The 56,848-nt window shown below is 61.8% G+C and carries 53 protein-coding genes (1 of these 53 running past the window's edge); 15 read left to right on the forward strand and 38 right to left on the reverse strand.

All coding sequences use genetic code 11. The annotated features are described in order from the left end of the window. Window positions 1-2: 2 nt before the first annotated feature. The 3 genes from DT070_RS17885 to DT070_RS17895 all read right to left on the reverse strand — a co-directional run bounded on the left by DT070_RS17885 (window position 3) and on the right by DT070_RS17895 (window position 3,162). Window positions 3-1,496: a tripartite tricarboxylate transporter permease gene (locus DT070_RS17885; protein ID WP_122956615.1), complete on the reverse strand. Its 1,494-nt coding sequence runs from the start codon at window positions 1,494-1,496 to the stop codon at window positions 3-5. Between the two features lie 82 nt (window positions 1,497-1,578). Further along, window positions 1,579-2,052, reverse strand: coding sequence for a tripartite tricarboxylate transporter TctB family protein (locus tag DT070_RS17890; RefSeq protein ID WP_122956616.1), 474 nt, complete (start codon window positions 2,050-2,052; stop codon window positions 1,579-1,581). Between the two features lie 117 nt (window positions 2,053-2,169). After that, entirely contained in the window at window positions 2,170-3,162 is a 993-nt protein-coding gene (locus DT070_RS17895) for a tripartite tricarboxylate transporter substrate binding protein (protein WP_122956617.1), read from the reverse strand. 285 nt (window positions 3,163-3,447) lie between these two features. Here DT070_RS17895 and DT070_RS21420 point away from each other — a divergent pair, with 285 nt between their 5' ends. Together DT070_RS21420 and DT070_RS17900 are read left to right on the forward strand one after the other, a co-directional pair. Beyond that, complete coding sequence (locus DT070_RS21420; RefSeq protein ID WP_164483778.1) at window positions 3,448-3,618, forward strand: hypothetical protein; 171 nt, start codon at window positions 3,448-3,450, stop codon at window positions 3,616-3,618. Window positions 3,619-3,898: 280 nt separating this feature from the next. Continuing rightward, window positions 3,899-4,939, forward strand: a complete 1,041-nt coding sequence (locus DT070_RS17900; protein WP_228778452.1) for an OmpA family protein — start codon at window positions 3,899-3,901, stop codon at window positions 4,937-4,939. A gap of 61 nt (window positions 4,940-5,000) precedes the next feature. Here the strand turns inward: DT070_RS17900 and DT070_RS17905 are convergent, their stop codons facing one another. Continuing rightward, on the reverse strand, window positions 5,001-6,164 hold the full coding sequence (locus DT070_RS17905) for an acyl-CoA dehydrogenase family protein (RefSeq protein ID WP_122956618.1): 1,164 nt from the start codon (window positions 6,162-6,164) through the stop codon (window positions 5,001-5,003). A gap of 139 nt (window positions 6,165-6,303) precedes the next feature. Between DT070_RS17905 and DT070_RS17910 the strand changes: the two genes are divergently transcribed. From DT070_RS17910 to fabG, 3 genes are read left to right on the forward strand one after another with little or no spacing between them, the layout of a single operon-like run. Beyond that, entirely contained in the window at window positions 6,304-7,509 is a 1,206-nt protein-coding gene (locus tag DT070_RS17910; protein WP_122956619.1) for an acetyl-CoA C-acetyltransferase, read from the forward strand. Between the two features lie 5 nt (window positions 7,510-7,514). After that, window positions 7,515-9,662 carry a 3-hydroxyacyl-CoA dehydrogenase NAD-binding domain-containing protein gene (locus tag DT070_RS17915; RefSeq protein ID WP_122956620.1) on the forward strand — a complete coding sequence of 716 codons (2,148 nt, stop codon included), beginning with the start codon at window positions 7,515-7,517 and terminating at the stop codon, window positions 9,660-9,662. 55 nt (window positions 9,663-9,717) lie between these two features. Continuing rightward, window positions 9,718-10,461 carry a 3-oxoacyl-ACP reductase FabG gene (gene fabG, locus DT070_RS17920; RefSeq protein ID WP_122956621.1) on the forward strand — a complete coding sequence of 248 codons (744 nt, stop codon included), beginning with the start codon at window positions 9,718-9,720 and terminating at the stop codon, window positions 10,459-10,461. A gap of 19 nt (window positions 10,462-10,480) precedes the next feature. Here fabG and DT070_RS17925 read toward each other — a convergent pair whose 3' ends face one another. Continuing rightward, complete coding sequence (locus tag DT070_RS17925) at window positions 10,481-10,888, reverse strand: GNAT family N-acetyltransferase (RefSeq protein ID WP_122956622.1); 408 nt, start codon at window positions 10,886-10,888, stop codon at window positions 10,481-10,483. A gap of 224 nt (window positions 10,889-11,112) precedes the next feature. Here DT070_RS17925 and DT070_RS17930 point away from each other — a divergent pair, with 224 nt between their 5' ends. Beyond that, window positions 11,113-11,451 carry a hypothetical protein gene (locus tag DT070_RS17930; protein ID WP_122956623.1) on the forward strand — a complete coding sequence of 113 codons (339 nt, stop codon included), beginning with the start codon at window positions 11,113-11,115 and terminating at the stop codon, window positions 11,449-11,451. 11 nt (window positions 11,452-11,462) lie between these two features. On the opposite strand, the gene DT070_RS17935 is transcribed toward DT070_RS17930, so the two are convergent. Then, window positions 11,463-11,936 (reverse strand): hypothetical protein, encoded by a 474-nt coding sequence (locus tag DT070_RS17935; RefSeq protein WP_153976341.1) that lies wholly within the window; start codon window positions 11,934-11,936, stop codon window positions 11,463-11,465. A gap of 155 nt (window positions 11,937-12,091) precedes the next feature. On the opposite strand from DT070_RS17935, the gene DT070_RS17940 reads away from it, so the two are divergent. The 3 genes from DT070_RS17940 (at window position 12,092) to DT070_RS17950 (ending at window position 14,417) form a co-directional block, all read left to right on the forward strand. After that, window positions 12,092-13,054 (forward strand): MarR family winged helix-turn-helix transcriptional regulator, encoded by a 963-nt coding sequence (locus DT070_RS17940; RefSeq protein ID WP_122956625.1) that lies wholly within the window; start codon window positions 12,092-12,094, stop codon window positions 13,052-13,054. 197 nt (window positions 13,055-13,251) lie between these two features. Further along, window positions 13,252-13,827, forward strand: a complete 576-nt coding sequence (locus DT070_RS17945; protein WP_122956626.1) for a chromate transporter — start codon at window positions 13,252-13,254, stop codon at window positions 13,825-13,827. Continuing rightward, entirely contained in the window at window positions 13,824-14,417 is a 594-nt protein-coding gene (locus DT070_RS17950; protein ID WP_122956627.1) for a chromate transporter, read from the forward strand. Before DT070_RS17945 ends, DT070_RS17950 begins: the two co-directional genes overlap by 4 nt. A 2-nt stretch (window positions 14,418-14,419) precedes the next feature. Here DT070_RS17950 and rlmB read toward each other — a convergent pair whose 3' ends face one another. Continuing rightward, the gene (rlmB, locus tag DT070_RS17955) at window positions 14,420-15,175 is read right to left on the reverse strand and encodes a 23S rRNA (guanosine(2251)-2'-O)-methyltransferase RlmB (RefSeq protein WP_122956628.1); all 756 of its coding nucleotides are present in this window, start codon (window positions 15,173-15,175) and stop codon (window positions 14,420-14,422) included. Window positions 15,176-15,418: 243 nt separating this feature from the next. On the opposite strand from rlmB, the gene DT070_RS17960 reads away from it, so the two are divergent. Together DT070_RS17960 and DT070_RS17965 are read left to right on the forward strand one after the other, a co-directional pair. Continuing rightward, the gene (locus DT070_RS17960) at window positions 15,419-16,297 is read left to right on the forward strand and encodes a DUF3365 domain-containing protein (RefSeq protein WP_122956629.1); all 879 of its coding nucleotides are present in this window, start codon (window positions 15,419-15,421) and stop codon (window positions 16,295-16,297) included. Between the two features lie 53 nt (window positions 16,298-16,350). After that, the gene (locus DT070_RS17965) at window positions 16,351-18,702 is read left to right on the forward strand and encodes a protein kinase (protein ID WP_122956630.1); all 2,352 of its coding nucleotides are present in this window, start codon (window positions 16,351-16,353) and stop codon (window positions 18,700-18,702) included. 112 nt (window positions 18,703-18,814) lie between these two features. Here DT070_RS17965 and DT070_RS17970 read toward each other — a convergent pair whose 3' ends face one another. Beyond that, window positions 18,815-19,561, reverse strand: coding sequence for an ABC transporter ATP-binding protein (locus tag DT070_RS17970; RefSeq protein ID WP_228778451.1), 747 nt, complete (start codon window positions 19,559-19,561; stop codon window positions 18,815-18,817). A gap of 112 nt (window positions 19,562-19,673) precedes the next feature. Here DT070_RS17970 and DT070_RS17975 point away from each other — a divergent pair, with 112 nt between their 5' ends. Together DT070_RS17975 and mnmH are read left to right on the forward strand one after the other, a co-directional pair. Continuing rightward, window positions 19,674-20,291 carry an arylesterase gene (locus DT070_RS17975; protein ID WP_369973957.1) on the forward strand — a complete coding sequence of 206 codons (618 nt, stop codon included), beginning with the start codon at window positions 19,674-19,676 and terminating at the stop codon, window positions 20,289-20,291. Continuing rightward, on the forward strand, window positions 20,288-21,355 hold the full coding sequence (gene mnmH, locus DT070_RS17980; RefSeq protein WP_122956631.1) for a tRNA 2-selenouridine(34) synthase MnmH: 1,068 nt from the start codon (window positions 20,288-20,290) through the stop codon (window positions 21,353-21,355). The genes DT070_RS17975 and mnmH overlap by 4 nt, the downstream gene beginning before the upstream one ends. Window positions 21,356-21,523: 168 nt before the next feature. On the opposite strand, the gene DT070_RS17985 is transcribed toward mnmH, so the two are convergent. The 22 genes from DT070_RS17985 to DT070_RS18095 form a co-directional block, all read right to left on the reverse strand. Continuing rightward, complete coding sequence (locus DT070_RS17985; RefSeq protein ID WP_122956632.1) at window positions 21,524-21,709, reverse strand: hypothetical protein; 186 nt, start codon at window positions 21,707-21,709, stop codon at window positions 21,524-21,526. 55 nt (window positions 21,710-21,764) lie between these two features. After that, complete coding sequence (locus tag DT070_RS17990; protein ID WP_122956633.1) at window positions 21,765-22,943, reverse strand: PLP-dependent transferase; 1,179 nt, start codon at window positions 22,941-22,943, stop codon at window positions 21,765-21,767. 238 nt (window positions 22,944-23,181) lie between these two features. Continuing rightward, on the reverse strand, window positions 23,182-23,706 hold the full coding sequence (locus DT070_RS18000; RefSeq protein WP_122956634.1) for a phosphoribosyltransferase: 525 nt from the start codon (window positions 23,704-23,706) through the stop codon (window positions 23,182-23,184). 85 nt (window positions 23,707-23,791) lie between these two features. Then, window positions 23,792-25,135, reverse strand: a complete 1,344-nt coding sequence (locus DT070_RS18005; protein WP_122956635.1) for an adenylosuccinate synthase — start codon at window positions 25,133-25,135, stop codon at window positions 23,792-23,794. Between the two features lie 52 nt (window positions 25,136-25,187). Next, a complete protein-coding gene (locus tag DT070_RS18010; protein WP_122956636.1) occupies window positions 25,188-26,378 on the reverse strand; it encodes an ATP phosphoribosyltransferase regulatory subunit in 1,191 nt (396 codons plus the stop codon). Window positions 26,379-26,520: 142 nt separating this feature from the next. After that, window positions 26,521-26,709 carry a DUF2065 domain-containing protein gene (locus DT070_RS18015; RefSeq protein ID WP_122956637.1) on the reverse strand — a complete coding sequence of 63 codons (189 nt, stop codon included), beginning with the start codon at window positions 26,707-26,709 and terminating at the stop codon, window positions 26,521-26,523. Between the two features lie 5 nt (window positions 26,710-26,714). Continuing rightward, window positions 26,715-27,620 (reverse strand): protease modulator HflC, encoded by a 906-nt coding sequence (hflC, locus tag DT070_RS18020; RefSeq protein ID WP_122956638.1) that lies wholly within the window; start codon window positions 27,618-27,620, stop codon window positions 26,715-26,717. A gap of 11 nt (window positions 27,621-27,631) precedes the next feature. Beyond that, window positions 27,632-29,050, reverse strand: coding sequence for an FtsH protease activity modulator HflK (gene hflK, locus DT070_RS18025; protein WP_122956639.1), 1,419 nt, complete (start codon window positions 29,048-29,050; stop codon window positions 27,632-27,634). 56 nt (window positions 29,051-29,106) lie between these two features. Then, window positions 29,107-30,270: a GTPase HflX gene (gene hflX, locus DT070_RS18030; protein ID WP_122956640.1), complete on the reverse strand. Its 1,164-nt coding sequence runs from the start codon at window positions 30,268-30,270 to the stop codon at window positions 29,107-29,109. Window positions 30,271-30,287: 17 nt separating this feature from the next. Then, window positions 30,288-30,557 carry an RNA chaperone Hfq gene (hfq, locus tag DT070_RS18035; protein WP_074574082.1) on the reverse strand — a complete coding sequence of 90 codons (270 nt, stop codon included), beginning with the start codon at window positions 30,555-30,557 and terminating at the stop codon, window positions 30,288-30,290. A 51-nt stretch (window positions 30,558-30,608) separates the two neighbouring features. Continuing rightward, window positions 30,609-31,952: a ribosome biogenesis GTPase Der gene (gene der, locus DT070_RS18040; protein ID WP_122956641.1), complete on the reverse strand. Its 1,344-nt coding sequence runs from the start codon at window positions 31,950-31,952 to the stop codon at window positions 30,609-30,611. A 29-nt stretch (window positions 31,953-31,981) separates the two neighbouring features. Further along, window positions 31,982-33,136 (reverse strand): outer membrane protein assembly factor BamB, encoded by a 1,155-nt coding sequence (bamB, locus tag DT070_RS18045; RefSeq protein ID WP_122956642.1) that lies wholly within the window; start codon window positions 33,134-33,136, stop codon window positions 31,982-31,984. Further along, the gene (locus tag DT070_RS18050; protein ID WP_122956643.1) at window positions 33,133-33,822 is read right to left on the reverse strand and encodes a tetratricopeptide repeat protein; all 690 of its coding nucleotides are present in this window, start codon (window positions 33,820-33,822) and stop codon (window positions 33,133-33,135) included. The genes bamB and DT070_RS18050 overlap by 4 nt, the downstream gene beginning before the upstream one ends. Before the next feature lie 95 nt (window positions 33,823-33,917). Then, entirely contained in the window at window positions 33,918-35,267 is a 1,350-nt protein-coding gene (hisS, locus tag DT070_RS18055) for a histidine--tRNA ligase (protein ID WP_122956644.1), read from the reverse strand. A gap of 5 nt (window positions 35,268-35,272) precedes the next feature. Further along, window positions 35,273-36,547, reverse strand: coding sequence for a flavodoxin-dependent (E)-4-hydroxy-3-methylbut-2-enyl-diphosphate synthase (ispG, locus tag DT070_RS18060; protein ID WP_122957481.1), 1,275 nt, complete (start codon window positions 36,545-36,547; stop codon window positions 35,273-35,275). Window positions 36,548-36,549: 2 nt separating this feature from the next. Beyond that, window positions 36,550-37,566 (reverse strand): helix-turn-helix domain-containing protein, encoded by a 1,017-nt coding sequence (locus DT070_RS18065; RefSeq protein ID WP_122956645.1) that lies wholly within the window; start codon window positions 37,564-37,566, stop codon window positions 36,550-36,552. Beyond that, a complete protein-coding gene (pilW, locus tag DT070_RS18070; RefSeq protein ID WP_122956646.1) occupies window positions 37,559-38,368 on the reverse strand; it encodes a type IV pilus biogenesis/stability protein PilW in 810 nt (269 codons plus the stop codon). Before pilW ends, DT070_RS18065 begins: the two co-directional genes overlap by 8 nt. Continuing rightward, the gene (gene rlmN / locus DT070_RS18075) at window positions 38,365-39,513 is read right to left on the reverse strand and encodes a 23S rRNA (adenine(2503)-C(2))-methyltransferase RlmN (protein ID WP_122956647.1); all 1,149 of its coding nucleotides are present in this window, start codon (window positions 39,511-39,513) and stop codon (window positions 38,365-38,367) included. The genes pilW and rlmN overlap by 4 nt, the downstream gene beginning before the upstream one ends. Before the next feature lie 80 nt (window positions 39,514-39,593). Continuing rightward, on the reverse strand, window positions 39,594-40,019 hold the full coding sequence (ndk, locus tag DT070_RS18080; RefSeq protein ID WP_122956648.1) for a nucleoside-diphosphate kinase: 426 nt from the start codon (window positions 40,017-40,019) through the stop codon (window positions 39,594-39,596). Between the two features lie 126 nt (window positions 40,020-40,145). Next, on the reverse strand, window positions 40,146-41,753 hold the full coding sequence (locus DT070_RS18085) for a pseudouridine synthase (RefSeq protein WP_122956649.1): 1,608 nt from the start codon (window positions 41,751-41,753) through the stop codon (window positions 40,146-40,148). 3 nt (window positions 41,754-41,756) lie between these two features. Beyond that, the gene (gene scpB, locus DT070_RS18090; protein WP_122956650.1) at window positions 41,757-42,545 is read right to left on the reverse strand and encodes an SMC-Scp complex subunit ScpB; all 789 of its coding nucleotides are present in this window, start codon (window positions 42,543-42,545) and stop codon (window positions 41,757-41,759) included. Window positions 42,546-42,670: 125 nt separating this feature from the next. Beyond that, on the reverse strand, window positions 42,671-43,705 hold the full coding sequence (locus DT070_RS18095; RefSeq protein ID WP_122957482.1) for an RluA family pseudouridine synthase: 1,035 nt from the start codon (window positions 43,703-43,705) through the stop codon (window positions 42,671-42,673). Window positions 43,706-43,722: 17 nt separating this feature from the next. On the opposite strand from DT070_RS18095, the gene DT070_RS18100 reads away from it, so the two are divergent. Beyond that, complete coding sequence (locus DT070_RS18100) at window positions 43,723-44,547, forward strand: outer membrane protein assembly factor BamD (protein ID WP_122956651.1); 825 nt, start codon at window positions 43,723-43,725, stop codon at window positions 44,545-44,547. Here DT070_RS18100 and DT070_RS18105 read toward each other — a convergent pair. Both DT070_RS18105 and DT070_RS18110 read right to left on the reverse strand, forming a co-directional pair. Continuing rightward, window positions 44,510-46,516, reverse strand: a complete 2,007-nt coding sequence (locus DT070_RS18105) for an ATP-dependent DNA helicase (protein ID WP_122956652.1) — start codon at window positions 46,514-46,516, stop codon at window positions 44,510-44,512. The two genes, DT070_RS18100 and DT070_RS18105, sit on opposite strands and share 38 nt — an antisense overlap. Beyond that, complete coding sequence (locus DT070_RS18110; protein WP_122956653.1) at window positions 46,516-46,719, reverse strand: DUF465 domain-containing protein; 204 nt, start codon at window positions 46,717-46,719, stop codon at window positions 46,516-46,518. The genes DT070_RS18105 and DT070_RS18110 overlap by 1 nt, the downstream gene beginning before the upstream one ends. A gap of 84 nt (window positions 46,720-46,803) precedes the next feature. Here DT070_RS18110 and DT070_RS18115 point away from each other — a divergent pair, with 84 nt between their 5' ends. Then, complete coding sequence (locus DT070_RS18115; RefSeq protein WP_122956654.1) at window positions 46,804-47,589, forward strand: PP2C family serine/threonine-protein phosphatase; 786 nt, start codon at window positions 46,804-46,806, stop codon at window positions 47,587-47,589. On the opposite strand, the gene DT070_RS18120 is transcribed toward DT070_RS18115, so the two are convergent. The 6 genes from DT070_RS18120 to soxB form a co-directional block, all read right to left on the reverse strand. Next, the gene (locus tag DT070_RS18120; RefSeq protein WP_122956655.1) at window positions 47,578-48,225 is read right to left on the reverse strand and encodes a hypothetical protein; all 648 of its coding nucleotides are present in this window, start codon (window positions 48,223-48,225) and stop codon (window positions 47,578-47,580) included. The genes DT070_RS18115 and DT070_RS18120 overlap by 12 nt on opposite strands. After that, window positions 48,222-49,325, reverse strand: coding sequence for a cell division protein ZapE (zapE, locus tag DT070_RS18125; RefSeq protein WP_122957483.1), 1,104 nt, complete (start codon window positions 49,323-49,325; stop codon window positions 48,222-48,224). The genes DT070_RS18120 and zapE overlap by 4 nt, the downstream gene beginning before the upstream one ends. A gap of 17 nt (window positions 49,326-49,342) precedes the next feature. Then, entirely contained in the window at window positions 49,343-50,770 is a 1,428-nt protein-coding gene (gene lpdA, locus DT070_RS18130) for a dihydrolipoyl dehydrogenase (RefSeq protein WP_122956656.1), read from the reverse strand. Window positions 50,771-50,936: 166 nt separating this feature from the next. After that, window positions 50,937-52,211, reverse strand: a complete 1,275-nt coding sequence (gene odhB, locus DT070_RS18135; protein ID WP_122956657.1) for a 2-oxoglutarate dehydrogenase complex dihydrolipoyllysine-residue succinyltransferase — start codon at window positions 52,209-52,211, stop codon at window positions 50,937-50,939. 51 nt (window positions 52,212-52,262) lie between these two features. Further along, entirely contained in the window at window positions 52,263-55,151 is a 2,889-nt protein-coding gene (locus DT070_RS18140; RefSeq protein ID WP_122956658.1) for a 2-oxoglutarate dehydrogenase E1 component, read from the reverse strand. 291 nt (window positions 55,152-55,442) lie between these two features. Continuing rightward, window positions 55,443-56,848 carry the 3' portion of a thiosulfohydrolase SoxB gene (gene soxB, locus DT070_RS18145; protein ID WP_122956659.1) on the reverse strand. 310 nt of this gene lie beyond the right edge of the window, so 1,406 of the gene's 1,716 nt are visible here — the last part of the coding sequence; its start codon lies beyond the right edge, outside the window — the gene reads right to left on this strand; its stop codon occupies window positions 55,443-55,445.

Below are 56,848 nucleotides of genomic sequence, written 5' to 3' on the forward strand. Positions count from 1 at the left end.
GTTCAAGCCAGTCGGCGGCGCTGCCGCAACTGGCGCATTATCAGCGGCGTCGTCCAGACCAGCACGGTGATCACCGCCAGCGTGGCCGCAATCGGCCGGCTGACAAACGCCATGACATTGCCGTCCGACTTGATCATGGAGGTGATGAAGTTTTCCTCCAGCATGCCGCCCAGCACGACGCCCAGGATGGCCGGAGAAATGGGAAACCCGTTTTCCTCGAGCAGGTAGGCAATCACGCCGGCGATCAGCATGATGGTGATGTCGAAGACCGAGTTGTTGATGGCGAACGTGCCCACGATGCAAAAGAGCAGGATGATGGGCATCAGGATGTTGCGCGGCACCTTGAGGATCTTTTTGGCCGCCTTGATGCACAAAATGCCCAGCGGAATCATGATGATGTTGGCCAGGATGAAAATCAGGAAGATGGCGTAGATGTTCTGCGGGTTGGTCGTGAAAAGCGTCGGCCCCGGGTTCATGTTCTTCATATAGAGCACGCCGATCACGATGGCCGTGATGGAGTCGCCCGGGATGCCGAACACCAGCGCCGGAATCCACGCGCCGGCCAGCGCACTGTTGTTGGCCGACCCCGACTCCACAATGCCTTCGACATGGCCGGTGCCGAACTTCTCGGGCTCTTTGGAAAACTTCTTGCTCATGGCGTAAGACATCCACGCCGCAATGTCCGCACCCGCACCGGGCAAAGCGCCCACCGCCGTGCCCAGCACGCTGCCGCGCAGGATTTGCACCGGGTATTTTTTGGCCAGCTTCCACTGCCCCTTCAGGACATTGCCCACCTGCTCCACCACCAACTCGCCCGGCGGGTTGGTGTCCACCACGTAGCGAATGATTTCCGAGATGGCGAACATGCCGATCATCATGGAGATCATGCCGATGCCGCCCATCATCTCGGCATTGCCGAAAGTAAAGCGCGGATAGCCGCCCGGGTTGTTCAGGCCCACACACGCCACCATCAAACCGAGAAGCAGCGCGATGATGCCCTTGAACGGTCGGTCGGACGTGATGAAAACCGCGCAGGTCAGGCCCAGCAAAACGAGCCAGAAGTATTCGAACGAACTGAAGTGGATGGCGAAGTCGGCCAGCGCCGGCGCAGCGAGGATCAGCACCGCGGTGCCGAACAGGCCCCCCACGGCGGAAAACACCAGGCCCGCACCCAGTGCGACTTCGGCCTGCCCCTTGCGCGTCAATGCGAACGCTTCATCCGTGTAGGCGGCAGACGCGGGCGTGCCGGGGATTCTCAGCAGGCAGCCCGGAATGTCCCCTGAAAAAATGGCCATGGCGGTGGCCGTGACGATCGCCGCCACGGCGGGCACAGGCGCCATGAAGAAAGTCACCGGCACCAACAGCGCGGTGGCCATGGTGGCCGTGAGGCCGGGGACGGCGCCAACAAAAAGGCCGTAAAAAGAGGCGATCACGATCACCATCAGGGTGTACGGCTCGAACACCATGGAAAAGGCCTGGGCTACTGCGGTCCACATGAATGGTCAACTCCTGCGCAATGGGCGTGTTGTTGGAAGTTTTATGGCGGCGACGTGCCGGCGCACGTACGCAGAACCGCGCTTACCAGCTGTAATTGACAAGAACGCCCCACGGAAGGGGCACCCGCAGCAGCTTGTAGAACATGAAATGGATGACGAGGCTGGCGATCACGGCGATCAAAAGCGACTTGCCCAGAGGCACCCGCAGCACGTAGAACATGGGGGTGAGGATGATGACGGCCGTCGGCAGAAAGCCCAGCTTTTGCGCCACGAAGATATAAAAAATCACCGACCCCAGCAGCAGTACCAGGCCGGCCGCATGACGGGGAGACCGCAATCCGTCGCCGGCCATTACCCAAGGCGCCGCCTTGCGCGCAAGCCAGCCGCGCACGATGAGGACGATGCCGCAAACCAGAATGCCGCTGGCAATCAGGCCGGGGAACAGCGCCGGGCCCACCTGTTGACCCGGAATTTTGGGAAAGGACTGGACCGTGAACAGGACCAACCCTCCGAGGATGGCCAGCACCAGCCCGAAAATGGCGTCATTGATTTTCATGCGAAGGCTTTCGAGTCAAGGCCGGTAGCGGGAAGCCGGTAGCGGGAAGCCGGAAGCAGGAAGGGCAAGCCTTCCGTCTCCCGCCGCGCTGGAAATGCAGCAGCCGCAAGGCAGCGGTTACTTGGCGATGCCCACGGCTTTCATCGTCGCGCCAAGTTCGGCGTCAGACTTGGCCATGAATTTGGCGAAATCATCAGGGCCTGCATAGATCACGCCGAAGCCGCGGCTGGCCATGAAGTCTGTGTATTCCTTGCTGGCAACAATCTTCTTGAGGGCTGCGCTGATCTTGTCGCGAGCCTCCGCGGGAATGCCCTTGGGCGCAACGATGCCGCGCCATGCGGCCATGGTCCAGTCGCTGCCGGTGGCGGACTTGAGCGTGGGCACGTTGGGGTACAGCGCCGAAGGCTTGTCGTTCATGATCGCCAGGCTTTTGACCTTGCCGGCGTCAATCAGCGCGCGCGCTTCAGGCAGCGACACAGGAGCGATCTCGACGCCGCCGGCGATCATGTCCTGCAGACCGGGCGCCGCGCCGTTGCTGGGCACCCAGGGCACTGCGGCCGGGTCGATCTTCTGGTCGCGCAGCATGCCGGCTATGGCCAGATGCCAGATCCCGCCCTGCCCCGTACCCGAAGCCTTGAACTTGCCGGGATTAGCCTTGACGGCCGCCAGCAGATCGTTGATGGTTTTATACGGTGCGTCGGCACGCACCTGCACGCCGGCGGGGTCGGCATTGACCAGGCCCAGCGGTGTGTAGGACGCACCGGAGAGTTCGGTCAGGCCTTGCCAATGCATCATGCTGATCTCGACCGTGGCCATGCCGATGGTGTAGCCGTCTGGCGGGGCCGCAGCGATGGCCGCATGCCCCACCACGCCGTTGCCGCCCGTGCGGTTGACCACGGTGACCGGCTGGCCGATTTCCTTTTCAAGCAGGCTTCCCACGATGCGGGCCGTGGCGTCGGTGCCGCCACCGGCGCCCCAGGGAACGATCAGCGTCACGGGTCGGCTTGGATAGCCCTGTGCGGCAGCTGGCAGAGCGGCGGCTGCCAAAGCCAGGCAGGCCGCAGCGCCGGCGGCGCGAGCAACAAAGGAACGGCGGGAAGGGGCAAGCATCGATGTCTCCTTGGATGGCACGGGGGACCCGTGTGTTGTATGAAGTCACTCACGCTGCAAGCAAAGGAGCCTTGCAAAGCCCGTTGACTCTAGAACAATTGCCACCCCGGGACACTAGGGTGAACCATAGTATCGTATGACGATTGACAAATATTCACACCTTGGGTTGCCGCGCTCGCCACACCGCACAGTAGGCCCGCGCTGACACGCATCAGCGCTTCTCCCCGATAGTCCCCCTTATCTTCCCAACCCACAGTAGATGCCATAACTAACTGGAGAAGAACCATGTCCTTCGCGCTTTACATGATCGGTTTCGTAATTTTTCTGGGCGGCGTCATCTGGGCCGCTGTGGTGGCCGGCGTTCCGCACCTCTACATCGGAATCGGCGCGCTGATCTTCCTGGGCATCGGCATCTTCAGCGCCGTGAGCCGCACCCGCAGCAAAGACCCGTCCTGAGCCTGGGGTTGCGCCCGCACACAGCTTTCGACCCTGCAATAAAGCCCTGTGGCCTGGCCACGGGGCTTTTTCACGTCTGCCGGCACGCATCGTTCGCAAGCCAGGTGACCCCTATGTGCGTCAGCGCACTAATCCATGCGACGTAGGCGCTTTCGCATGACAGGTAGTCGTCACGTCTCACATACAGGGCAATTGGCAAGCGTAGTGTTGCAACACGCCAGAGGAAACAACCAGGCGTACACAAACCAACTCTTAAACCGCTATTTCTTCCGGAGGACCCATGAAGTTCAACCATCTCGCGCCCCTTGCTGCGGCGACCCTGTTTGCCTGCCTTAGCCCCGGCGCCGTGATGGCGCAGACCACCACCTCGATGTACGACATCCCCAACCCGTCCTGGTACATCATGCCGCAGGTCACCGTGGTGGATCCGGACTCCCGTTTCAACGGCAACAAGAACCTGGGCGGTGTGGGACTGCGCTTTGGTAAGGCCGTGTCGCCTTCATGGGACATGCAGCTAGGCGGCAGCCTGGCCCGCGGCACCAACAACGGCCGGCGCTTTGAGCAAGCCACCCTCGGGGTGGACGGGCTCTACATGTTCAACCGCAACAGCAACTTCCGCCCCTTCCTGCTGGCCGGTATCGGCGCCGAGCGGGACAAACTGCCCAACGCCAGCAAAACATCGCCCTACCTGAACCTCGGCCTGGGCTTCCAGCTGGGCTTGTCCGACCAGTGGTTCATGCAGGCCGACTTGCGTCGCACCCGCACCTACCTGCGCGGCAATACTTTCGGCTTTGACCACGCCAACACCAACACGGTGAACGTCGGCCTGAGCTATTACTTCGACAAGCCGGTTCAGCCGGTGGTGGCCCAATACAGCCCGCCACCTGCACCACAGCCCATGGTCACCCCGCCGCCGCCACCTCCTGCCCCTCCTGCACGTTTCGAAAAAGTGACCTTGTCGGCCACCGAACTGTTCGCCTTTGACAGTGCCGAGCTGGCAGGCGCGCAGCCCAAGCTGGACCAGATTGCACAAAACCTGATGGGCGGCAACTTCAACGGCAACATCACCGTGACCGGCTATACCGACCGCCTTGGGTCCGATGCCTACAACCTCAAACTGTCGCAGCGCCGTGCGGACGCGGTGAAGAGCTACCTCGGCAGCAAGGGTGTCAATACCAGCCGCCTGACCGCCGTCGGCAAGGGCGAAAGCAACCCGGTCGTAACCTGCAATGACCGCAAGCGCGCCGACCTGATCGCCTGCCTGGCGCCTAACCGTCGTGTGGAAGTCGAGGAAATTGTTATTGAACGCCGCGTGAACTAAAGGCTCGCGCCCACCCCTCGCAAAAGCCGGCAGACGCCGGCTTTTGCTTTTTGTGCGAATGTTATTTCGCGCCCAGGCCCATCGCCCGTGAAATCACTTCCTTCATGATTTCATTCGTGCCGCCGTAAATACGCTGCACGCGGGCATCGGCGTAGGCGCGGGTAATGGGGTATTCCCACATGTAGCCGTAGCCGCCGAAGAGCTGCACACATTCGTCCATCACCTTGCATTGCAGGTCGCTGCACCAGTACTTGGCCATGCTGGCAGTGGCGGTGTCCAGCTTGTCCTGCGCCACCAGCTCCACGCATTTGTCGACAAACACACGCGCCACCTGCACCTCGGTCTGCAGCTCGGCCAGCGTGTAACGCGTGTTCTGGTAGCTGGCCACCGGCTGGCCGAACACCTTGCGATCTTTCACATAAGCGACCGTCCAGTCGATGGCCGCCTGGGCGGACGACACCGCCGTGATGGCGATCTGCAGGCGCTCCCAGGGCAGTTGCTCCATCAGGCAGATAAAACCGCGGTTCTCGTGTGCTTGCCCGCCCAGCAGGTTGTCGGCCGGCACTTTCACGTCGGTGAAGAACAGCTCCGACGTGTCTTGTGCCTTCATCCCCAGCTTCTTCAGGCGCTTGCCGGTTTCAAAACCGGGCATGCCGCGCTCCACCAGCATCAGGCTGGTGCCTTTGGCGCCGGCGGCCGGGTCGGTCTTGGCCACCACGATGACCAGGTCGGCATGCCAGCCGTTGGTGATGAAAGTCTTGCTGCCGTTGAGCAGGTAGCTGCCGTCGGCCTGCTTGATGGCGGTGGTCTTGACGCCTTGCAGGTCTGAGCCGGCAGCGGGCTCGCTCATAGCGATGGCGCCGACCATTTCGCCGCTGGCGAGCCTGGGCAGGTATTTCTGCTTTTGCGCTTCGGTGCCGTAGTGCAGGATGTACGGCGCCACGATCTCACTGTGCAGGCCGTAGCCGATGCCGGTGAAGCCGCCGCGCCCGAGCTCTTCCATCTGGATCACGGAGTAGAGCTTGTCTGCGCCCGAGCCGCCGTATTCCTCAGGCATGGTCATGCACAAAAAACCGTTTTCGCCCGCCTTGTTCCAGACTTTGCGGTCGACATAACCCTGCTCTTCCCACTGTTCGTGGAAGGGTGCGATTTCCTTTTCCATGAAGCGGCGAAAGGCATCGCGAAAGGCTTCGTGGTCGGGGCTGAAGAGGCTGCGTTCGATCATGGTGTCACCTGTAGGGCAGAAAACCCGTCAATCTATTTATGCAAAGCGGCTGCTTTGTGAAATGAATATACTTCAACAGCGCCACCCGGCCCGCCCCGGCGCGTCCTGACACCCTTCTCCGTCCTCCAGAGGAACCCCCATGACCGAAGCATTCATCTACGACGCCATCCGCACACCGCGCGGCAAAGGCAAAAAAGACGGCAGCCTGCATGAAGTCAAACCCGTCAACCTGCTGGCCGGTGTGCTGACCGATCTGCAGCAGCGCAACGGCTTTGACACCGCGGCGGTGGACGACGTGGTCATGGGTGTGGTCTCGCCCGTGGGCGAGCAAGGCTCGGTGATCGCCAAGGTCGCGGCCCTCAAGGCCGGCTGGGACTTCCGGGCCTCGGGCGTGCAGGTCAACCGCTTTTGCGCTTCGGGCCTGGAGGCCGTGAACATGGCCGCGCAAAAAGTGCGTTCAGGCTGGGAAGACCTGGTGGTGGCCGGCGGCGTGGAAAGCATGAGCCGCGTGCCGATAGGCGCCGACGGCGGCGCCTGGGCGCAAGACCCGGAAACCAACAGCGCCACGCTGTTTGTGCCCCAGGGCGTAGGCGCCGACCTGATCGCCACGATAGAAGGCTTCAACCGCACCGACGTGGACGCCTTTGCGCTGGAAAGCCAGCAACGCGCCGCCAGGGCGCGCGCCGCCGGCTACTTTGCCAACTCGGTAGTACCCGTCAAAGACTTCCTGGGCCAGACGATTCTGGGCGAAGACGAATTCATCAAACCCCAGACCACGCTGGACGGCCTGGCCTCGCTCAAACCTGCGTTCGAGCAACTGGGCGCAATGGGCTTTGATGCGGTGGCGCTGCAGCGCTACCCGCAGGTCGAGCGAATCCACCATGTGCACCACGCCGGCAACTCGTCGGGAATTGTGGACGGCGCTGCCGCCGTACTCGTGGGCTCCGAAGCCGCCGGCAAAACGCACGGCCTCAAGCCGCGCGCCCGCATTGTGGCTGCGGCACTGAGCGGCGCCGACCCGACCATCATGCTGACCGGGCCTATGCCGGCCACCCGCAAGGCACTGGCCAAGGCTGGCATGACGGTGGACCAGATTGATTTGTTCGAGGTGAACGAAGCGTTTGCCGCGGTGGTGATGCGCTTCATGAAAGAGATGAAGGTGCCGCACGAAAAAGTCAATGTGAACGGCGGCGCGATTGCCATGGGCCACCCCCTGGGCGCGACAGGGGCAATGATTTTGGGCACGCTGATTGACGAGCTGCACCGTCGCAAGTTGCGCTACGGCCTGGCCACGCTGTGTGTGGGCGGCGGCATGGGCATTGCCACCATTATTGAAAGAGTCTGAGTGCCATGAAGACCATCAAATACCAGATCGACAACGGCATCGCCACCATCACCTTCGACGAGCCGGACTCTCCCGTCAACACCATGTGCCTGCAATGGCAGGACGACCTGAGCGAAGTCACTGCTCAGGCCGTGAAAGACAAGGCTGCACTCAAGGGCGTCATCCTCGCGTCCGCCAAGAGCACTTTTTTTGCCGGCGCCGACCTCAAGGCCGTGATGCGCCTCACACCGGCCGATGCGCCCAAGGCGTATGCCGAAGTCGAGCGCGTCAAGAAAAACTTCCGTGCCCTGGAAACGCTGGGCATCCCAGTGGCCAGTTGCCTTAACGGCACGGCCCTGGGTGGCGGCTGGGAGGTCGCATTGGTTGGCCATTACCGCGTGGCGGTGGACGATGCCAAAACACAGTTCGGCCTGCCTGAAGTGACACTGGGCCTCTTGCCCGGCGCGAGCGGCGTGACCAAGATGACGCGCCACCTGGGCCTGATGGGCGCGCAGCCTTACCTCGTCGAAGGCAAGACATTCGGGCCGCGCCAGGCGCTGGAGCTAGGCCTGGTGCACGAACTGGTGGCCGATGCAGCTGCGCTGCGCGGCAAGGCGCTGGCCTGGATCGCCGCCAACCCAGCGGCACAACAGCCGTGGGACGCCAAAGACTACAAAATCCCCGGCGGCACACCGGCCAACCCCAAGATCGCGGCGGCGCTCAGCGTCGCGCCTGCCATGCTCAAGAAACAAACGCGCGGGCTCTACCCGGCCCCCGAGGCCATCATGGCCTGCATGGTCGAAGGCGCACTGGTCGACCTGGAAACCGCGTATCGCATCGAAAGCCGCTACCTCGCGAAACTCATGACCGGCACGAACGCCAAGGCCATGATCAACACCTTTTTCTTCAACATGAACGCCATCAAGAACGGGCAGTCGCGCCCGTCCAAGGTGCCGCGCTTCAGGCCCAACAAGGTCGGCCTGCTGGGCGCCGGCATGATGGGTGCGGGCATTGCTTACGCGCAGGCCGCCAAAGGCATTGCCACGGTGTTAAAGGACGTGAACCAGGAAAAGGCCGATGTCGGCAAGGCTTACAGCAGCAAGATCACCGCACCGCGTGTGGACAAAGGCCGCATGACGGCGGCCGAGCAAAGCGCCCTGCTCTCGCGCATCACTGCCACCGACCAGGTGAGCGAGCTGGCGGGTTGCGACCTGATCATTGAGGCGGTGTTCGAGCGGCGCGACCTCAAGGCCAAAGTCACGCAGGAGGCCGAGCCGCTGCTGGCGCCGGGCGGATTTTTTGCCTCGAACACCTCGACCTTGCCGATCTCCAGCCTGGCCACGGCCAGCGCCAAGCCCGAGAAATTCATCGGCATCCACTTCTTCAGCCCGGTCGACAAGATGAAGCTGGTCGAGATCATTCGCGGCCAACAGACCGACGATGAAACCGTGGCCCGCGCCTTTGACTATGTGCAGGCGCTGGGCAAGATCCCCATCGTGGTGAATGACTCGCGCGGCTTCTACACCAGCCGCACCTTCGGCACCTTTGTGATGGAAGGCGCCGCCATGCTGGGCGAAGGCATACCCGCCGCCGCGATTGAAAACGCCGGCTTGCAGGCCGGCATGCCGGTAGGCCCGCTGGCCGTGCTGGATGAAACCGCGCTGTCGCTGAGCGTGCATGTGCTGGACCAGACACGCACCGACTTCACCGCCGAAGGAAAAACCTACACCGCCACGCCCGGCGAGCTGCTGGTCGAGCGCATGGTGAAAGAGTTAAAACGCCCCGGGCGCGCTGCCGGCGGTGGCTTTTACGACTACCCCACAGAGCCGGGGGCGAAGAAGCACCTGTGGCCTGAACTCAAAGCCTTGTTTGAAAAACCCGGTGCGGCCTGGGACATCCACGAACTCAAGGACCGCCTGCTCTACCGCCAGGCGGTGGAAACCGCCCGCTGCCTGAGCGAAGGTGTGCTCACCACCGTGCACGACGCCAATATCGGCTCCATCTTCGGCATCGGCTTTCCGGCCTGGACGGGCGGCGCGATGCAGTTCATTTACGGCATGGGTGTTGACGCCTTTGTCACCCGCTGTGCGGGCTTGGCTGCCAAATTCGGCCCCGGCTTTGCGCTGACGGACGTCGTCAAAGACGCGATTCGCAAGCACCAGCCGGTCTATTGAGCTTCACTGTTCACCCTTTTCATTCATCTTCAGCTCCACCTACTCCATCCATTTCATGCCAAGACTCAAGAACAAGATCAGCATCATCACCGGCGGCGCCCAGGGCATAGGCCTGGCCACCGCCCTCAAATTTGCGGAGGAAGGCGCGACCGTGATCGTTTGCGACGTCAAGCAAGCCGGCGTGGACGAAGCCGTCAAACAATGCCAGGCCCTGGGCGCCCAGCCCGTGGGTTATGTGATGGACGTAACGCAACGCGCCATGGTCGATGCCGTGATCGGCAAAGTCAAAGACCAGTTCGGCCGCATCGACGTGCTCGTCAACAACGCCGGCATCACACAGGACGCACGCCTGCAGAAGATGACGCTGGAACAATTCGACAAAGTCATCGACGTCAACCTGCGCGGCGTCTTTCATTGCGCGCAAGCGGTGGCCGACACCATGGTGGCCCAGGGCAGCGGTGTGATCCTCAACGCCAGCTCGGTCGTCGGTATCTACGGGAACTTCGGCCAGACAAATTACGCGGCCAGCAAGTTCGGCGTGATCGGCTTTACGAAAACCTGGAGCCGCGAACTGGGCCCCAAGGGCGTGCGCGTCAATGCAGTGGCGCCGGGCTTTGTCGCGACGCCGATCCTGAACACGATCCCGGACAAGGTGCTCAAGGAGATGGAAGCGCATGTGCCGCTCAGGCGGCTGGGGCGGCCCGAGGAGATTGCAAGCGTCTACGCGTTTCTGGCGAGCGACGAGGCCAGCTACATCAATGGGGCCGTGATCGAGGTGTCGGGAGGAATGTCGGTTTAAAACGCCGCAAACGCCGACGCTATTTCTTGCGCCTGATGACAAAGGCATTCACGGCCTGCTCAAAGCCCACCGCCGGGTAGTAAGACATGGCGCCGGGTGCAGATAACAGGATGAGGGAAACCTCGTCTCCGATGATTCTTTGCGTCCGGCGAATCAGCTCGGTACCAATGCCTTTGCCTTGAAGCGCTTTGTCCACCGCCAGATCAGACAGGTAGCAGCAATAGCTGTAGTCGGTGAGCGATCGGCTGACACCGACCAGGCGACCGACCTGCCATGCAGAAATAACGAGGCTGGGAGCCGCAAACATGCGTGCAATCCGGGGCAGATCAGCGGTTGGCCGCGTGATGCCGGAGGCGTCGAAAACGCGTGCTACCTCTACAGGGTCCAGCGGGTAGTTGTGACGGTACTCAATCGTGCTTTCTGACATGGCGCCCTGGAAGATGTGGTGACGGTTCTGCCATTAATTCTAGGTGGGCAGGTTGCGCCCGTTCGCCGAGGCGCAGAAGGCAGGCCAGGCAAAAAAAAGCCCGGACAAACCGGGCCGTAATCTGGCATGGCCAGAGGGAGGGATGCGGCCCTGAGGCCGCAAGCTCAATTTAGCCGGTTACATCACGGGGGCTTGTAGGAGAATGTCCCAAAAAAGCCCTTTTCATGATCGTCAACCCCTCTGATGTCATCGACGACCTCATCCAGCGCATCACCTCCATCGTGCTGCGGACCTATGAGGTAGAGCAACTGCTGCCGCACGACAGCGCCGAGCGCCTCTCGCTGGCCAGCCACGAACTGATCAGCGCCGTCTCCACCGATACGGGGCATATCGAGTTCTCCTGTGAGCTGCTCCTCAAAGCCGAAGAGCGGCGCAGCTCCTTCCTGGTGAAAGTCCAGGGCCGCGCCGCCTATGAAACGCCGATGTGGCGCATCAACGAAATCGATGATGTTGTTGTCGACCCGCAAGACCGCGGAGACTCTGGATTTGCCGGCCTGAACTGAAAGCGGCGGACCTAGGCGCCGGCGGCGCGAAGATCGTTGGCGTCGTACAACCTGCTCACATTTCGGCAGCCTTCCCTGACAAAGAAAATCCACCGGCCTTCCTTCTGATGCCAGCAGAGGCCTCGCACCGTCGCTGTGCCGCGCGCCCTATCGTCCTGCGCCGCGATCACTTCAACGATTTGCCCCTTGGCAAACTCAGGGGGCGGCTTTCCCTGCGTGACCTCTTCTTCCGGCAAATTGAGCGCGATCGCATGAAACGCCGGCGTTGCACTCAACGCAGCTTGCAGCTCCGACCGGTTGACACCCAGGGAGAAACCCAGGCTCATGTACCAAACCACGGCCGCTTTGGTTTCGGTGTCAGCCAGCCCGGCGATCTCCAGCTTTCGTTTCAATTGACGGGTGAGCCATTCAAGGCGCGTACGGCCAGGTGCTATGGGCGGGTCGTTCGGGCCCACGGCCGAAGGGGCAAAGAGTTGAGGTTTCAAGAAAGCTCCAGATAGATGTTGGAGCTGATTGAAACGGGGCAACTGGGGCGACGGGGTTAAACGTCCTGAAATAAAACACAAAACGCGCAAGGGGAGTTGGCCCAGCGGATTCAATTTACTTGACTTTGTCAATCAATTGATTGACGATAGCCGCCATGACACCGTCAAACACCCTCGCCCCCTCTTCTTCTGCAACGGCCGACACGGCCCGCATCAAGGCGATCCGCCAATTCAACCGCTTCTACACGCAGCGCATCGGCGTACTTGACCCTTACCTGGGCAGCGAGTTTTCGCTGACGGAGGTGCGGGTGCTGTACGAACTGGCCCACCGCGACCAGCCCACCGCGACGGAGCTCGGGCGCGACCTGTCGCTGGACGCGGGCTACCTGAGCCGCATCCTGCGGCGCTTTGAAAGCAAGGGCTGGCTGGCGCGCGTGCCCTCGATGGCGGACGCGCGGCAAAGCCTTTTGAAGCTGACGGACGCCGGGCACGCCGTGTTTGCGCCGCTGCAGCAGCAATCGCGCGACGAGGCGGCCGCCCTGCTGGCGGCACTGGCGCCGGCCGACCAGCAAAAGCTGGTAAGCGCCATGACCACGGTGCAGCGCCTGCTGGCCGGCCCGGACGCGCCGGCCGCAACGCGCACCGTGATCCTGCGCGACCCGAAGCCCGGCGACATGGGCTGGGTGGTGCAGCAGCACGGCGAGATCTACGCGCGCGAGTACGGCTGGAACGGCGAGTTCGAGGCGCTGGTGGCCGACATCGCGGGCAAATACCTCAAGAACTACCAGCCGGACTGGGAAAAATGCTGGATCGCCGAGATCGACGGGGAACGGGTGGGTGCGGTGTTTGTGGTGCGCAAATCGGCCACGGTGGCACAGCTGCGCATGCTGATCCTCACGCCGGGCGCGCGCGGGCTGGGCCTGGGCGGGCGGCTGACGGACGAATGCCTGGCGTTTGCGCGCGCCAGGGGCTACAAAAAAATGGTGCTCTGGACCAACAGCCTGCTGGAAGCGGCCCGCGCCATTTATGCAAAGCGCGGTTTTGTGCTGACCCAAAGCGAGCCCCACCACAGCTTCGGGCATGACCTGGTGGGGGAAACCTGGGAACTACGTCTCTAGGTGGCTCCAGCGGCACCCGGGCGCCGGTAACGACGCCACCCATCGCCAAACGCGGGCGCCGCCGGAAAATTCAAGCAATTCAGGCGTCCAGCCAGCGTCCTGATTAGGCCTTTAGCTATCTTTTTAGTAGCACTGAAGTCTCCTCGGCTTAGCGGTGCGGGCCCGTGGTGCATCGATGAAGCGGCGATAATTCAGGCATGAGCCTTCCACCCGCCCCGGACCGTCCGCAACCCAAATCCCTCACCGACCTCTTTGTTTCATTCACCTTGCTGGCCCTGCAGGGTTTCGGCGGTGTCCTGGCCATCGTGCAGCGCGAGCTGGTCGAAAAGAAGCGCTGGATGACGCGTGAGGAGTTCATTGAAGACTGGGCCGTGGCGCAAATCATGCCGGGGCCCAACGTGGTGAACCTCTCGCTGATGGTGGGCGGGCGCTACTTCGGCCTGAAGGGTGCGATGGTGGCGCTGGCCGGCATGCTGACCGTGCCTTTGGTGCTCGTGCTGGTGCTGGCCGTGCTGTACGCCCAGTTTGCCGGCCACCCCGGCGTGGCGGGCGCCTTGCGCGGCATGGGAGCAGTGGCGGCCGGGTTGATTGCCGCGACGGGCCTGAAGCTTTTCGGCGCGCTGAAGACCAACGTGCTGGGCCTGCGCCTGTGCACCGGCCTGGGTGTGCTGTGTTTTGTGGCGATTGCGCTGCTGCGCATTCCGCTGGCCTATGTGTTGCTCACCCTGGGCGTGCTGGCCTGCATGCTGGCCTACCGGAGGCTCAAGCCATGAACGAGCCGCTGCAAACGCTGCACCTGGCCTTCGGCGCGCGAGACTGGTTTGACCTGTTCCTGCACTACCTCTCGCTGTCGCTGCTCTCTGTGGGCGGGGCCATCAGCACCGCGCCGGACATGCACCGTTTCCTGGTCGACAAGCAGCACTGGCTGACCGACGCGCAATTCAACGCCTCCATCGCCATCGCGCAGGCGGCGCCGGGGCCCAATGTGCTGTTCATCGCCCTGCTGGGCTGGAATGTGGGTCTGAACGCCGGCGGCATGCTGACCGGCTTGCTGGGCGTCTTCCTGGCGCTGCTGGGCATTTTGATTCCCAGCACGACGCTGACCTATACGGCCGCGCAATGGGGCCACCGCAACCGCGAACTGCGGGCGGTACGGGCCTTCAAGCAGGGCATGAGCCCCATCGTGGTGGCCTTGCTGATCGCCACCAGCTGGATTCTGGCCAGCGCCAACGGCAGTTCACTCAAAGACTGGCCGGTCTGGCTGGTAACGGCGGCCTCGGCCGTCATCGTCTGGCGCAGCAAGATTCACCTGCTGTGGCTGCTGGGCGCGGGCGCCCTGCTCGGCTGGTACGGGCTGATCTAAATCTAAACGGGGCGCCGCTGGCGCAGCGCTTCGTAGAGGCACACGCCGCTGGCCACCGACACGTTCAGGCTTTCCACCGCGCCGTGCATCGGGATGCTGACCAGTTCATCGCAGGTCTTGCGCGTCAGCTGGCGCATGCCCTCGCCTTCGGCGCCCAGCACCAGGGCGACCGGGCCTTTCAAGTCCACGTCGTATATCGTTTTTTCGGCATCGTCGCTGGTGCCTATGCACCAGATATTGCGTTCCTTGAGCTCATTCAGGGTGCGCGCCAGGTTGGTCACCATGAAGTAAGGCATGGTCTCGGCAGCGCCGCTGGCGACCTTGGCCACGGTGGCGTTGATGCCCGCTGCGTGGTCTTTGGGGGCGATCACGGCGTGGGCGCCGGCGCCGTCGGCCACCCGCAGGCAGGCGCCGAGGTTGTGCGGGTCGGTCACGCCGTCAAGCACCAGCAGCAGTGGCTGCGCTGTACCGGCTTCCTCCAGTTGCTCCAGCAGCTCATCCAGCGACTTGACATGGGCCAGTGCGTCGACCCGTGCAACCACGCCCTGGTGGCCGTGGCTGCCGCACATCTTGGCCAGGCGCAGGCCGTCGGATTCGATCAGCCGGATGCCGGCTTCGCGGGCCCGGTCGGTGAACTGGCGCATGCGCGCATCACGGCGTGAAACATCAAAAAAGACCTCCAGGACGGATTTGGGGGCGGTTTTGATGCGGACACCGACGGCATGAAAGCCAAAAAGCACTTTGGGGGAAGAAGACATCCAAGGATTATCGCCCCTGCCATTTCCGGAGCATTTCCAGAGCATTTCCGGGCTGGCCGGGCGCTGGCAAGGGCGCGGACAAGGACTCTGCTTGCCTTGCTGGCCGTCAACGGCATTACTACCGGTGTATCAGCCGCGACAAGCGGACACAATCCCGGCTGCGGCAAGACTAAAATAGTAACAAGTTGTTCACCCATTCAATTAAATAACTGGCGCCGCGAGACGGCGCACATCGGAGACCTTATGGGCTTGAGACTCAAATTCAATCTGGTGCTGATCGTGGTCTTCCTGGCCGGCTTTGGGGCCGCTGGCTATTTGTCACGCCAGCTTTTGCAGGACAACGCCCGCGAAGAAGTGCTGCGCAACGCCAGGCTGATGATGGATACGGCGCTTTCGGTGCGCGCCTACACCGTCGAGCAAGTCAAGCCCCACCTGGACAAGCAGCTCGAGGAAGTCTTTTTGCCGCAAACCGTGCCGGCCTACGCCGCCACCGAAACGCTGGGCCACATCCAGAAAAAATACCGCGACTACGGCTACAAGGAAGCCACGCTGAACCCGACCAACCCGCGTGACCGCGCCACCGACTGGGAAGCCGACATCGTCCAGCAGTTTCGCCAGAACGCCGACTCGAAAGAGCTGATTTCCGAGCGGCCCGCCGCCACCGGCCGGCTGCTGTACATCGCCAAGCCCATCCAGATCACCAACGCGGCCTGCCTGCAGTGCCACAGCGTGCCGGCCAATGCGCCTGCCAGCATGATCAAGATCTACGGCGAGGCCAACGGTTTTGGCTGGAAGCACAACGAAATCATCGGCGCGCAGGTGGTGACCGTTCCCATGGACATCCCCATCCGCAACGCCGACCGCACCTTCAAGACCTTCATGGCGTCCCTGGCGGCGGTCTTCGCCGTGGTCTTTGTGGTGCTGAACCTGATGCTCAGCTGGCTCATCGTGCGGCCCATCCGCCGCATGTCGCAGGCCGCCGACAAAGTCAGCACCGGCGACTTCGATGTGCCCGAGTTTGCCGATGGCGGCAAGGATGAGGTGGCCGTGCTGGGCAGCTCGTTCAACCGCATGCGCCGCAGCCTGGAAAAAGCCATGCAGATGATCGACCGCGGCGACTGATGCGCGGCACGCGCTGACTTGCTGAAACACCCCCCGACAAACGCGCCGGCCGAATGAGCGAACCCGAAGAAAAAACCCGAACCCTGCCGGTGCGCCCTGCCGGCGGCGAGAGCGGGGACGTGGCCGCGCTACTGCCGGGGCAGACCGTCTTCGAATACCGCATCGACAAAATGCTGGGCGGCGGCGGCTTCGGCATCACCTACCTGGCGCAGGACATCAACCTGCAGTTGCCGGTCGCCATCAAGGAGTACTTTCCGGGTGAACTGGCCGTGCGCGCGGCCGACCTGTCGGTCAGCGTCCGGTCGACCGAAAACAAGGCCCAGTTCCAGTGGGGCCTGGAGCGCTTCCTCGACGAAGCCCGGGCCCTGGCGTCTTTCAAGCACCCCAACATCGTGCGCGTGCTGCGCTACTTCAAGGAAAACGGCACTGCCTACATCGTGATGGAGTACGAGTCGGGCGACCCGCTCAAGCGCTGGCTGGCCAAGCAGCCCGCGCTGGACCAGCAAAGCCTGCTCAAGATCATTTACCCGCTGATGGACGGCCTGGAAGCCGTGCACAAAGTGAACTTCCTGCACCGCGACATCAAGCCGGACAACATCTATATCCGCGCCGACGGCACCCCCGTGCTGCTGGACTTCGGCGCGGCGCGGCGCCTTACCGGCAACCACGACATGACCAACATCGTGAGCCCGGGTTTTGCGCCGTTTGAGCAGTACCACAGCAAAGGCCACCAAGGGCCGTGGACGGACGTCTATTCGCTGGGCGCGGTGATGTACTGGATGACCACCGGCCACAAGCCGATGGAGTCCGCGTCACGCGTGCGTGAAGATTCCATGCCCAAGGCGGCCGACACCGCCAGCGCGGTGGTCTTCGGCGCGCCTTTGCTGCGCGCCATCGACTGGGCGATGACGCCCAACGAAACCCAGCGCCCGCAGGACGTGGCCGCTTTGCGCCAGGCGCTGCTGAGTTCAGACTTCCTCAAGACGCAAACGCTGCGCGCGGCGGCCGTCGGCGGCAACACCACCGTGGCCCCAGCGCCGGCGCCCGCCATGAGCATCGCAACGGTGGAGAGCAAGACCTCTGCGAGCACACCGGTCGACAACGCCCTGCTGGCCTACGCCGCCAATTCGCAGTCGATTCCGCTCAATAGCGCCGAGAACCTGCGCAAGAACGTGCTGGGCACCATCATGTTCCTGGACCTGGTGTCTTACTCCACCTATTCGGTGGACCAGCAGGTGCAGATCAAGACGCTGTTCAACGAACTGATCACCAAAGCCATCGGCGGCGTGAAGGAATCCTCGCGCATCATGATCGACACCGGCGACGGTGCGGCGATCTGCTTTCTGGGCGACCCGGAAGAAGCCCTGCAATCGGCCCTGCTGCTGCGCGACCTGCTGGTGCACAAATACGGCCGCAAGCTGTCGCTGCGCGTGGGCCTGCACCTGGGCCCGATCCGCATGGTGTTCGACATCAACAACCGCGTCAACGTGGTGGGCGACGGCATCAATGTGGCCCAGCGCATCATGGATTTTTCCAGGCCCAACCAGATCGTGGTTTCGCGCGCGTATTACGACGTCATTTCACGCATCACCGACACGGCGGCCAGCCTGTTCGACTACCTCGGCCCGCACATGGACAAGCACCTGCGCTCGCACGAGATCTATGCCGTGCTGGACCCGAACGCCGCGCCGCCGGCGCCGCCCGGGCGCAACCTGGAGTTTGAGCATACGGCCTCGTTCGCCGCCCTCGCCTCGCTGACGCCGGAGATGGTGCAGGACATCGAAAATGAACTGGCCAAGGCGATCGGGCCGCTGGCCAGGGTGCTGGTGAAAAAGGCCCTGCCGCGCACCGTGAGCGCGCAGGGCCTGCGCGACCTGCTGGCGGTGTCGATACCCGACGCCACGGCGCGGGAAACCTTTTTGAAGCCGCGCAGCAACACCAGCGCACCGGTGCATTCCGCGCCGCATGGCGCCAGCAGCCCCCGTACCGGGATGACCGCAAGCGTCAGCGGCAACCCCAGCCGCCCGGTGTCCATGCCGGTGTCGAACATGCCGCGCAGCGACGCAAGCCGGCTGTCCGGTCAGCCGATGGGGCAGTCGCGCCCGTCCACCTCGTCGTTTCCGTCCTCACGGACTTCGGTGTCATCGCCGTCCTCACCATCTTCGCCGTCCTCACCGACGTCCACGTCCATCAACGTGCACACCTTCAGCGCCGAACTGCAGGCCCAGCTGGAGCGCGCGCTGAGCCAGCACATCGGCCCGCTGGCCAAAACACTGGTGCGCAGGGAAGCCGGCCGCCAGCCCGCCTTCAAAAACCTGGTCGAGGCGCTAGCGCAGCACATCGACAAGGCCGACGACCGGGCCAAATTTGTGGCGGCGGTGCAAAAACTGCACACCGGGCACTGAGCAGACACCAGGCCGGCGGCCGCTATACTTTTTATAGCACAATGCCCATGCTCCACCTGGGCTGGAGCCGTATTTCCCTTAAATCTTTAAATGCCGCGACGAATACGCGGCATCAGGCGGCGCTGACCCGGCCGGCATCGATGGTGATGCGCCGCTCGCAGCGCGCTGCGATCGCCTGGTCGTGCGTGACCAGAACCAGCGTGGTGCCGAGCTCGCGGTTGAGCTCGAACATCAGCGCCATGACGGTTTCGCCGGTGGCGAAATCCAGGCTGCCGGTGGGTTCGTCGGCCAGCAACACGGCCGGCTGCACCACAAAAGCCCTTGCCAGCGCCACGCGCTGCTGCTCACCGCCCGACAGCACCTTGGGATAGTGGCCCAGCCGTTCGCCCAGGCCGACGCGCTTGAGCATGTCGGTGGCCTGCGCACGGGCGTTTTTGGTGCCCGACAACTCCAGCGGGAGCATGACGTTTTCCAGCGCGGTCAGGTTGCCCATGAGCTGGAAGCTCTGGAATACGAAGCCGACCTTCTGGGCACGCAGTGCGGCGCGGTCGTCTTCGCCCAGGGCAAACAGGTCTTGCCCCGCCAGCCGGACGGTGCCCTGGGTGGGCGTGTCCAGCCCTGCGATGATGGACAGCAAGGTGCTTTTGCCCGAGCCGGAGGCGCCCACGATGGCGGCGGTTTCACGCGCGGCGAGCGCAAAATCAATATCGCGCAAAATGGTCAGTGTGCCGGTGGAGTCGGTGACCGACTTGAAAACATGCTCAACGGAAATAATTGAAGAAGTGGACGCTCCGGATGCCCGTGAAGCATCTGCGCCGCTTGCAACACCATTCACGCCACTAACCGCGGGTTCAAACATGTCAGCCTTGTCAGAAAATGTGAAATCAGACTTTACCAAGCTTGGCCTGGCGGCGGCGGCAAAGACCTTGGTAAAGCCTTGGGCAACGTTGCTGGTAGCCGCCCTGATGGGCATGGCAAGCACGGCCGGCGCGCAAACACCGCAAACACCCCAGGCGCCGGCCGCTGCGCCAGGCAACACCATCCTGGTCGTCGGTGATTCGCTGAGCGCCGAGTACGGCCTCAAGCGCGGCACGGGCTGGGTGCCGCTGCTCGAAAAGCAGCTCAGCGACGAAAAAAAGAACGCCCGGGTCGTCAACGCCAGCATCAGCGGCGACACCACCTCCGGCGGGCTTTCCCGCCTGCCCGCCCTGCTGGCCCAGCACAAACCGGCAGTCGTCGTGATTGAACTGGGCGGCAACGACGCCCTGCGCGGCCTGCCGCTGGACATGACCGAGAAAAACCTGAGCACCATGACCCAGACCGCCAAAAAGGCCGGCGCCCGCGTGCTGCTGGTGGGCATGCAGGTCCCGCCAAATTACGGCAGCGCCTATGCCGCAACGTTCTCAGGCCTCTTCAGCAAGATCGCCAAAGCAGAGAAGGTGGCGCTGGTGCCCTTCTTCCTCAAAGGCGTTGCCGACGTGGCCGACCCCGTCGCCAACTTCCAGGCGGACCGCATCCACCCCAACGAGCAGTCGCAGGCCCGCATGCTGGCCAACGTGTGGCCTGAGTTGAAGAAACTCCTCAAGTGAGCCTGGACCGCATTTCCGCCGAAGAGGCCCTGGTCAGCCTGGGCGGCTTTTCCGATGTGATCGACGCCCGAAGTGAAGGCGAGTACGCCGAGGACCACTTGCCGGGCGCGGTGAACTGGCCGAGCCTGCACGACGAAGAACGCAAAATCGTCGGCACCAAATACAAGCAGATCAGCCAGTTCGAAGCCAAAAAACTGGGCGCCGCGCTGGTCGCCAAAAACATCGCCGAACACATCCAGCGGGACGTGCTGGACAAACCCCGGGAGTGGCGGCCGCTGATTTACTGCTGGCGCGGCGGCAAGCGCAGCGGCGCGCTGGCGCTGGTGCTGGACCAGATCGGCTTCAGGATCACGCTGGTGGACGGCGGCTACAAGGCATTCCGCGCGGCCCTGGTGGCCGATTTGCCGCAGTTGGCGGCGCGCTTTCATTACCAGGTGGTGTGTGGCCCTACAGGCTCGGGTAAAACGCGGCTGCTGCAGGCGCTCAAGGCCGAAGGCGCCCAGGTGCTGGACCTGGAAGGCCTGGCCAACCACCGCAGCTCGGTCTTGGGCGCGATCCCCGGCGTGGAGCAACCCAGCCAGAAGGCCTTTGACAGCGGCATTTGGTCCACTCTGCGCAGCTTTGACCCGGCCAGGCCTGTCTACATTGAAAGCGAAAGTAAAAAGGTCGGCAACGTGGCAGTGCCGGAAGGCCTCATCGCCGCGATGCGGGCCAGCCCCTGCCTGCAGATCGCGTTGCCGCAGGACGAGCGCGTGGCACTGCTGCTGGAGGACTATGACTTTTTCGTCAGGGATATCCCCTTCTTCTGCGAGCGGCTGGGCGCCCTGACAGAGGCCCGCAGCAAAGCCATTGTGCAGGACTGGCAGGCCCGCGCGCGCAGCGGAGATGTAGCGTCAGTCGTTCACGAACTGCTGCAGAAGCATTACGACCCGGGCTACCTGCAATCGATGCAGCGAAACTTTTTGCAACATACCTCGGCCCGTGTCCTGGCGCCGCAAGACCGCAGCCTGGCGGCGATGGGTGTGCTGGCGCGCGCCCTGATCGCCGAAAAAATCCACACCTGAAACAACAAACCCGGCGACACCTTGGGGTGAGGCCGGGTTTGGCGATGTTTGCCTGACTTGTCTGAGGCGGCTCAGATTCGTCCGTCTCTTCTTTTGCTACCAAATTGATAGCTGCTTGCGTATGTTCTATAAGGGCTGGAAGCAGTTTTTATTCAAAGAATTTGTGCTTCAGGGCATCGGGTCTGCAGGAGGCCCACCGGCGGGTGCATCGCCCTCCGTGTCGGGCGTCTCCGTGCCGTCGTCAGAGGCATCATCCGGTTTGCCCTCCGCCTTGCGCTTGAGCTTTTCTTCTTTTTTGCGTTTTTTCGCAAGCTCTTTCTGGCGCTTTTCGTAAGAGTAATTGGGAGTTGCCACTGCGTGCTTTCGTGAATAAGTAACCCTTACTGTACTGCATTGCCGTCAGGCAATATCAAGCGTTTTCCAGGGCCTGGGCAATGTCAGCCTGCAAGTCAGCGACAGCCTCCAGACCCACTGAAAAGCGCACCAAACCGCCCTTGTAAGGCCAGGGCATGGTGCGCAGCGCCGGGATGTCGTAAGGCGCGCACAGGCTCATGGGCCCCGCCCAGCTGTAGCCCAGCTTGAAGAGCTTGAGGCTGTCGCAGAAGCGGTCGATCTGCGCCTGCGTGAATTCGGGCCTGAACACGGCGCTGACCAGGCAGGCCGCGCCGGTGCAGTCCCGCTTCCAGGCCTCATGACCGGGTGAGCCGGCCAAAGCCGGATGCAGCACAGCCGCAACTTGAGACAAGGTCTGGAGCCAGGCGGCCAACGTGCGCGTGGCGGTGTCCTGGGCGGCATAACGCAGGGCAATGCTGTTCAGGCCCCGCAGCACCAGTTCGACATCGTTGCCGCTGACACCGTAACCCACGCGCATGTGGCAAAAGTGGATGAGGTGGTGCAGCGCCTCATCGCGCGTCACGACGGAGCCCATCAGCACATCGGCGCCGCCGCTGGGGTATTTGGTCAGGGCCTGGGCTGAAATGTCGATGCCCAGGTCAAACGCATTGAAGGCCAGGCCGGCGCCCCAGGTGTTGTCGAGCGCAGTCACGATACCGCCGGCGTGCGCATCCTTGTGCGCCTTGACGGCCGCGACCAGCGCGGGCATGTCGGGAAACTCCATGGTGATGGAGCCCGGCGCCTCGATCCACACCAGCCGGGTTTTGGCGCTCAGCTTGGCCGCCAGGTCGGCGGGGTTCATCGGGTCGTAAAACCGGTGCGTGATGCCCCAGGCGGCCAGCTCGCCCTGCGCGAAGGCCTTGTTGGGCCCGTAAACGTTGTCGGGAATCAGCAGCTCGTCGCCGGCCTTGAGCAGCGCCATGCCCACCAACACCACCGCCGCCAGACCGCTGGGCACCAACGTGCAATGCGTGCCGCCTTCCAGCGTGGCAATGCGCTCTTCCAGCGTGAAAGTGGTCGGCGTGCCGTGCAGGCCGTAGGTGTAGCCGGTCTTGTGCTTCCAGTCACGGCTGCGCAGCGCAGCGACAGTCGGAAAGGCAATGGTGGAAGCCTTGTAAACCCCGGGCGGAATCGAGTCAAACCCGGCTGGCGGCTTATAGGGATGGTGGATCAGGGTGGTGGATATTTCGCTCATCCACGGATATTAACGGCAAGCCCAGGGACTTGAAGAGCTACAGCCAAGCGCCCTTCTCCCATTCAAGCATGAGCCGCGGGACTGGCTTCGCCAGACCGCAGGCGGGCGGCCCCGAGGGGCTGGAGCCCGCGGCTCCAAGCCTGCCTGCGCAGGTTTGGACGGGCGACAGAGGCGAAGCGTCTCGCGAGCCGCGGCCTGCAAGGCCTCGCGCATTACACGAAATGAAAAGCGTGGGGGCTTATATCTTCCATTTTTCCATGAGCTGCTCAGGCGAGAGCGAGTCATAGCCTTCAAACGGCTGATGGATCCACGGATTGGTGGGCAGCAACTCCACCGAATAGTCGGGCTGGAAGGTGGAAACGCCCTTGGTCCAGATCACGGCGCTGCGCAGCTCGGTGATGGGCTTGTAGTTGTTCTTGAGCTGGTGGATCACGGCGTTGAGCGTGTGGCCCGAATCGGCCAGGTCGTCGACCAGCAGGACCTTGCCGGCGATCTCACCTTTGGGGGTGGTGATGAAGCGTGCAATGTCGAGGTTGCCCTGCGTCATGCCGGCGTCGGCGCGGTAGGAGCTGGTGGACATGATGGCCAGCGGCTTGTCGAAGATGCGCGAGAGGATGTCGCCGGGGCGCATGCCGCCTCGGGCCAGGCACAGGATGGTGTCGAACTTCCAGCCGGACTGGTGGATCTTGATCGCCAGTTTTTCAATCAGGTTGTGGTATTCGTCATAGCTCACATAGAGATGCTTGCCGTCTTCTGTCAACATGAGGTTGCTCCTGATTTAGTAGCTGCCTGCCCACGTCTTTATTGGGCTGCAGGCCTGTTTGGCTAAAATTTTTCCGGATGCCTGTTCAGGCTGCCGCGTAGGGGTTGCGCAGCAAGATGGTGTGGTCGCGGTCCGGGCTGGTGGAGATCATGTGAATCGGCACGCCGGTGACTTCTTCGATGCGGTGCAGGTACTTCTGGGCGGCCGCAGGCAGCTTGTCGTATTGCGTCACGCCCACGGTGCTCTGGCTCCAGCCCGGCAGGGTTTCATAAATCGGCTTGCAGCGCTCGATGTCTTCGGCGCCCATCGGCAGGATGTCGGTGATGTGGCCGTCGAGCTCGTAGCCGGTGCAAAGCTTGAGTTCTTCAATGCCGTCCAGCACGTCGAGCTTGGTGATGCACAGGCCCGACAAGCCGTTGACCTGGGCCGAGCGCTTGAGCAGCGCGGCGTCAAACCAGCCGCAGCGGCGGCTGCGCCCGGTGGTCACGCCTTTTTCAGCGCCTACGGTGCTGAGGTGGTAACCCACGGTGCCCGGTTTTTCCCAGTCGAGCTCGGTCGGGAAAGGCCCGCCGCCCACGCGGGTGCAATAGGCCTTGGTGATGCCCAGGATGTAGTGCAGCATGCCCGGGCCCACACCCGCGCCGGCGGCCGCATTGCCGGCCACGCAGTTGCTGGAGGTCACATAGGGGTAGGTGCCGTGGTCCACGTCGAGCAAGGTGCCTTGCGCGCCTTCAAACAGCAGGTTGGCGCCGCCCTCGTTGGCGTCGTTCAGTTCGCGCGAGACGTCGGCCATCATGGGCTTGAGCAACTCGGCATGGCGCATGGCTTCTGCGTATACCGTGTCGAAATCAACGGCCGGCGCATGCAGGTAGCCGGTCAGGACGAAGTTGTGCAGGTCCAGCAGCTCGCGCAGCTTGGCGGCAAAGCGGTCGGGGTATTTCAGGTCCTGAACGCGCAAGGCGCGGCGGGCGATTTTGTCTTCATAGGCGGGGCCGATGCCGCGGCCGGTGGTGCCGATCTTGCTCGTGCCGCCTTTCTCGCGATAGGCTTCGCGCGCGACATCCAGCGCGACGTGGAAAGGCAAAATCAACGGGCAGGCTTCGCTGACGCGCAGGCGCGAGCGGACCTCAACACCGGCTTTTTCAAGCCCTTCGATTTCTTCAAACAGCTTGGCGGCAGACAGCACCACGCCGTTGCCGATGTAGCACTTCACGCCTGGGCGCATGATGCCGCTGGGAATCAGGTGCAGCGCTGTCTTGACGCCGTTGATCACCAGCGTGTGGCCGGCATTGTGGCCGCCCTGAAAGCGCACCACGCCCTGCGACATCTCGGTGAGCCAGTCGACCAGCTTGCCTTTGCCCTCGTCGCCCCATTGGGTGCCCACGACCACGACATTGCGGCCCGCAGTTGCGGTTTGTTTGTTTGTCATCTTCAATTCTCGTTAAGGTTCGTCGGGATCAAGCCTGGCGTGGCACAAGGCCTCACGCGGCTTTCTGGAGGGGTTGGACCACCCATTGACCGGCAGCGTTGGCCAGTTCACGGTCGCAATCAAATTCATTGACTTCGTGTTCATGGCCCGGCAACACGCAGGCCACGGTTTCACCGCCGGCGCGCAGGCGGGCGATGGCCGCGCGCAGGCCGGCGTCTTCACCCCAGGGCGCGCGGATGGCGGCCTTCAGGGGCCGGGGAGGCAGCACGCTGACGAGCTCTTTCAAGTCCAGGCTGAAGCCTGCCGCCGGACGGTTGCGGCCAAAGACGGCGCCGACTTCGTCATAGCGGCCGCCCCGCGCCAGCTCGGCGCCCTGCCCGTAGATGGCAAAGCGGGTGCCGCTGTAATACGCATAGCCGCGCAAATCGGCCAGGTCAAAACTGACCTTGACGTCGCCCTTTTCGCCGCCGGTGTGGGCCGCCAGCCATTTGAGGTTTTGCAAGGCGGCCTTCAGGCCCGTCGAAGGCGGCAAAACTTTTTCCGCCTCCGCCAGCACCTTCTCGTCGCCGTAGAGCTGCAGCAGCGCCTTGAGGCCCTCGCGCGCTTCGGCAGAAATGCCATCCTTGAGGCCGGCCACGAGGCTTGCCAGCTCGCTGGCATCTTTGGCGGCGAGCGCAGCGTGGATGAGCGCCAGGGTTTTGGCGTTGACGGTGGCGCCGGCCAGCAGGCTGTTGACGATGCGCACATCGGCCATGTCAACGCTCAAATCGGTGACGCCGGCGGCCTTGAGACCTTCAAGCGCCAATTGCTGGGCTTCAAGGTCGGCCTCCAGCCCGGCGTGGCCGTAAATTTCGGCGCCGAACTGCAGCGGCTCGCGGGTGGCATGGGGGCGGTCTGTGCGGGTGTGCAGCACGGGGCCGCAGTAGCAAAGGCGGGCCACCCCGTTGCGGTTGAGCAGGTGGGCGTCAATGCGGGCCACCTGGGGCGTGGTATCGGCGCGCAATCCCAAAGTGCGGCCGGAGAGCTGGTCGACCAGCTTGAACGTCTGCAAATCCAGCGCTTCGCCGGTGCCTGTCAGGAGCGACTCCAGGTGCTCCAGCAAGGGCGGCATGACGAGTTCATAGCCATAGCTGCGGGCCGTGTCCAGAAACAGGCGGCGCAGCTCTTCGATGTGGCGCGCCTCGGAGGGCAGGACATCGGCAATTTGATCGGGCAATTGCCATGATGACGACCAGGCGGGCATTGTGATTTTCGTGGGCTGTTAAAAACAGCATTTTACCGGGCTTGAAGCCGGTTTTCGGCTCACCGGTCACCTGAGAAGGCCATGAGGCGGAAATACAGCAGTTGAAACCTTGGTGCAGGCCTGCTGAAGAAGGCTGCGCAGTTCAGGCCAGCAGGGCCAGCAGCACCAGACCGATCACGATGCTGCACAGCCCGAAGAAGCGGATCTGGCCGTCGCCCAGGGCGAGTATCTGCTCGAACATGCGACGCCAGCCACCCGGGGAGATGAACGGCAAGAGCCCTTCAATCACCAGCACCAGAGCCAGCGCCTGCCAGATGGTGTCTGCGTCCACCGCGCTTATTTTTTGGCGGGCGCAGCGCCGCTGCCGGAGCCGGGGCCGCGCATCGCCTTGAAGAAGTCGGATGAGGGGTCGAGCACCATCACGTCGCTCTTCTTGCTGAAGCTGGCCTTGTAGGCATCGAGGCTGCGGTAAAACTGGGCGAACTGCGGATCGCGGCCGAACGATTCGGCATACGCCCGGGCAGCTTCGGCGTCGCCCTCACCTTTGACTTTTTGCGCGTCGCGGTAGGCATTGGCAATGGTGACTTCACGCTGGCGGTCGGCGTCGGCGCGGATTTTTTCACCTTCGGCAGCGCCGGTTGAGCGCAGTTCGTTGGCTACGCGCTGGCGCTCGGCGACCATACGCTTGTAGACGGAATCGGTGATCGCCTCTACATAGTCCACGCGCGTGATGCGCACGTCGACGACGTCCACACCCCAGGGCTGGGCGCCCTGCACTGCCTGCAGCACTTCGCGCTTGACGTCGGCCATCAGCGCTTCGCGTTTGAGCGACAGCAAATCCTTGACGGTGCGCTTGTTGATTTCTTCCTGGAAGGCGTTGCGGACCACACGGTTGAGCTGGTTGGCACCCGCCTTTTCGTCAAGCCCGACATTGCGGATGTATTCGCTCGGCTGCGTGATGCGCCAACGCACATACCAGTCGATCACAACGCGCTGCTTCTCAGCCGTCAGCATGGGTTCCGCATCAACGCTGTCGAGCACCAGGAGGCGTTTGTCGATGTATGACACATTCTGGAACGGCGGCGGCAGCTTGAAATGAAGGCCCGGCTCCGTGATCACGTCCTTGATCTGCCCCAGGGCATAGACCACGCCAAACTGGCGTTGATCAACCACAAACAACGTGGAACTGAGCAGCGCCAGGAGGACCAGCAGCGAAGAAACAATAAATCCAACTCTATTCACAATCGTCTTCCTTAGCGTGTTTCGCGTTCACGCGAACGAGCGGTGTCGCGGGAGCGGGCATCGAGGGGCAGGCTGGACACCGGCGCGGCCGGGGTGGCCGGCAAGGCCGAACCGGAAGCCAGCGGCGCTTCGCCTGCGGCAGCTGCGTCGCCCTGCGCGGTCATTTGCATGATCTTGTCCAGAGGAAGGTACAGAAGGTTGGAGCCCTGGCGGGATTCGACCAGCACCTTGGTAACGTTGGAATAGACCTGCTGCATCGTGTCGGTGTACATCCGGTCCCGCGTCACCTGCGGCGCCTTCTGGTATTCGGTCAGCACAGAGCGAAAGCGCTGCGCATCACCCTGTGCCTGCGCGACGATCTTTGCCTTGTAGGCTTCCGACTCTTCCTTGAGGCGCGAGGCCGAACCGACGGCGCGCGGAATCACGTTGTTGGCGTAGGCCTGGGCCTCATTCTTGGCGCGCTCACGCTCCTGGCCGGCCTTGAGCACGTCATCGAATGCGGCCTGCACCTGTTCGGGAGGCCTCACACCGCTTTGCTGGAGGTTGATGCCCACCACTTCAACACCGACCTTGTAGCGGTCAAGAATGGTTTGCATCAAGACGCGCACACGCGGCCCGATCTGGTCGCGCTCTTCAGCGAGGGCCAGGTCCATCTTCATTTTTCCGACCACTTCACGCACGGCCGTTTCCGCCGCTTGAACCACCGCGGCACCGGGATCCTTGCTTTCAAACAGGTAAGCGCGCGCGTCGTTCAGACGGTACTGCACCGCAAACTTGATTTCAACGATGTTCTCGTCTTCGGTCAGCATGGCTGAATCACGCAGGCCGGTGGCCTTGATGATGATGTCGCGGCCCACATCCACCGAACGGATTTGCGTGACCACGACGATTTCGTGGCGTTGGACCGGATAAGGCATGCGCCAGTTGAAACCGGCGCCCACTGTGGAATGGTATTTACCGAACTGGGTGATGACGGCTTGCTGCCCTTCCTGAACGATGAAAAAGCCCGTTCCGAGCCAGATCAGCACCGCCACGCTGGCGATCAGCCCAACGCCGATGCCGGCGCTTTTCATGTCAGGCTGGAAACCGCCGCCGTTGCCGCCGTTGTTTCCGCCATTGCCGCGGCCAAAGCCACCGCGATTGGGGTTGTTTTTGCCGCCGCCGAAAAGCCCGCCCAGCTTGCGGTTGAAATCACGCCAGAGCTCGTCCAGGTCGGGCGGGCCCTGATTGGGGCCTTGCCCCTGCGGACGGTTGGCTTGCCGGGGAGGCTCCCTGTCCTCCCGGGGGGCTTCGGGCTTTGCGTCATCGGGCGACGCCTTGTCATCGTCCCGACCCCAGCGCGGATCATTGAGATTGAACATGCCTTGGGCGCGTTGCTTGAGCCGGCCTGGCAAGGTCGTCAACGTCTGCAGCACGGGGTTCAGATTCATGGGATCAAACTCACTTTTTTTCAGTAACCGACATTGTGCCTAATGAAACCGCCGGATCAGGCAAGGTCTTCCATGGCGTGGGGTATTTCCTCAGCCGGAGGATTTGCCGCATGGTCAGCCAGCAACGCCCGCAAAAGTGGCAAGCCCTCCCCTGTCTGGGCACTCACAAAAACACGATTAACGCTGCGGCTTGAACCCTCAAAGGCGTCTCTCAACTCAAACAGGTCCTTCATGTGCAGGGGAAAACTGTCCTTTTCAATAGCGTCGAGCTTGTTGAACACCAGTATTTGCGGCACATCGGCAGCACCGATCTCAGAGAGTACACGCTGGACCTGCTCAATCTGCTCCAGGTATTCCGGATTGGCGCCGTCGACCACGTGCAGCAGCAAGTCGGCGTCTGCGGCCTCCTGCAGCGTCGCGGCAAACGCGTCTATCAGTCCATGGGGCAGGTCGCGTATAAAGCCCACCGTGTCCGACAGCGACACGGAGCGGGCTGCGTCCCCAAGGTACAGCTGCCGGGTCGTTGTATCCAGCGTGGCGAACAGCTGGTCGGCGGCATAGGCGCGCGCCTTGACCAGCGCATTGAACAGGGTTGATTTACCCGCGTTGGTATATCCCACTAGGGAAATCGTGAAGGAATTGCGGCGCTCCCGCTGCTTTCGCTGGGTCTGGCGTTGTTTTTTAACCTTGCCCAGGCGCTCTTTGGTGCGTTTGATGGCGTCGCCGATCATGCGCTTGTCGAGCTCGATCTGCTTTTCACCTGGGCCGCCGCGCACACCCGCGCCGCCGGTTTGGCGCTCCAGGTGGGACCACCGGCGCACAAGACGCGTAGACATGTATTGCAGCCTGGCCAGTTCCACCTGCAGCTTGCCCTCGTGACTGCGAGCCCGCTGGGCAAAGATCTCAAGGATCAGCAAGGTCCGGTCATTGACCGGCATATCCAGATGCCGCTCGAGGTTGCGCTGTTGCGCGGGACTCAGGGACTGGTCGAACAGGACTTCAGTGGCCCCGGTGTCCAGCGCCAGCAACTTGATTTCGTCTGCCTTGCCGGTGCCGATGAAAAGGGCGGCGTCCGGGGCCCTGCGCTTGCAGGTGACGCGCGCGACAGGCTGCAGGCCCGCTGTTTGCGCGAGCAAACCCAGTTCCTGCAGATCGGCATCAAAGTTCGGGAGCCCCAAATCTACCCCCACCAGAAGAACGAGGGGCGGCTTGGCGTTCACCGGAGCATCGTACGAACTCAGCTGGCGGGGCTTTCTTCAGACTCACTGGTCGCGAAATTCACGGCGCGACCCGGAACGATGGTGGAGATCGCATGCTTGTAGACCATCTGGGTCACAGTGTTGCGAAGCAGAACCACGTATTGATCGAAGGATTCGATCTGGCCCTGCAATTTGATCCCGTTGACGAGATAAATGGAAACAGGAACATGCTCGCGACGCAAGGTGTTGAGAAATGGGTCCTGCAAGAGCTGGCCTTTGTTGTTGCTCACGATATTTTCCGTGTTCAAAAGTTAATAGAACTTGACCTTACCACAGGGCGTGGGCGGGGTCATGTAGTCCTAGGCCGATTCCTTGTCCTTAAAGGGGTTGTGCGAGCTTTTCATCTGAATGCGCAGCGGCGTTCCAACCAGGTCGAACTCCTTGCGGAAGCGCCCTTCAAGGTAGCGCTTGTACGACTCGGTTACGTGCTCGAGCGAGTTGCCGTGGATGATGATGATCGGTGGATTCATGCCGCCCTGGTGCGCATACCGCATCTTGGGCCGGAAGACACCTGAACGCTGGGGCTGCTGAAACTGGACGGCCTCCAGCAGCAGCCGGGTCAGCACCGGGGTGGACATCTTGCGGTTGGCCGATGCGTGGGCCTGGATGATGGACTTCCAGACCGGGCCCAGGCCCTGGCGCTTGATGGCGGAAATCGGGTGGATTGAAGCGAACTTCAGGAAACCCAACCGGGTTTCGATGGAACGCTCAAGAAGCTCACGCTGGTAAGAGTCCACCGCATCCGACTTGTTGACGGCCAGCACCACGGAGCGGCCGCTTTCCAGGATGTAACCGGCGATATGCGCATCCTGGTCGGTCACCCCCTGGGTCGCGTCCAGCAGGAGCAGTACAACGTTGGCGTTCTCGATCGCCTGCAAGGTTTTGACGACGGAGAACTTTTCGATGGCCTCGAAGACTTTGCCTTTACGGCGAAGCCCGGCGGTATCGATCAGTTCAAATTTTTGCCCTGCCCGCTCAAAAGGCACCGAAATGGTGTCACGGGTCGTGCCGGGCAGGTCAAACGCCACCAGCCGTTCTTCACCCAGCCAGGTGTTGATCAGGGTGGATTTCCCCACATTGGGGCGCCCCGCCACAGCCAGGCGTATAACCGAAGGATCCTGCGGTTCGGCCTCTTCTTCCGGGTCTGGCAGATTGAGCGGTTCGAGCGCCATATCCACCAGGGTACGCATACCCTGGCCGTGCGAGGCGGAGACCGCCAGCACTTCGCCCAGGCCAAGCTCGAAAAACTCGGACAGCTGCACGCCTTCGGTCATGCCTTCGGCCTTGTTGGCCGTCAGTACGGTCGGTTTGCCCAGCTTGCGCAGGTAGTTGGCAATGTCGTGGTCCTGGGCGCTGATGCCGGCGCGGGCATCGACCACAAAGACCACCACGTCGGCTTCAGCAACCGCCTGGCGCGTCTGCTTGGCCATTTCTTTGTAGATGCCGGTTGTCGCGTCGGGCTCGAATCCGCCCGTGTCGATGACGATGTACTCGTGAGGCCCCAGCTTGCCGTTACCGTAATGACGATCCCGTGTCAGGCCGGCAAAATCGGCCACGATCGCATCCCGCGTCTTGGTCAGCCGGTTAAAAAGCGTCGATTTGCCCACATTGGGACGGCCGACTAGCGCAATGACAGGTTTCATCAATCAGTTTCTGGCAGGACCGCAGCCCTTTATTGAGGCTGGAAGCCGTAAATGCCGCCACCCTGGGTCACGGCGATCAGCGTGTTGCCGGCCAGCACGGGTGTGGCGGCAATGGCGGTGCCGTCGGTCGGAAGGCGATTCAGCAGGGAGCCGTCTTCACGCGACAGCAGGTGGATGTAGCCGGCGAAGTCGCCGATGGCGATGGAGCGCCCAACGACTACCGGGGCGGACAGGCTGCGGTAGCGCAGGCGGTCTGTAGACCACGCTCGTTCGCCGTCGGTGCGGCGCCATGCGTTCACCGTGCCATCCGCTTCGCTGCCGAAGACCAGTCGGTCATCGCCATCGACGCCTTCCACGCCATTGGCGGGTTTGGCCCAGATCAGGCTGCCGCGCGCGGCATTGACGCATCCAACACTGGCCTGGAAAGCCCGCGCGCAGACCACGTCGCCCTGCCGGCTGACCCGTCCGACCATGTCGACAAGCCGCTCAACATCGTTAATGCCGCGGGGCGTGGCGATGGGAGCCTCCCAGCGGACGCTGCCGTTGGTCGGATTCAATCCCACCAGGCGGCCGCCCAGGCCCACCACCAGCGTGTCGCCGACTGCCAGCATGACACCGGACTGGCGAAGGATGAGGGGCTCATTGGGGCGCTGTTGCGTCCAGAGTTTGCGTCCGTTTTGTCCGTCAAATGCATTCACCGACCGATCTGCCGCGAGCACAAAAACCCGCCCGCCCGCCACGAAAGGCGCGGTGAAGGCCTGCGCCACCAGTTTTTGGCGCCAGAGTTCCTTGCCGCCCTGCAGGGCGATGACCTCATTGGCCTTGCTGACTACGGCAACGACCTTGCCGTCATTGCCGGCGCCGGCCGCCAAAGGCGTATTGAGTGCCAGACGCCAGAAATCACGGCCAGTCTGGGTATCGAGCAAGGCCACGGTACCGTCACCGCTTGCAATCGCCACGCTGGTGCCCGAAACGCCCGTTTCAAGCGGAAAGTCAACCTTTCCTACCCGGCTGCTCCACACCTGGCGTGCAGATACCAGGGCGCTCACGGGCTGGAGTTCTGCCGGCTGGGGCTTGACGGGGCCACCACCAAAAAAGGAGCACCCACCCAGAGCCGCTATCAAAACAATAGCTGAAAGTGGACGCGCCGCCTGGGCTAGAGGCCTAAAAGACTGATAAATCATTTCTTCACCTCGGAGTTCGGCACTGTGGTTGCGGATTTGGTTTGCGCCGGGTCGACGCCCAGCGAATTGAGTTTGACTTCAACAAGACGCCGGTACTCGGCGCGCTCGTCGAGCTCTTTGTAGGCTTTTTCATATTCGGTGCTGGCCTCGGCTTTTTTGCCCTGGGCCGAGAAAATGTCCCCACGGCGGTCGGCAGCGAGTGCCGTAAAACCTTTGGGGAAAGAGCCTGAAACCTGCTGAAGCGCTTCATCGTAAGCCTTCTTTTCCAGAAGGAGCCCGGCCAGACGCAAACGGGCCACGGCCTTATAACCCTCGTCGGATGACTTTTCTGCAACCCACGTCAAGGCGGCACGGGAAGCGTCGACATTTCCCTTGTCGTAGTAGGCCCTGGCAGCGAGCAGACCTGCCTGCTGGGCGTAGCTGGTGCCGCCAAAACGGTCTTTCATGTCGGCCAGCGAACGATCAATCCTTGCGGTATCGCCCGACTCCACGGAGCGTTCCACTTCCTCATACATGACGGAAGCCTTCGCGGCCTGGTCGCGCTGCCAGTATTGGTAACCGTTCCAGGCGGCAAAAGCACCCAATATGACGATCAGCCCCCAGGTAATCAGGTCGCCGTACTGCTTCCAGAAGTGCTTGAGTTCATCAAGCTGTTCCTGTTCTTCCAAATCGAGATGTTTTGCCATAGAAGTCTTCTTGTTCTGACCGTTAGCGGTGCGGATTGAGTTGGGGTGATTGTAGAGGCCCGGGGAGCGGCGCCCGGATGGCCTCGGGCGGCGCGTCAGTCGTGCAAGGTGCGGGCCCAGGCGGCCACATCGCCCAGAGGCCGCAGCGCCTGGGCCTGAAGGGGCTGGTCTTTTTCGCCACGCAGCGGTTTGACGGCCACGCAGCCCTGGGCGAGTTCGGCCTCCCCGAAAATCAGCGCATAGCGCGCCCCGCTGCCGTCGGCCTTCTTGAATTGGGATTTCATGCTTCCCATGCCTTCGCTGGTTCCACCGTGCATCTGCACGCGGATGCCGGCAGCGCGCAAGGCTTCACAGGCCGCCATGGCAGCCGGCATCTCATGCGCCGACGGGACGATCGCATAGGCATCGGGATGACTCACAGGCGGCAGCACCCCCACCGCATCGAGCAGCAGCAGCATGCGCTCAACGCCCATGCCCCAGCCGACCGCCGGCGTCGGTTTGCCGCCGAGCTGCTCGAACAGGCCGTCATAGCGACCACCGCCGCAGACTGTGCCCTGCGAACCGAGCTTGTCAGTGATCCATTCAAATACGGTGAGGTTGTAGTAGTCCATGCCGCGCACCAGGCGCGGATTGATGCGATAGGTGAGCCCCACCGCGTCAAGCACCGCGCGCACTGCGTTCAGGTGCGAGAGCGATGCTTCCCCGAGAAAGTCCATCAGCTGCGGAGCGGCCTCGACAAGCGCCTGCATCGCGGGATTCTTGGTATCAAGGATGCGCAGCGGATTGCTGTGCAAACGGCGCCGGGCATCTTCGTCCAGCACGTCGGCATGCGCTTCGAAATACGCAATCAGTGCGGCGCGGTGCGCCATGCGCTCGGCGGGCTGGCCCAAACTGTTGAGTTCGAGCCGCACGTGCTCCATCGGAATGCCGAGGTCACGCAACAGCGCGCGGCACATGAGGATCTGCTCGGCGTCCACGTCGGGGCCGGCAAAACCCAATGCCTCGACATCGATCTGGTGGAACTGGCGGTAGCGGCCTTTCTGCGGACGCTCGTGACGAAACAGCGTCACGGCCGACCAGACCCGCATCGGCCCGTTGTACAGCGTGTTGTGCTCAATCATCGCGCGCACGATGCCGGCGGTGGCTTCGGGGCGCAGCGTGAGCTTGTCGCCGTTCATCGAATCCACGAAGGAGTACATCTCCTTCTCGACGATATCGGTGACTTCGCCGAGGCCGCGTACGAACAGCGCCGTGGGCTCAACGATGGGTGTACGGACATTGGCGTAGGCGTAGCGGGCCATCAGCGCACGCACCTTGGACTCAAACCACTCCCAACGGGCCGATTCGGGCGGCAGGATGTCGTTCATGCCTTTGACGGCGAGCAGTTTTTCTGTCTTCGCCAAAGCGGGCTTCTCCACCGCAGTGGCAGTTGTTTTTTCAACCATGGGTATTACGCGGTTTCGGCGACGGGTTGCGTGCCAAAGCGCTTTTCAATGTAGTTTTCAACAATGACCTGGAACTCCTGAGCGATGTTCTCGCCGCGCAAGGTCAGTCGTTTTTCGCCGTCAATAAAAACCGGCGCAGCCGGCGCTTCGCCGGAACCTGGCAAGCTGATGCCGATATCGGCATGCTTGCTCTCTCCAGGGCCGTTGACGATACAGCCCATCACGGCAACCTTGAGGCCTTCAACGCCAGGGTATTGCTTGCGCCAGACGGGCATCTGGTCCCGCAGGAAATCGTCAATCTGCTTGGCCAGCTCCTGAAAGGTGGTGCTGGTGGTGCGGCCGCATCCGGGGCATGCCGTGACACTGGGCACAAAAATCCGCAAGCCCAGCGCCTGGAGTATCTCCGACGCGATCACGACTTCCTGCGTACGGGCCTCACCGGGCTGCGGCGTCAGGGAGACGCGAATGGTGTCGCCCACGCCTTCCTGCAGCAGGATGGACAGCGCCGTGGCCGAGGCCACCGTTCCTTTGGTGGCCATACCCGCCTCGGTTAGACCCAGGTGAAGGGGGTGATCAGTACGGCGAGCCAGCTCACGATAGACCGATATGAGATCCTGAACGCCGCTCACCTTGCAGGAAAGAATGATCTGGTTGCGGGACATTCCCATTTCCTCTGCGCGCCGTGCCGAATCGACCGCAGAGGTAATCAGCGCCTCATACATCACCTGCCGGGCATCCCAGGGCGTGGCGCGCGCACTGTTTTCATCCATCAGGCTTGCCAACAGTTCCTGGTCGAGGCTGCCCCAGTTCACACCGATACGGACCGGTTTTTTCCAGCGCATTGCCACTTCGATCATCTGGCCGAACTGGCGATCGCGCTTGTCTCCCTTGCCGACGTTGCCAGGGTTAATGCGGTACTTTGACAGCGCCTCGGCGCAGGCAGGGTAATCAGTGAGCAACCGGTGGCCGTTGTAATGAAAGTCACCGATCAGCGGCACATCAATACCCATCCGGTCCAGCTGCTCGCGAACATACGGCACGGCCGCCGCGGCCTCTGGCGTATTGACGGTGATACGCACCATTTCAGAGCCTGCCAGCGCAAGCTCCTTGACCTGGATGGCGGTGCCAATGGCGTCCACCGTATCGGTATTCGTCATCGACTGGACACGTACAGGCGCGTCGCCGCCCACCGTGACGATGCGAGCTCCCCAGGCAATCTGCGCTTGAAGGGATCGCCGCGGTTTGGGAAAAGCAGACTCTATGGGAAGACAGCCTTGCAGCACTATTTCACCTCAAATCGGGCTACGTTATCCCTGGCAACGGCGTTCAGGTCGAATGCCCGTCCGCGCACCTGCACTTGCGTGGCATCCGCCCGGCCCACTACCGCAGCAAGCGGCAATGCACCGGATGCGCCAGCAGCCTCACCGGCCGTCAAGGTCCGGCGCAACACGACGACCCCTTTGGCATCGGTCACCTCAACCCAGGACTCACCCTTGGCAAGGAAAGTCACAATCCCCGAAGGCACTGTTTGCGAGGCGGCAGCAATACCGATTGATGCCGATGCCGGATTGGCGGGCGCAGGGGATGGCACTGAAATTGACAGGGGGATGGGGGTTGGTTGCACGGCAGGCACAGGGGAAGGGGCGGTTCCCGCGATTGCGGCGCTTGCTGCCGCAAAAGGCTCATTGGCTTGTGCGGAAGGCACCGCAGGCTTGGCACCCTCAGCAAGCCCTGCCCCCATCATCGCCACAGCTGCAGGCAAGGGTTTGACGGGCTCCGCGGCAATGGCCGGCATATCTGAATCAACCTTGGCGCCGGCTCCATCGTGCTTAACGGCCGGCAAAAAAATCAGCACCAGTGCACCAAGCAAGAAAACAAGCCCTGCAAGAACAGCCGGCTTGGAGACCTGCGTCCAGATCGAAGGCCCCGGGGCTTCGCCCGGCGAACGGAACGGTGCGTTAATGCCCGCGCCCTGGTATATCAATTTGGGGGCACTGGTCTGGGGTAGACGCTCAAGTACCGCTGAAGCGTCCAGTTTCAAGGTGCGACACACACTTGACGCCAATGCACGCACAAAGACCGCATCCGGAAGCAAATCAAAACGGTCCTGCTCCAGCGCCTCGAGCTTTTTAACCGGGACCTTGAGCGATACGGCAAGGGCGGCAATATGCATTCCCGCAGCTTCTCTTGCCTGACGCAGCAAGGCGCCCGCCGTCACCTCTGGAGGCGCCGCATCGCCGTGACCCAAGCCGGGCTCACCAACGGACTGGCCGGCAGGCGTTGGATCAAGGTCACTCATTGAAAGCACCCTTTTCATAGGAAGCTGCTTCGCGGGATGCCGCAAACCGTTTTTTCAGCTGATCGCCCAGTTGGCGCACAGTGTCCCGATTATTGAGCTTTTGTTCGGTCTTGATGCCCAGCCACAAGGTTTCCGCGTTGGCAAGGTCGCTGTTATTCAGACGGCGTATGTAGAACTGTGCACGCGTGAAATCGCCGCGCTCGTACAGCAGGTTAGCCAGGTTGTAGCCCGTCACCGGATTACCCGCATCCAGTTCATAGGAGTGCATAAAGCTTTGCTCGGCCTCTGCCCGCTGCCCGGCACGGACCTGACAGACGCCCTGGGTCATCAGCGTTTTGGCGGTGCCGCCATATGTAGGGTTGGCTACTGCCTGTGCAAAAAAACGGGCGGAATCGGCGTACCGCCCCTGCTGGCACATCAGCCATCCATAGTTGTGCGCCACATCAGCGTCGCGAGGATTCAGCGCCAGTGCGCGGCGAAAACTGTCTTCGGCCATGGGCATGTCGTTCAGGCGCATGTACACGAGGCCGCGAAGGTTGTACGCCTCCGCGAAAGTCGGGTCGGTCGCAAGTGACTGTTTGATTTCATCCAGGGCTACATTGGTCTGCCCTTGCTCGAAATATCCCGTCGCCAACTCGAGGCGCAGCCGGGCACGCCGGCGCGTGTCGGATTCATCAGATTCGGTGATGATGTCATTGCGATTGCCGGGTGTAGCAGGCGCATTCTGCGGGTTGGCACACCCCGCCAGCAGCACAACCAGCCAGCAAGCCGCGACCCAGATCACATTAGACAAAAACCTCATACACCCACCCCCTTAGCCACAACGACCTTGATTCCCCCGAGCATACCTTGCCGCTGCGCCGCCATGCGTTGATCCACGCCAGTGCGATCCTGCACATCGCCGGCAAGCTGTCCGCAGGCAGCGTCGATATCGTCTCCACGGGTCTTCCTGACAGTGGTCACAATGCCCGCATCCAGAAGGATTTTCGCGAAAGCCGAGACTTGCGGCATATCCGAACGCTTCAACCCCGAGGCCGGAAATGGATTGAAGGGAATCAAATTGAATTTGCAGGAAAGGCCTTGTGCAGCGTGAGACTGAACCAGCGCCACCAGTTGGCGGGCATGTTCGGGCTGGTCGTTCACCCCATCCAGCATGCAGTATTCAAACGTGATGAAGTCCCTGGGAGCCGATGCCTGGTAACGGGTACAGGCTTGCAACAGCTCTTCAATAGGGTATTTTTTGTTCAGCGGCACCAGGTTGTCACGCAGCGCATCTTCCGGCGCATGCAATGACACAGCCAAGGCCACCGGGCAATCTTTGGCCAAGCGGTCAATCATGGGCACAACGCCCGACGTAGAGACCGTCACCCGGCGCCGTGACAAGCCATAACCATGGTCGTCCAGCATGACCTTCAGGGCGGGCAATAGCTGCGAGTAATTTTGCAGGGGCTCACCCATACCCATCATCACCACGTTGGAAATGACCCGCTCTTCGCGGCCCAAATGCTGGCGCAGGAAATGTTCTGCAAACCACAGTTGGGAAATGATTTCGCCAGTAGTCAGATTACGGCTGAAGCCCTGATGGCCCGTCGAGCAAAACCGGCAACCGACAGCACAGCCAGCCTGCGACGAAATGCACAGGGTACCGCGATCTGTTTCTGGAATAAAAACTGTTTCGATAACGTCGCCGGCGCCCACATCGAACAGCCATTTGATGGTGCCGTCAGTGGAGTCATGACGGGAAACCACTTTGGGCCCCTGGATATGGGCGGAGCCTGCGAGTTTTTCGCGCAGGGACTTCGCCAGATCCGTCATTTGCGCGAAATCCGTCGCACCTTTCTGATGAAGCCAGCGAAAGAGTTGCGTAGCACGAAAGCGCTTTTCGCCGAGCCGCTCGCAAAAAGCGGCCAAACCCTCCAGATCGTAGTCAAGAAGATTGGCCGTCATCGCAGAGTGCGACCGACTGAACCGCCCCAAGCAAGCGACGGCCCTGACAGGGTGTGGCAAAGCGTGGGGGCGGACATGGTTTAACGCGAGTAGACGTTCATGCCGGGGAAGAAGAACGCGATTTCCACTTTGGCTGTTTCAGCGGCGTCGGAGCCGTGAACGGCGTTGGCGTCGATGCTGTCAGCGAAATCGGCGCGAATGGTACCTGCTGCGGCCTTTTTCGGGTCCGTTGCCCCCATCAGGTCACGATTTTTCAGGATAGCGCCTTCGCCTTCCAGCGCCTGGATCATGACCGGGCCGGAAATCATGAAGGAAACCAGGTCCTTGAAGAAAGGACGCTCTTTGTGCACGGCGTAGAAGGCCTCGGCCTCACCTTGCGACAGGTGGGCCATGCGGGCAGCCACGACCTTCAGGCCGGCGGCTTCAAAACGCGCGTAGATCTGGCCGATCACGTTTTTGGCCACTGCGTCGGGTTTGATGATGGAAAGAGTGCGTTCGATTGCCATGAGAGTTCCTTAACGAGATTTCTTGGATTTTTTAAATTATTCAAAAATTGAATAAAGCCTATGATTTTAACCTGTGGGCTGCCCACTGGAGATCAACCCTCTGCCCTTCAGTGCTTCTGCAGGCGATTAGCGGTTGCCGCCACGACTTCCGCCGCCCCGGTTGCCGCCTCCGCGGTTTCCACCGCCATTCCCCCCGCCGCCGCGACGCTGGCCGCTGGCATTGTTTCCACCGCCCATACCCGGCCCGCCGCGGCGTTGCTGACCTTGGCCTTGGCGCTGGCGCGTGAAGGTATCCGCTCCTATGTAGCCAAACGATGTTTTCATCGGGTCCGGCTGAGCGCCGCCGGGTAGCTTGTCGCCGCGATCCCCGCGGTCGTCGCGCCGTTTTTGTCCTTGCAGGCCGTTGCCGGCGGGTGGGCCCGAACGCGAGCCGGGGCCGGCGTTTCCGCCCTGTCCCCGCCCTTTTCCGCCGCGGCGGCGGTTGCTGCGGGGCGCCGAATCATTGCGGGGAAGCGGCGGCTGCAAATCATCGGGATCCTGCTCGGCGCCGTCTTGCGGCGCGGCGTCAGATGCGCCCATGTTGGCCGGCGGCGCCGGGAAACGGTCGCGGCCGCCACGCGGCCGCTCGTTCCTGCGCGGGCCCCTCCCATGGCGCGGTTCGCCGCCATCATTGCCCGGCGCGCCAGGCTGCTGGCTTCCTGCGGTTGCGCGCGAATCGGCACGAGATTCTGAGCGCGTCAATGCGCTGGTCAGGGCCCAGATATCGCGTTCGTCCAGCTCGACAAATGCACCACGCTTGAGGCCGCGCGGGAGCACCATGGCGCCATAGCGAATACGGATCAGGCGGCTGACCGCGTGGCCAACGGCCTCGAACATGCGCCGGACTTCGCGGTTGCGGCCCTCGGAAATGGTAACGCGGTACCAACAGTTGGCGCCCTCGCCGCCACCGGCCTCAATTGAGCTGAATTGAGCGACACCGTCGTCCAGAGTCACACCATCGAGCAGCCGCTTTTTCTCTTCATTGTTCAATGCACCCAGCACTCGAACCGCATATTCGCGCTCAAGGCCGAAGCGAGGGTGCATCAGCTTGTTGGCCAGTTCGCCGGAACTGGTCAATAACAGCAATCCCTCGGTGTTCAGGTCAAGACGACCCACCGATTGCCATTTCCCCTGGAACAGTTTGGGCAACCGCCGAAAAACCGTCGGGCGATTCTGCGGATCGTCGTGAGTGACGACTTCGCCGGTGGGCTTGTGATACGCAATCACCCGCGGCGGCGGCGGATCGATGCGCAGCCGGATTGGCTTACCGTTCACCTTGACCGTATCGCCGAACTGGATACGCTGGCCGATGTGGGCCGGCTCGGCATTGACCGAAATGCGCCCCTCCAGAATGAGCTGCTCCATTTCAAGGCGAGAGCCCAAGCCAGCCTGGGCCAGCACCTTGTGCAGCTTTGGAGTTTCAGGTTGCGGCGAAAGCACTCGCTTGGGCGGTGCGAGGGCAACATCCTCTTCATCAGCGTCAAACTGCCCCGTCACCACGTCTTCAAACCTTATCGCGCCAACAACAGGCTGAGCGTTCCGACCCTTGGCGGAACGCTGCGGCGGCGTATCAACTTCCACAGGCAAGATCACTTCGGGAGTCTCCCGTACAGGCTGCTCTTGGGACGCCACTTTGGTTTGGTCCTCAGCAGGCGTATCCACAGATTCGGAGGCGGGAGGGTCTTGTTGGGTCATTTTTTACATTCGTGCGGGTAAATCGCCGTCGTTTTGCCCGGCAGACTCGGAAGCGCTTTCATCAGCGATCACCTCAGAGGTTTCGGGTATTTCCCCTGGGTCCGCCGCCTCCGCCGTTTCTGCCGTTTCGATTGCCGCGGTCGCCATGCTTGTTTCAATCAGGCCTTCCGCCAAGACCGCGTCTTGCGCCACAGGCACCTCTCCGTTCACTTCATCCCCGCCATCCGCCAACCCGGCCATGCCGAACTCGATTTGCTCAAGCATCGCGGCCGGCGTAGACGTGTTGTTGTCCATAACAGGAAGCTGGTCCAGCGACTCCACGCCCAGGTCGTCCAAAAACTGCCGGGTGGTGGCATACAGTGCCGGCCGGCCTACGGTCTCCCGGTGGCCTATGACCTCGACCCAGCCTCGATCTTCCAATTGCTTGAGGATCATGCTGTTGATCGTGACGCCCCGAATGTCCTCCATGTCACCGCGCGTTACCGGCTGGCGGTAAGCAATGATCGCCAGGGTCTCGAGGGTCGCACGGCTGTAGCGCGGGGGTTTTTCAGGATGGAGCCTGTCGAGGTACTCCCGCATCTGAGGACGGCTTTGAAAGCGCCAGCCGGTTGCCACGTGAACGAGTTCGACACCGCGTCCCGACCAGTCGTTCTGCAATTCTTCCAATACCAGCTTGAGGCTGTCCGCTGTCAGTACCCCGTTAAACAGAACGCCCATTTCACGCAATGGCAGCGGCTGCTGCGCGCAAATGAGAGCTGTCTCGAGGACGCGCTTTGCATCCGTCGTATTCATGATTGTGGTCGTTCCGAAAAAGGGCGGAAAAAAAGGCCGGGAAAACGTTGGTTCGGCGCTTGTTCGCGCAATGCATCCATGCGCAATCTCCTTGTACAGGATGCCATGGTGCAGGTAGCTGAAAACTACGAAATTTGATTGTATATCAGGCCCAAACCCGCAATAGCGGCCTGAAGATCCGCCGGCGGGTCCGATTTGAACTCCATCGCCTGACCGGTAAACGGGTGTTCAAACGCCAACCGACAAGCATGAAGCCCCTGCCGGCCCAAACCCGCCGCAAGCGCTCCCCCATACATCTCGTCAGACACCAGCGGATGCCCCAGAAACGCCATATGAACCCGAATCTGGTGCGTTCGGCCTGTATGCAGCTTGCACCTCACGAGGCAATAGGGCCCCGCACTTTGTATCAACGACACCACGGTGGAGGCCGTCTTGCCAGCGTTCCTATCCAGGTCCACAACGGCCATTCGCAGTCGATTGCGCGGGTCGCGGCCGATGGGAGCATCAACCTGGCGAGTCCCAGCGCCTTGCCAGGCGCCGTGAGCCAGCGCGACATATTCACGGCTCACGCTGCGGGCTGCAATCAAGCCGACCAACTGATCCATCACCACCCGCTGGCGTGCCACCACCATCAGTCCACTGGTATCTTTGTCGAGGCGGTGGACGATACCGGCGCGCGGCAGAAAAGCAGCTTGCGAGTCATAAGCCAGCAAGCCGTTCAGCAGAGTACCGCTCCAGTTGCCAGGCGCCGGGTGCACCACCAACCCTGCTGGTTTGTTGATCACCATCAGATATGCGTCTTCAAACACGATATCCAGCGTCATCGCTTCGGGCTTGAAGGCCTGGCTTTGAGGGGTGGGCCTCAACTCGATCACCAGCTCATCGCCCACCCTGACTTTGGCGGAGGCCTTTGTCACCGAAACGCCGCCCAGCGTCACTACACCGGCCTCGATTAATTGCTGGAGATAAGTACGCGAGAACTCGGGCACAATGGCGGCCAAAGTGCGGTCAAGACGACTGCCGTGACTGTCCGCAGGGACCGTCACCCGCCGCAATTCCATCTCGGCAGCGGTATCTCCCTCCTCCTGGACTTCATCCGGGACGCTTTCAGGCGTAGTAGCGGCCGATATAATCAATTTGCTCTGTTCAGAATCAGTCATCAAGAAGGTAGATTGCAATGTTTTCCACCAAATTATCGGTTGTTCCCAATGCAATGCCGCTTTTTGCAGCTATTTGCGCGCTGTCTTTCGTCATTGCCGGCTGCTCGAGTACGCCGGCGCCTGACAAAACGGCCACCTGGAGCCCGAACAAGATTTACGCCGAAGCCAAAGATGAAGCGAATTCCGGCGCTTATGACAAGGCGATCCCGTTGTACGAAAAGCTGGAAGGCCGCGCGGCAGGCACACCGCTGGCTCAGCAAGCCCAGCTCGAAAAAGCTTATGTTCAGTACAAAGGTGGGGAGTTGCCTCAGGCAATCGCAACCCTCGACCGCTTCATGAGGCTTCATCCAGCCAGCCCTGCGATGGACTACGCGCTCTATCTCAGGGGCCTCGCAAACTTCAATGACAACCTCGGTGTTTTTGGGTTTATTTCACGCCAGGATCTGTCGGAGCGGGATCAGAAAGCAGCCAAGGAATCTTTTGAATCGTTCAGGACCTTGGCAACCCGCTTCCCGGAGTCAAAGTACACACCAGATGCCCGCCTGCGGATGAACTACATCGTGAATTCTCTGGCCCAGTCGGAGGTGCACGTAGCGCGCTACTACTACTCCCGCGGAGCCTACGTTGCGGCCATCAATCGTGCGCAGACCGCGATTGCCGATTACCGCGACGTCCCGGCGCTGGAAGAAGCCACATTCATTCTTTACAAATCCTACGATGCCTTGGGCATGGTCGAGCTGCGGGATGACGCCCGCCGCATTCTGGAAAAAAGTTATCCGCAAAGCGAGTACCTGAGCAAAGGGTTCAGGTCGGTAGACAGTCCCTGGTACAAGTTCTGGTAAGGGCTTCCAGCCTTTCCATCAGTTCCTCCTCGGACGCCAATCTCTTCATGGGCGGAAGCGCCCTCAGCAAGCGCCGCCCGTAGCCCATGGTCGCCAGGCGGCTGTCGCATACCACCAGCACGCCTTGGTCGCTTTCGCGGCGTATCAACCGCCCGGCCCCCTGCTTGAGCGCAACGGCCGCCTCGGGCAGGAAGTAGTCGTTGAACGCACTGCGCCCCTGTGACTCGAGAAGCTTTGAACGCGCCTCCGCCAACGGATCGTTCGGCGGTGGAAAGGGCAGCTTGTCGATGATGACCAACTGAAGGGCGTCGCCGGGCACGTCAATGCCTTCCCAGAAAGAGGCCGATGCCACCAGCACACAGCCCTTGCCCCCATGGGTATTTCCTTCACGGAAACGATCAATCAGTACACGCTTGGGCATGGCCCCCTGGACAAGGACTTCCATGTCGGCTGAGTGCGGGAATACTTCCTTCAGGGCATCTCCTATCGCACGCAAGGCCCGCAGCGTCGTCGTGAGTACCATGGTGCGCCCACCCAGTTGCCGCGACCACTTCGCAGCAGATTTGGCCACTTGTGCGGTGTGAGCGGGATCTCCCGGCTTGGGGAAACCCTGGGGAACATAGACCGCAGCCTGACGCGCATAGTCAAAGGGACTCCCCACCCGCAACACCTTGGCGTCTTCCAGCCCGCATGGTTGGGTGAACCAGCTGAGTTTGTCGTCGTCCCCAAGCGTTGCGGAGGTAAATATCCAGGATTTCGCGGAATCGGCATTTGCGCCCAACACCTTGCTTTTCACGGCTTTCGAGATATCCAGCGGTGACTCGACAAGCCTCAGCTGCGTACCCACATCGGCCCAACGGACACACCCCGGCTCACAAGCGTTGACAAAACACCCGGCACGCGCCGCCAACTCTGTGGCGCGCTCGTGAAGCCGCACAAAATCAGGAGCAATCTTGCTCACCGTGTCTAATGCCGAACATGCCTGTTCGCATGCCGCGTGAACAGATCGCAATGCGTCTTGCCACTCCGTGACGTCCAGCCCTTCAGGGCACTCACCTACCCACCTCAACTTGGTTCCGGGATACTGCTTGCCGGCGCAAAGCCGGAGTTCTCGGGCTGCATGTTCGACAGCGGCAACGACCTCCTGCCAGTCCACCAGCCCACGGGCCAATTGCAGCCCGGTAGCCAACGTATCCCTTGCAAAATCAAGGAGCTGACCGGTGGTCAGGTTGGTACCCAGAAACTGTATGCCTGTCTCATTGAGCTGGTGTGCTTCGTCGAATATGGCAATCCGGACCGAGGGCAACAGCTCTGCCACACCGGATTCACGAACCGCCAAATCGGCAAAGAAAAGATGATGGTTGATCACCACGACGTCGGCTGCCATGGCTTCCCTGCGCGCGAGGTTCACGTGACACGCCCGAAACCGCGGGCAGGTCGCACCGAGGCAATTCTCGCGGGTGGAGGTCACCAGAGGAATCATCGAAGAACGCTCGTCCAGCCCTGGAAGTTCAGCCAGATCACCTGTCCGGGTCACTTTCGACCACTCTTCAATTTTGGCGAGCGCGCGCACGGAAACCCCGTCAGGCAAATAGGCCTCCTGGCGCGCCGCCTCCATGCGATGCAGGCATAAATAGCTGCCCCGCCCTTTGAGCAGCGCTATACGCACAGGGAGTCCGAGCGCTTCGACCAACCGGGGCAGATCACGGCCAAAAAGCTGATCCTGCAAAGCCTTGGTCGCGGTCGACAGCAAAACGCGCTCTCCGCTCAGCAAGGCAGGGACCAGGTAGGAAAAAGTCTTACCAACGCCGGTACTGGCTTCGACCACCAAAGGGTAAGCGCCTTCAATAGCGTGTGCCACAGCCAGTGCCATCTCGGTCTGCCCGCTGCGCGGCATGAAATGCTCCGCTGCGCGGGACAGCACACCACCCGGCGCAAACGACTCTTCTACTTCGAGCGCAAGGGTCATCAGGCGGGCTCGGGAGGATCCAGCGACAACTCGAGTTGAGCGATCTGGTCACGCAGCTGCAGGCGCCGTTTTTTCAGGCGCCTGAGCAGCAGCTCGTCAATGGGCATTGTGTGCGCCGCAATGTCGACCAGGGCATTGAGGTCCGCATGCTCCATTTTCAGTTGAATCAGCTGCCGTTCCGGGGAATGTAAATTTAAGTCCAAGGTTTTTTATCCGTACGCGCTGCTTCGCTTGATAATACGTCGATTGCGACCATAAATCGAGCCTCGCGCCCGAACGACCACACAATGTCCAAAGGTTATCGAATCACAGCCTCCACCGGCATCCACAAGGGTGACCGGGACTATCAGCAAGACCAGGTCAACCTGTTCAGTCACTCACGAATTCCCGGCTGCATGCTGGGAATCGTGGCGGATGGCATGGGCGGGCGAAGTGGCGGGCGAAAAGCCTCGGACCAGGTCATGCTGACAGCGAAGCAACTCTTTGAGCGCTACGCACCCGAGACAGATGACGCGCCTGCGATGCTCAAGCAGATCATTGAGGAGGCGCACATCGTGATCAAGCTCACGGCAATCTCGGCCGAACAAGAGCCCCACAGTACGCTGGCCGCCTTCCTGATCAATCCGGGCGGTGATTGCCATTGGGTGCATACCGGCGACTCCCGCATCTACCACTACCAGGGCAGCAAGCTGGTGCACAGGACAGTGGACCATTCTTACGTGCAGACGCTGGTCGACAAAGGCGAGATTACCGAGGACGAAGCGAACGTCCATCCGCAATCCAACATCCTGATGGGTTGCCTGGGCACCGAAGAAGCGCCACCCATCACGCATCACTTTATCCCGCAACTGCGGCCCGAGGACGTGTTGCTGGCCTGCAGCGACGGCGTGTGGCACTATTTCAGCGCCAGCGAAATGGGTTCCGCCCTGTCCATGCTGTCGCCGCGTGAAGCCACCGAATTTCTGATCCAGAAAGCCCGCTCGCGCGCAAGGGGCGGTGGCGACAACCTCTCGCTGGTGATCGTCAAGCTGGAGCCTTTGGCGCCTGAGCCGCCAGCGCGTTTACTGGGGTAAAGGCAGGGACTTTGCCGGCGGCTTGGCCTCCTTCAGCCGCTCTTTCTCGTGTTGGGCCCTGCGCTCCTGGGCTTCCTTTTGCTTTTCGCTGAATTTCTTCGCTTCTTCCGCGGCAGCGGTTTGCCTGTCGCTCCTGGCTTGGGATTTTTCCTGGCTCGCTTTTAGCCTGGTTGCGCTGGCTTCGCTTTTCTCCTGCTCGCCGGCTTGGGAGGCGGCACGATCTTCGATCTTCTTCTTTTCCCTTTCCAGGCGCGACTCATACTCTTTTACGGCTTTCGCGCGCTGGTCGGCAGCCTCCTGCAGTTTTTCAGGCGACTGTTTTTCTTCCGTCTTGCGGATCTGGTCTGCACCCCTGATGCGGCGCTCCTCATCATTGAGTATCAGTTCCTGCCGACGAAGATCGCCCATCGCCTCGCGCCGCCGTTCATTGACTTTGCCCAGACAGCTGTTGACCGCGAATTTTTTATAGCATTCGGCATCTTCTGCGAGGAACCCCGCTTCCAGCCTGGCGCGCTCGGCGCCGATTCTTGCGCGCTCGGCGTCCCTCGTTGGCGCGGCTTCTGCGGGCGCAGCCGGCTGAGCGAGCACTACCACGCACAAGGTGGCGAGAAAGCAGGCAACAGCAAGGTTTTTCATGTGAGTGTCGTATCCACGTTTCTGCGTTCAAGCGCCAGGAATTCCTTCGACTGCATTTCATTGAGCCGCGAGACCGTACGAGGAAACTCGTGAACCAGCGGCCCTTCGGTATACAACGCTTCGGGCGCTACCTCTGCCGACATGATCAGCTTGACCCTGCGGTCATAGAGCACATCCACCAACCAGGTAAAACGCCTTGCTTCCGATGCCATTCGCACCGGCATATAAGGCACGTCGCTTAGCAGCACGGTATGAAACTGGGTCGCGATTTCCAGATAATCATTTTGCGAGCGCGGCCCACCGCACAGCGTCTTGAAATCAAACCACACAACGCCGCCCGCTTTACGTCTGGCTTGAATCTGCCTTGATTCAATCTGTAACACCGGGTTTTCGTCCTGGGATTCGGCCAGGGCATTAAACGTCGCTGTCATTTCGGCATCTGCCTGGGGCCCGAGCGGCGTGTGATAGAGCCTGGCCTGCTCCAGCGTGCGCCCGCGGTAGTCCGTGCCGTTGTCGACACTGATGATCTCCAGTTTGGCCTTGAGCAACTCGATGGCCGGCAGCACGCGGTCGCGGTGCATGCCGTTTGGGTAGAGTTCGTCCGGATGAAAGTTGGAGGTGGTGACAAAACCCACGCCGTTCTCAAACAACGCCACCAGCAGCCGGTGAAGAATCATGGCGTCAGTGATATCGGCGACGTGGAACTCGTCAAAACAGATCAGCCGGTAGCGCTTGGCAATGCGCCGGCCCAATTCGTCCAACGGGTTCGCCGTGCCTTGCAGATCCTGCAATTCCCGGTGCACTTCCCGCATGAACTCGTGGAAATGCAAGCGTACTTTCCGCTTGAGGGGAACCGCGCCGAAAAAGCAGTCCATCAAAAAGCTCTTCCCCCGGCCCACGCCCCCATGCATGTAAACGCCGCGTGGAACATCCGGGTGGTTGATCAGCTTCTTGAAGGCATTGGAACGCTGCTCCTTGAAGGCGCCCCATTCGCTTGCGCAGCGCTCAAGCGCCTCCACGGCACGCAGTTGCGCAGGGTCACTCACGTACCCGCGCGCCGCGAGTTCAGCGTCATACGCCGAGCGTACTGGGAGAGTCACCGGCACTGCGCCCGTGATCAGAAGTTGAGCGTGCGCTTGTCGACCGCCAGCGCGGCTTCCTTGGTGGCCTCGCTCAGCGACGGGTGCGCGTGGCAGATCCGTGCGATGTCTTCGCTGCTGGCGCGGAACTCCATGGCCACCACGCATTCGGCGATCAACTCGCTGGCAAAAGGCCCGACGATATGCACACCCAGGATTTCATCCGTGGCGGCGTCAGCCAGCATCTTCACCATGCCGGTGGTGTCTCCCAGTGCGCGCGCACGGCCATTGGCCATGAAAGGGAAGGTGCCGGCCTTGTAGGCGCGGCCAGCGGCCTTGAGTTGCTCTTCCGTCTGGCCAACCCATGCGATCTCGGGGTTGGTGTAGATCACCCAGGGAATCGTGTTGAAGTTGACGTGGCCGTGCTGGCCTGCGATGCGCTCGGCGACTGCCACGCCCTCTTCTTCCGCCTTGTGCGCCAGCATGGGGCCGCGCACCACGTCGCCGATCGCCCAGACATTCGGCAGGTTGGTCTTGCATTCTTCGTCGACCACCACTGCGCCGCGCTCGTCCAGCTTCAGGCCCACGGCTTCCGGCGCCAGGCCGATGGTGTTGGCAACCCGGCCGATGGAGATGATCAGCTTGTCGACGTCCAGCGTCTGGGCCTGGCCTTTGGCATCGACATAGGCGACGGACACGCCCTTCTTGCCGGCTTTGACTTCGCCGACCTTGACGCCGAGTTCGATCTTCAGGCCCTGCTTGGTAAACGCCTTGTGCGCTTCCTTGGCGATCTGCTGGTCCACAGCGCCCAGAAAAGTCGGCAGGCCTTCCAGCACCGTGACTTCGGCGCCCAGGCGGCGCCAGACCGAACCCATTTCCAGGCCGATCACACCGGAGCCGATCAGGCCCAGCTTCTTCGGCACGGCGCCGATACGCAGTGCGCCATCATTCGACAGGATGTTTTCTTCATCAAACGGCGCGCCGGGCAATGCGCGGGCATTGGAACCCGTGGCCACGATGATGTGTTTGCCGGAGATCGTTTCTTCAGCAGCACCGGCGACCTTGATGTCGTACAGGCCGTCTTTGGCGCCCACAAAAGAGCCGCGGCCGTGGAAGAAGGTGACCTTGTTTTTCTTGAACAGGTAAACGATGCCGTCGTTGTTCTGCTTCACGACGGTGTCCTTGCGGCCCAGCATTTTGGCCACGTCCAGGCTCAAGCCTTTGACTTCGATGCCATGGTCGGCGAAGTGATGGCCGGCCTGCTCGTAATGCTCGGACGACTGCAGCAGCGCCTTGGAAGGAATGCAGCCTACGTTGGTGCAAGTGCCGCCCAGGGCAGGCCCGCCCTTGGCGTTTTTCCACTCGTCGATGCAGGCGACGTTGTTGCCAAGTTGCGCTGCACGAATGGCGGCGATGTAGCCGCCGGGGCCGCCACCGATGACGATGACATCAAATTGTTTGGACATGGTGTTCTTTCAATAAAGCTGCCGGTGGCAATACCTCGATTTGCCCTCGCACCGGCGAGCGAAGCAAAGCCTGTTCGCGAGACACCGCGGAACCGGCTTTGCCGGGCCGCAGGTGTCGCCCCCTTGAGGGGGAGGCCGCTACACGCAGTGAGCGGCAACAGGGGTGTCAAATGTCAAACAGCAGGCGTGCAGGATCTTCCAGCGCTTCCTTCATCGCCACCAGGCCCAGCACGGCTTCGCGGCCGTCGACGATGCGGTGGTCATAGCTCATGGCGAGGTAGTTCATCGGGCGAACGACGATCTGGCCGTTTTCCACCACGGCGCGGTCTTTGGTCGCATGCACGCCCAAAATCGCGGACTGCGGCGGGTTGATGATGGGGGTGGACAGCATGGAGCCGAACACGCCGCCATTGGAGATCGAGAAGGTGCCGCCCGACATTTCTTCAATGCCCAGCTTGCCGTCGCGCGCCTTGGCGCCGTACTCGGCAATCTTCTTTTCGATGTCGGCAAAGCTCATCTGGTCTGCATTGCGCAGGATGGGCACCACCAGGCCGCGCGGTGAACCGACGGCGATACCGATGTCGAAGTAGCCGTGGTAGACGATGTCATTGCCGTCGACCGACGCGTTGAGCACGGGGTACTTCTTCAGCGCATGCACAGCCGCCTTGACGAAGAAGCTCATGAAGCCGATCTTCACGCCGTGTTCTTTCTCGAACTTTTCCTGGAAGCGCTTGCGCATTTCCATGACCGGCGCCATGTTGACTTCATTGAAGGTTGTCAGGATGGCGTTGGTGGCCTGCGATTGCAGCAGGCGCTCGGCGATACGGGCGCGCAAGCGGCTCATGGGCACGCGCTGCTCGGGGCGGTCGCCCAGGTCGGAGGCCTTGGACGGCGCAGCCACTTGAGGCAAAGAAGTGGTCGGAGCCCCCGTAGGTATTGCGGATGCTGCTACTGATTTTGTAGCACCACCAGCGGTTGCACCGAGGACATCGCCCTTGGTGACGCGGCCGTCTTTGCCCGTGCCGGGCACGGAGCCGGCCGCCAGGTTGTTGTCGGCCATCAGCTTGGCCGCTGCCGGCATCGGAACGCCGGCCATGGAGCCGCCCGCCGCTGGGGCAGGTGCGGAAGCCGCCGGAGCAGCTGGTGCAGCCGCTGCCGCAGCAGCCGGTGCGGCGGCAGGCGCTGCTGCACCCGCCTTGCCTTCGGTATCGATCCGGGCGATCACCTGGTCGGACACCACGGTGCCGCCGTCGGCGACAACCAGTTCGGTCAATACACCGGCAGCGGGCGCCGGCACTTCGAGGACGACCTTGTCGGTTTCGATCTCGATCAGGATTTCATCGATGGCGATTGCCTCGCCGATTTTTTTCTTCCACTGCAGCATGGTGGCCTCGGCCACGGACTCGGACAGCTGGGGGACTTTGACTTCTACGATAGCCATGTTGATTCTTTCGTGTACGTTCTTGTGTTCTGTATGTTGAAGAGGCTGGCCTTACTTGGTCAGCACAAAGCCCTTGAGCTTGCCGAATGCGCCGTCCACCAGCGCCTTTTGCTGTTCCTGGTGCAGATGTGAGTAGCCCACTGCCGGCGATGCCGAAGCGGCACGGCCGGAATAACCCAGCTTCTGGCCTTCAAGCATGTTCTCGTGGATGTAGTGCTGCACGAAGAACCAGGCGCCCTGGTTTTGCGGTTCATCCTGGCACCACACGATGTCGGTGGCGTTGGGGTACTTCTTCAGCTCGGTGGCAAACGCCTTGTGCGGGAACGGGTAGAGCTGCTCGACGCGCAGGATGACGGTGTCGTCCGCGCCCTTTTCTTCGCGCTTTTTGGCCAGGTCGTAATACACCTTGCCGGAGCAGGCAATGACGCGCTTGACCTTGTCGGCCTTCTTGTTGATCTCTTCCTTGTTCTCCGGAATGATGGTCTGAAAACCCCCCTTGGTGAACTCGGACAGCGGCGAGGTGGCATCCTTGTTGCGCAGCAGCGACTTGGGCGTCATGATGATCAGCGGCTTGCGCAGGTTGCGCACCATCTGGCGGCGCAACACGTGGAAGATCTGGCTGGCCGTCGTGGGCTGCACCACCTGCATGTTGGTGTCGGCCGACAGCTGCATGAAGCGCTCCAGGCGTGCCGAGCTGTGCTCGGGGCCCTGGCCTTCGTAGCCGTGGGGCAGCATCAGCGTGATGCCGTTGACGCGGCCCCACTTCACTTCACCCGAGGCGATGAACTGGTCGATCACGACCTGCGCGCCGTTGGCAAAGTCGCCGAACTGGGCTTCCCAGATCACCAGCGTGTTGGGGTCGTTGGACGCGTAGCCGTATTCAAACGCCAGCACCGCCTCTTCAGACAGGATGGAGTCGATGACGACAAACGGCGCCTGGTTGTCGGCCACGTTCTGCAGGGGCACGTAGGTGCCGGTGTCGAACTTCTCGCGGTTCTGGTCGTGAATCACGGCGTGGCGGTGCGTGAAGGTGCCGCGGCCACAGTCTTCGCCCGACAGGCGCACGGGGTAGCCGCTGGCCACCAGCGAGGCGAATGCCATGTGCTCGCCCATACCCCAGTCCACCGGGATGTCGCCGCGGCCCATGGCTGCGCGGTCGTCATACACCTTCTTGACGAGCTGGTGCGGCGTGACGGTTGCGGGGATGGCCGTGATCTTGTCGGCCAGGCGCTTCCACTCGGCCATGGGGATGGCGGTGTCGCCGGCGTCGGTCCATTTCTTGCCGAGGTAAGGCACCCAGTCGACCGCGTACTTGCTCTTGAAGTTGGTGAGGACGGGGTCAAAAGTGCTCTTGCCGGCGTCCAGTGCGGCGCGCGTGGCCTTGACCATGTCGTCGCCCAGCGTGTCGCCCATGCCTTGTGCAGCCAGCTTGTCGGCGTACAGCTTGCGCGTGCCGGGGTGTTGCGCGATTTTTTTGTACATCAGCGGCTGGGTCAGCGCAGGCGTGTCCTGCTCGTTGTGGCCCAGTTTGCGGAAGCAGATGATGTCGACCACGACATCCTTCTGGAACTCCATGCGGAACTCGAGCGCCAGCTGGGTGGCCAGCACGACGGCCTCCGGATCGTCGCCATTGACGTGGAGCACAGGCGCTTCAATCATCTTGACGACGTCGGAGCAATACAGCGTCGAGCGGCTGTCGCGCGGGTCGCTGGTGGTGAAGCCGATCTGGTTGTTGATCACGATGTGCACGGTGCCGCCGGTGAAATAACCGCGGGTTTCGGCCAGTGCCAGCGTTTCCATCACAACGCCCTGCCCTGCGAAGGCGGCGTCGCCGTGCACCAGCACGGGCAGCACCTGCAGACCCTTGGGGTCGGCGCGGCGGTCCATGCGGGCGCGCACCGAGCCTTCCACCACGGGGTTGACGATCTCAAGGTGCGACGGGTTGAACGCGAGTGTCAGGTGAACCGGGCCGCCGGGCGTCGTGACGTCGGAGCTGAAGCCCTGGTGGTATTTGACGTCGCCGCTGGGCAGGTCTTCCGGCGCGGTGTGGTCGAACTCGGCGAACAGGTCGGCCGGGACTTTACCGAGGGAGTTGACCAGGACGTTCAGGCGGCCGCGGTGGGCCATGCCGATCACGATTTCCTGCACGCCCTTGATGCCGCCTTGCTGGATCAGCTCGTCCATGCTGGCGATGAAGCTTTCGCCGCCTTCGAGAGAGAAGCGCTTCTGGCCGACGTATTTGGTGTGCAGGAAACGCTCCAGGCCTTCGGCGGCCGTCAGGCGGTCGAGGATGTGGAGTTTCTTTTCCTTGCTGAGGGTGGGTTTGCTACGAATCGATTCGAGCTTTTGCTGCCACCAGCGCTTGTGGTTCTGGTCCGTCGCGTACATGTATTCGGCGCCGATGGTGCCGCAATAGGTTTCGCGCAGCGCGTTCATGAGCTCACGCAGGCTCATGGTGTCTTTGCCGAAGAAGGTGTTGCTGGTGTTGAACACGGTTTCCTGGTCGGCGTCGCTGAAGCCGTAGAACGAGGGCTCCAGTTCGGGAATCTTGTCGCGTTCGGCGCGCTTGAGCGGATCCAGGTCGGCCCAGCGTGCGCCGACGTTGCGGTAGGCGGCGATCAGTTGCTGGACGGCGGTGCGCTTGCGGCCCATTTCGGAGTCGGCGCCGCTGGCGACCACGACTTTGGTCTGGCCTTGCTTGGCGCGCTCGGCAAAGGCATTGACGACCGGCAAATGCGGAACGTCCTTGGCATTGCTGCCGTCAACGGCGGGAACGTGCTGGAGTGCATCGAAATACTCGCGCCAGTTGTCGGGCACGCTGCCGGGGTTGGCGAGGTAGTTTTCGTACATCTCTTCGACATAGGGCGCATTGCCGCCGAAGAGATAAGTGTTGGCTTGATAGGCCGAATAGACAGACGATGCCGTCGGGTTTGAACTCATATCCGCTGACCTCCGTTTCCCTGGGGGAAACATTAGCTGGTTAAAGCTTGTTAATTAACCTTCCGCAACACGGCTGGACCGATTAGCGGATGCGACTGTGGCAGGAAGGGCCTTCAGAAACAACCCAGATTGTGCCACCGAACTGTGACAGCGGAAAGACCATGGTTATGCCCATTTCGAATGGGCCATGCTTTTACACGCGCTCACATAGCGGACATGAGCACCACTGGAAGTTCATTCACAGCCCACTGACAGCTCATTGACAGCTGCCACACAGTTGGGGGCAAAAGCTCAGGCAGCAAGGCCTGGATTGCCGGCCACGCCGACGAGTTTCGGCGTGTTGGGCTTGACGGGTTTGATGACTTTGCGGGCCTTGAGGTAGCTTTCCACTACATCCCACACCGGCGGACCGGCGTTTTTGCTGGCCTCGGCCACGGGCGCCCAGCCGGCCACCTTGTAGGTCTTGCCGGCTTCGATCAGTTTGCCGCCCAGGCGCATGTCCTGGATGCGCTCGCCCATCTTCGCGCCGGGCTCGCAGGTGTAGGTCAAGCCACCCACACGCACCATGTCGCCGCCCTGCTGGTAATACGGGTCGGGGTTGAAGAGGTTGTCGCCCACGTCTTCCAGAATGGTCTTGATCATGTCGCCGCGCATGTCCGTCAGCGTGGTCCAGGGGTAGCTGATGGCGGTCTGGTCCATGACGTGTTCACGCGTGATGGCCTGGCCCGGCAGCAGCGAGGTGCCCCAGCGGAACCCGGGCGAAAACGCGATCTCCGCACCGCGTACGTTCATCAGCGCGTCCAGGATGAGCTGGTCAAAGCTGCCGTTGAAATTGCCGCGGCGGTAAAGCGTGCCCTCGGTCACCGCCAGCTTTTCACCCAGCTTGGCGGCGTACGGCGCCCTCACCTTGCCGATCAGTTCATTCATCGCCGTATCGGCAGGCAGCAGATTGGCAAACACCGGCATCAGCCGGTAATTGAAGCCCGCCACCTTGCCATCCTTGACGTCGAGGTCGAGCACGCCAAGGAACTTGCCGTTGCTGCCGGCATTGGTCACGATGGTCTGGCCGCCCGGATTTTTGACGATGACCGGTACCGGCACACCGTCGTGCGTGTGGCCGCCCAGAATCGCATCGATGCCGGTGACGCGCGACGCCATCTTTAAATCCACGTCCATGCCGTTGTGGCTGAGCAGCACCACGGCCTGCGCGCCCTTGGCGCGTGCCTCGTTCACGGTTTCCTGCATCTCGCTTTCGCGGATGCCGAAGCTCCAGTTGGGCGTGAGCCAGGCCGGGTTGGCGATCGGTGTGTAGGGAAAGGCCTGGCCGACGATGGCGACCGGCACGCCGTTCATTTCCTTGATCACGTAGGGCTTGAACACCGCATCGCCGAAGTCGCTGGTCTTGACGTTTTGCGCGACGAAATCGATCTTGCCGGCAAAGTCCTGCTCGACGATTTTTTTGATGCGCTCTTCGCCGTAGGTGAAGTCCCAGTGGCCGGTCATCACGTCCACGCCCAGCAGCTTGCAGGCATCGACCATGTCCTGGCCCTGCGTCCAGAGCGCGGTGGCGCTGCCCTGCCAGGTGTCGCCGCCATCGAGCAGCAAGGCACCGGGGCGGCCCGCTTTCAATTGTTTGACCAGCGTGGCCAGGTGGGCGAAGCCGCCGACCTTGCCGTACTGGCGCGCGGCTTTCTCGA

It is taken from the genome of Polaromonas sp. SP1, assembly GCF_003711205.1.
Taxonomy (GTDB): Bacteria; Pseudomonadota; Gammaproteobacteria; order Burkholderiales; family Burkholderiaceae_C; genus Polaromonas.

Excerpts from the sequence above, each read along its gene's own strand:
- DT070_RS17910 (WP_122956619.1), top strand. The coding sequence starts at position 6,304 with ATGACCGAAGCATTCATCTACGACGCCATCCGCACACCGCGCGGCAAA.
- DT070_RS17975 (WP_369973957.1), top strand. The coding sequence starts at position 19,674 with ATGGCAAGCACGGCCGGCGCGCAAACACCGCAAACACCCCAGGCGCCG.
- rlmB (WP_122956628.1), bottom strand. The coding sequence starts at position 15,175 with ATGTCTTCTTCCCCCAAAGTGCTTTTTGGCTTTCATGCCGTCGGTGTC.
- DT070_RS18085 (WP_122956649.1), bottom strand. The coding sequence starts at position 41,753 with ATGACCCAACAAGACCCTCCCGCCTCCGAATCTGTGGATACGCCTGCT.
- ndk (WP_122956648.1), bottom strand. The coding sequence starts at position 40,019 with ATGGCAATCGAACGCACTCTTTCCATCATCAAACCCGACGCAGTGGCC.
- DT070_RS18005 (WP_122956635.1), bottom strand. The coding sequence starts at position 25,135 with ATGACAAACAAACAAACCGCAACTGCGGGCCGCAATGTCGTGGTCGTG.
- rlmN (WP_122956647.1), bottom strand. The coding sequence starts at position 39,513 with ATGACGGCCAATCTTCTTGACTACGATCTGGAGGGTTTGGCCGCTTTT.
- DT070_RS17965 (WP_122956630.1), top strand. The coding sequence starts at position 16,351 with ATGAGCGAACCCGAAGAAAAAACCCGAACCCTGCCGGTGCGCCCTGCC.
- DT070_RS17950 (WP_122956627.1), top strand. The coding sequence starts at position 13,824 with ATGAACGAGCCGCTGCAAACGCTGCACCTGGCCTTCGGCGCGCGAGAC.
- DT070_RS17900 (WP_228778452.1), top strand. The coding sequence starts at position 3,899 with ATGAAGTTCAACCATCTCGCGCCCCTTGCTGCGGCGACCCTGTTTGCC.
- hisS (WP_122956644.1), bottom strand. The coding sequence starts at position 35,267 with ATGGTTGAAAAAACAACTGCCACTGCGGTGGAGAAGCCCGCTTTGGCG.
- DT070_RS17915 (WP_122956620.1), top strand. The coding sequence starts at position 7,515 with ATGAAGACCATCAAATACCAGATCGACAACGGCATCGCCACCATCACC.
- DT070_RS17970 (WP_228778451.1), bottom strand. The coding sequence starts at position 19,561 with ATGTTTGAACCCGCGGTTAGTGGCGTGAATGGTGTTGCAAGCGGCGCA.
- bamB (WP_122956642.1), bottom strand. The coding sequence starts at position 33,136 with ATGATTTATCAGTCTTTTAGGCCTCTAGCCCAGGCGGCGCGTCCACTT.
- scpB (WP_122956650.1), bottom strand. The coding sequence starts at position 42,545 with ATGAATACGACGGATGCAAAGCGCGTCCTCGAGACAGCTCTCATTTGC.
- hflK (WP_122956639.1), bottom strand. The coding sequence starts at position 29,050 with ATGAATCTGAACCCCGTGCTGCAGACGTTGACGACCTTGCCAGGCCGG.
- DT070_RS18140 (WP_122956658.1), bottom strand. The coding sequence starts at position 55,151 with ATGAGTTCAAACCCGACGGCATCGTCTGTCTATTCGGCCTATCAAGCC.
- DT070_RS18095 (WP_122957482.1), bottom strand. The coding sequence starts at position 43,705 with ATGACTGATTCTGAACAGAGCAAATTGATTATATCGGCCGCTACTACG.
- lpdA (WP_122956656.1), bottom strand. The coding sequence starts at position 50,770 with ATGTCCAAACAATTTGATGTCATCGTCATCGGTGGCGGCCCCGGCGGC.
- fabG (WP_122956621.1), top strand. The coding sequence starts at position 9,718 with ATGCCAAGACTCAAGAACAAGATCAGCATCATCACCGGCGGCGCCCAG.
- DT070_RS17930 (WP_122956623.1), top strand. The coding sequence starts at position 11,113 with ATGATCGTCAACCCCTCTGATGTCATCGACGACCTCATCCAGCGCATC.
- DT070_RS18050 (WP_122956643.1), bottom strand. The coding sequence starts at position 33,822 with ATGGCAAAACATCTCGATTTGGAAGAACAGGAACAGCTTGATGAACTC.
- DT070_RS17905 (WP_122956618.1), bottom strand. The coding sequence starts at position 6,164 with ATGATCGAACGCAGCCTCTTCAGCCCCGACCACGAAGCCTTTCGCGAT.
- DT070_RS18120 (WP_122956655.1), bottom strand. The coding sequence starts at position 48,225 with ATGAAAAACCTTGCTGTTGCCTGCTTTCTCGCCACCTTGTGCGTGGTA.
- der (WP_122956641.1), bottom strand. The coding sequence starts at position 31,952 with ATGAAACCTGTCATTGCGCTAGTCGGCCGTCCCAATGTGGGCAAATCG.
- DT070_RS17925 (WP_122956622.1), bottom strand. The coding sequence starts at position 10,888 with ATGTCAGAAAGCACGATTGAGTACCGTCACAACTACCCGCTGGACCCT.
- DT070_RS18115 (WP_122956654.1), top strand. The coding sequence starts at position 46,804 with ATGTCCAAAGGTTATCGAATCACAGCCTCCACCGGCATCCACAAGGGT.
- DT070_RS18100 (WP_122956651.1), top strand. The coding sequence starts at position 43,723 with ATGTTTTCCACCAAATTATCGGTTGTTCCCAATGCAATGCCGCTTTTT.
- DT070_RS17885 (WP_122956615.1), bottom strand. The coding sequence starts at position 1,496 with ATGTGGACCGCAGTAGCCCAGGCCTTTTCCATGGTGTTCGAGCCGTAC.
- DT070_RS17990 (WP_122956633.1), bottom strand. The coding sequence starts at position 22,943 with ATGAGCGAAATATCCACCACCCTGATCCACCATCCCTATAAGCCGCCA.
- DT070_RS17940 (WP_122956625.1), top strand. The coding sequence starts at position 12,092 with ATGACACCGTCAAACACCCTCGCCCCCTCTTCTTCTGCAACGGCCGAC.
- pilW (WP_122956646.1), bottom strand. The coding sequence starts at position 38,368 with ATGAGGTTTTTGTCTAATGTGATCTGGGTCGCGGCTTGCTGGCTGGTT.
- DT070_RS17960 (WP_122956629.1), top strand. The coding sequence starts at position 15,419 with ATGGGCTTGAGACTCAAATTCAATCTGGTGCTGATCGTGGTCTTCCTG.
- DT070_RS18000 (WP_122956634.1), bottom strand. The coding sequence starts at position 23,706 with ATGTTGACAGAAGACGGCAAGCATCTCTATGTGAGCTATGACGAATAC.
- DT070_RS18105 (WP_122956652.1), bottom strand. The coding sequence starts at position 46,516 with ATGACCCTTGCGCTCGAAGTAGAAGAGTCGTTTGCGCCGGGTGGTGTG.
- DT070_RS17945 (WP_122956626.1), top strand. The coding sequence starts at position 13,252 with ATGAGCCTTCCACCCGCCCCGGACCGTCCGCAACCCAAATCCCTCACC.
- odhB (WP_122956657.1), bottom strand. The coding sequence starts at position 52,211 with ATGGCTATCGTAGAAGTCAAAGTCCCCCAGCTGTCCGAGTCCGTGGCC.
- DT070_RS18065 (WP_122956645.1), bottom strand. The coding sequence starts at position 37,566 with ATGAGTGACCTTGATCCAACGCCTGCCGGCCAGTCCGTTGGTGAGCCC.
- DT070_RS17890 (WP_122956616.1), bottom strand. The coding sequence starts at position 2,052 with ATGAAAATCAATGACGCCATTTTCGGGCTGGTGCTGGCCATCCTCGGA.
- DT070_RS18010 (WP_122956636.1), bottom strand. The coding sequence starts at position 26,378 with ATGCCCGCCTGGTCGTCATCATGGCAATTGCCCGATCAAATTGCCGAT.
- DT070_RS21420 (WP_164483778.1), top strand. The coding sequence starts at position 3,448 with ATGTCCTTCGCGCTTTACATGATCGGTTTCGTAATTTTTCTGGGCGGC.
- DT070_RS17895 (WP_122956617.1), bottom strand. The coding sequence starts at position 3,162 with ATGCTTGCCCCTTCCCGCCGTTCCTTTGTTGCTCGCGCCGCCGGCGCT.